The organism is Aquimarina longa SW024 (genome assembly GCF_001401755.1).
Classification (GTDB): domain Bacteria; phylum Bacteroidota; class Bacteroidia; order Flavobacteriales; family Flavobacteriaceae; genus Aquimarina; species Aquimarina longa.
Genome location: NZ_AVQK01000015.1, coordinates 173015 through 230685, shown reverse-complemented (window position 1 = coordinate 230685; position 57671 = coordinate 173015). Strand labels below are relative to the sequence as shown.

Annotated in this window: 48 protein-coding genes (2 of these 48 running past the window's edge); 21 read left to right on the top strand and 27 right to left on the bottom strand. The window is 32.0% G+C overall.

What is annotated here, in order from left to right; genetic code table 11:
- The 10 genes from N456_RS03585 to N456_RS24215 all read right to left on the bottom strand — a co-directional run.
- On the bottom strand, positions 1-722 hold the 5' portion of the coding sequence (locus N456_RS03585) for a hypothetical protein (RefSeq protein WP_148639170.1). The gene continues 166 nt to the left of window position 1, outside the view; the window shows 722 of its 888 coding nt (coding positions 1-722); it begins with the start codon at positions 720-722; its stop codon lies beyond the left edge, outside the window.
- Between the two features lie 22 nt (positions 723-744).
- Positions 745-2004: a hypothetical protein gene (locus tag N456_RS03580; RefSeq protein WP_062053969.1), complete on the bottom strand. Its 1260-nt coding sequence runs from the start codon at positions 2002-2004 to the stop codon at positions 745-747.
- A gap of 67 nt (positions 2005-2071) precedes the next feature.
- Positions 2072-2428, bottom strand: a complete 357-nt coding sequence (locus tag N456_RS03575; RefSeq protein WP_148639169.1) for a DUF6804 family protein — start codon at positions 2426-2428, stop codon at positions 2072-2074.
- Positions 2429-2457: 29 nt separating this feature from the next.
- A complete protein-coding gene (locus N456_RS03570; protein ID WP_062053965.1) occupies positions 2458-3225 on the bottom strand; it encodes a toll/interleukin-1 receptor domain-containing protein in 768 nt (255 codons plus the stop codon).
- A 5-nt stretch (positions 3226-3230) separates the two neighbouring features.
- Entirely contained in the window at positions 3231-3590 is a 360-nt protein-coding gene (locus N456_RS03565) for a hypothetical protein (protein ID WP_148639168.1), read from the bottom strand.
- A gap of 56 nt (positions 3591-3646) precedes the next feature.
- Positions 3647-4603, bottom strand: a complete 957-nt coding sequence (locus N456_RS03560) for a caspase family protein (RefSeq protein ID WP_062053961.1) — start codon at positions 4601-4603, stop codon at positions 3647-3649.
- A gap of 30 nt (positions 4604-4633) precedes the next feature.
- A complete protein-coding gene (locus tag N456_RS03555) occupies positions 4634-5437 on the bottom strand; it encodes a hypothetical protein (RefSeq protein WP_062053959.1) in 804 nt (267 codons plus the stop codon).
- Between the two features lie 239 nt (positions 5438-5676).
- Entirely contained in the window at positions 5677-6327 is a 651-nt protein-coding gene (locus N456_RS03550; RefSeq protein ID WP_062053957.1) for a response regulator transcription factor, read from the bottom strand.
- Entirely contained in the window at positions 6324-8447 is a 2124-nt protein-coding gene (locus N456_RS03545) for an ATP-binding protein (protein ID WP_062053955.1), read from the bottom strand. Before N456_RS03545 ends, N456_RS03550 begins: the two co-directional genes overlap by 4 nt.
- 93 nt (positions 8448-8540) lie before the next feature.
- Positions 8541-8696, bottom strand: coding sequence for a hypothetical protein (locus N456_RS24215; RefSeq protein WP_158447815.1), 156 nt, complete (start codon positions 8694-8696; stop codon positions 8541-8543).
- 645 nt (positions 8697-9341) lie between these two features.
- Between N456_RS24215 and N456_RS03540 the strand changes: the two genes are divergently transcribed.
- Entirely contained in the window at positions 9342-10247 is a 906-nt protein-coding gene (locus N456_RS03540) for a DUF302 domain-containing protein (RefSeq protein ID WP_240315470.1), read from the top strand.
- Positions 10248-10391: 144 nt separating this feature from the next.
- Here N456_RS03540 and N456_RS03535 read toward each other — a convergent pair whose 3' ends face one another.
- Positions 10392-11264, bottom strand: a complete 873-nt coding sequence (locus tag N456_RS03535) for a LuxR family transcriptional regulator (RefSeq protein ID WP_062053951.1) — start codon at positions 11262-11264, stop codon at positions 10392-10394.
- Between the two features lie 64 nt (positions 11265-11328).
- The gene (locus tag N456_RS03530; RefSeq protein WP_062053949.1) at positions 11329-12993 is read right to left on the bottom strand and encodes an AAA family ATPase; all 1665 of its coding nucleotides are present in this window, start codon (positions 12991-12993) and stop codon (positions 11329-11331) included.
- A gap of 266 nt (positions 12994-13259) precedes the next feature.
- Here N456_RS03530 and N456_RS03525 point away from each other — a divergent pair, with 266 nt between their 5' ends.
- The 3 genes from N456_RS03525 (at position 13260) to N456_RS03515 (ending at position 15787) form a co-directional block, all read left to right on the top strand.
- The gene (locus N456_RS03525) at positions 13260-13829 is read left to right on the top strand and encodes a GNAT family N-acetyltransferase (protein ID WP_062053946.1); all 570 of its coding nucleotides are present in this window, start codon (positions 13260-13262) and stop codon (positions 13827-13829) included.
- A 231-nt stretch (positions 13830-14060) separates the two neighbouring features.
- Entirely contained in the window at positions 14061-14675 is a 615-nt protein-coding gene (locus N456_RS03520) for a fused DSP-PTPase phosphatase/NAD kinase-like protein (protein WP_062053944.1), read from the top strand.
- 41 nt (positions 14676-14716) lie between these two features.
- Positions 14717-15787, top strand: a complete 1071-nt coding sequence (locus N456_RS03515; protein WP_062053941.1) for an NAD-dependent epimerase/dehydratase family protein — start codon at positions 14717-14719, stop codon at positions 15785-15787.
- A 64-nt stretch (positions 15788-15851) separates the two neighbouring features.
- Here the strand turns inward: N456_RS03515 and N456_RS03510 are convergent, their stop codons facing one another.
- Positions 15852-17531 carry an ArnT family glycosyltransferase gene (locus tag N456_RS03510; RefSeq protein ID WP_062053939.1) on the bottom strand — a complete coding sequence of 560 codons (1680 nt, stop codon included), beginning with the start codon at positions 17529-17531 and terminating at the stop codon, positions 15852-15854.
- Between the two features lie 173 nt (positions 17532-17704).
- Between N456_RS03510 and N456_RS03505 the strand changes: the two genes are divergently transcribed.
- Entirely contained in the window at positions 17705-18670 is a 966-nt protein-coding gene (locus N456_RS03505; RefSeq protein WP_338021344.1) for a glycosyltransferase family 2 protein, read from the top strand.
- Positions 18630-19532 carry a lysylphosphatidylglycerol synthase transmembrane domain-containing protein gene (locus tag N456_RS03500; RefSeq protein ID WP_062053936.1) on the top strand — a complete coding sequence of 301 codons (903 nt, stop codon included), beginning with the start codon at positions 18630-18632 and terminating at the stop codon, positions 19530-19532. The genes N456_RS03505 and N456_RS03500 overlap by 41 nt, the downstream gene beginning before the upstream one ends.
- A gap of 223 nt (positions 19533-19755) precedes the next feature.
- Here N456_RS03500 and N456_RS03495 read toward each other — a convergent pair whose 3' ends face one another.
- The 6 genes from N456_RS03495 to N456_RS03470 all read right to left on the bottom strand — a co-directional run bounded on the left by N456_RS03495 (position 19756) and on the right by N456_RS03470 (position 29525).
- Entirely contained in the window at positions 19756-20034 is a 279-nt protein-coding gene (locus N456_RS03495; RefSeq protein ID WP_062053935.1) for a F0F1 ATP synthase subunit delta/epsilon, read from the bottom strand.
- A gap of 84 nt (positions 20035-20118) precedes the next feature.
- Entirely contained in the window at positions 20119-21627 is a 1509-nt protein-coding gene (atpD, locus tag N456_RS03490) for a F0F1 ATP synthase subunit beta (protein WP_062053933.1), read from the bottom strand.
- 351 nt (positions 21628-21978) lie between these two features.
- The gene (locus N456_RS03485) at positions 21979-24744 is read right to left on the bottom strand and encodes a TonB-dependent receptor (protein WP_062053931.1); all 2766 of its coding nucleotides are present in this window, start codon (positions 24742-24744) and stop codon (positions 21979-21981) included.
- Between the two features lie 269 nt (positions 24745-25013).
- On the bottom strand, positions 25014-26861 hold the full coding sequence (gene glmS, locus N456_RS03480) for a glutamine--fructose-6-phosphate transaminase (isomerizing) (protein WP_062053929.1): 1848 nt from the start codon (positions 26859-26861) through the stop codon (positions 25014-25016).
- A 34-nt stretch (positions 26862-26895) separates the two neighbouring features.
- A complete protein-coding gene (locus N456_RS03475) occupies positions 26896-28602 on the bottom strand; it encodes a BamH family beta-barrel-assembly machinery protein (RefSeq protein WP_062053927.1) in 1707 nt (568 codons plus the stop codon).
- A 113-nt stretch (positions 28603-28715) separates the two neighbouring features.
- Entirely contained in the window at positions 28716-29525 is an 810-nt protein-coding gene (locus N456_RS03470) for a glycogen/starch synthase (RefSeq protein ID WP_062053925.1), read from the bottom strand.
- Between the two features lie 113 nt (positions 29526-29638).
- Between N456_RS03470 and panC the strand changes: the two genes are divergently transcribed.
- The 5 genes from panC to radA all read left to right on the top strand — a co-directional run bounded on the left by panC (position 29639) and on the right by radA (position 34493).
- Entirely contained in the window at positions 29639-30487 is an 849-nt protein-coding gene (gene panC, locus N456_RS03465; RefSeq protein WP_062054032.1) for a pantoate--beta-alanine ligase, read from the top strand.
- Positions 30488-30506: 19 nt separating this feature from the next.
- Positions 30507-30857, top strand: coding sequence for an aspartate 1-decarboxylase (panD, locus tag N456_RS03460; RefSeq protein ID WP_062053923.1), 351 nt, complete (start codon positions 30507-30509; stop codon positions 30855-30857).
- Positions 30858-30860: 3 nt separating this feature from the next.
- A complete protein-coding gene (locus N456_RS03455; protein ID WP_062053921.1) occupies positions 30861-31826 on the top strand; it encodes a lysylphosphatidylglycerol synthase transmembrane domain-containing protein in 966 nt (321 codons plus the stop codon).
- 47 nt (positions 31827-31873) lie between these two features.
- A complete protein-coding gene (locus tag N456_RS03450; protein WP_062053919.1) occupies positions 31874-33019 on the top strand; it encodes an alpha/beta hydrolase in 1146 nt (381 codons plus the stop codon).
- A 103-nt stretch (positions 33020-33122) separates the two neighbouring features.
- Positions 33123-34493 (top strand): DNA repair protein RadA, encoded by a 1371-nt coding sequence (radA, locus tag N456_RS03445; protein WP_062053917.1) that lies wholly within the window; start codon positions 33123-33125, stop codon positions 34491-34493.
- Here the strand turns inward: radA and N456_RS03440 are convergent, their stop codons facing one another.
- The 3 genes from N456_RS03440 to N456_RS03430 all read right to left on the bottom strand — a co-directional run bounded on the left by N456_RS03440 (position 34494) and on the right by N456_RS03430 (position 37612).
- Entirely contained in the window at positions 34494-35525 is a 1032-nt protein-coding gene (locus tag N456_RS03440) for an aldo/keto reductase (protein WP_062054030.1), read from the bottom strand.
- A 522-nt stretch (positions 35526-36047) separates the two neighbouring features.
- A complete protein-coding gene (locus N456_RS03435) occupies positions 36048-36692 on the bottom strand; it encodes a hypothetical protein (protein ID WP_062053915.1) in 645 nt (214 codons plus the stop codon).
- A gap of 623 nt (positions 36693-37315) precedes the next feature.
- Positions 37316-37612 carry a hypothetical protein gene (locus N456_RS03430; RefSeq protein ID WP_062053913.1) on the bottom strand — a complete coding sequence of 99 codons (297 nt, stop codon included), beginning with the start codon at positions 37610-37612 and terminating at the stop codon, positions 37316-37318.
- Positions 37613-38091: 479 nt separating this feature from the next.
- Here N456_RS03430 and N456_RS03425 point away from each other — a divergent pair, with 479 nt between their 5' ends.
- Positions 38092-38502 carry a hypothetical protein gene (locus tag N456_RS03425; protein WP_062053911.1) on the top strand — a complete coding sequence of 137 codons (411 nt, stop codon included), beginning with the start codon at positions 38092-38094 and terminating at the stop codon, positions 38500-38502.
- Between the two features lie 86 nt (positions 38503-38588).
- On the opposite strand, the gene N456_RS03420 is transcribed toward N456_RS03425, so the two are convergent.
- From N456_RS03420 to N456_RS03405, 4 genes are all read right to left on the bottom strand, one after another.
- Entirely contained in the window at positions 38589-39551 is a 963-nt protein-coding gene (locus N456_RS03420) for an OmpA/MotB family protein (protein WP_062053910.1), read from the bottom strand.
- A 133-nt stretch (positions 39552-39684) separates the two neighbouring features.
- A complete protein-coding gene (locus N456_RS03415; protein WP_062053908.1) occupies positions 39685-40449 on the bottom strand; it encodes an exodeoxyribonuclease III in 765 nt (254 codons plus the stop codon).
- A gap of 153 nt (positions 40450-40602) precedes the next feature.
- The gene (locus tag N456_RS03410; protein ID WP_062053906.1) at positions 40603-42138 is read right to left on the bottom strand and encodes a glycine--tRNA ligase; all 1536 of its coding nucleotides are present in this window, start codon (positions 42136-42138) and stop codon (positions 40603-40605) included.
- A gap of 140 nt (positions 42139-42278) precedes the next feature.
- Positions 42279-43160 carry a hypothetical protein gene (locus N456_RS03405; protein ID WP_062053904.1) on the bottom strand — a complete coding sequence of 294 codons (882 nt, stop codon included), beginning with the start codon at positions 43158-43160 and terminating at the stop codon, positions 42279-42281.
- A gap of 74 nt (positions 43161-43234) precedes the next feature.
- On the opposite strand from N456_RS03405, the gene N456_RS03400 reads away from it, so the two are divergent.
- On the top strand, positions 43235-43915 hold the full coding sequence (locus tag N456_RS03400) for a ComF family protein (RefSeq protein WP_062054028.1): 681 nt from the start codon (positions 43235-43237) through the stop codon (positions 43913-43915).
- A 93-nt stretch (positions 43916-44008) separates the two neighbouring features.
- Positions 44009-45625 carry an Ig-like domain-containing domain gene (locus N456_RS03395; RefSeq protein ID WP_082422413.1) on the top strand — a complete coding sequence of 539 codons (1617 nt, stop codon included), beginning with the start codon at positions 44009-44011 and terminating at the stop codon, positions 45623-45625.
- On the opposite strand, the gene N456_RS03390 is transcribed toward N456_RS03395, so the two are convergent.
- On the bottom strand, positions 45614-46399 hold the full coding sequence (locus tag N456_RS03390; protein ID WP_062053902.1) for a nitrilase family protein: 786 nt from the start codon (positions 46397-46399) through the stop codon (positions 45614-45616). The two genes, N456_RS03395 and N456_RS03390, sit on opposite strands and share 12 nt — an antisense overlap.
- A 1931-nt stretch (positions 46400-48330) precedes the next feature.
- Between N456_RS03390 and ileS the strand changes: the two genes are divergently transcribed.
- The 7 genes from ileS to N456_RS03350 form a co-directional block, all read left to right on the top strand.
- On the top strand, positions 48331-51735 hold the full coding sequence (gene ileS / locus N456_RS03380; RefSeq protein ID WP_062053897.1) for an isoleucine--tRNA ligase: 3405 nt from the start codon (positions 48331-48333) through the stop codon (positions 51733-51735).
- A gap of 4 nt (positions 51736-51739) precedes the next feature.
- Entirely contained in the window at positions 51740-52123 is a 384-nt protein-coding gene (locus N456_RS03375) for a TraR/DksA family transcriptional regulator (protein ID WP_062053895.1), read from the top strand.
- Positions 52124-52612: 489 nt separating this feature from the next.
- Positions 52613-53389 carry an FG-GAP repeat domain-containing protein gene (locus N456_RS03370; protein WP_082422412.1) on the top strand — a complete coding sequence of 259 codons (777 nt, stop codon included), beginning with the start codon at positions 52613-52615 and terminating at the stop codon, positions 53387-53389.
- Positions 53390-53660: 271 nt separating this feature from the next.
- Positions 53661-54821 (top strand): aminotransferase class I/II-fold pyridoxal phosphate-dependent enzyme, encoded by a 1161-nt coding sequence (locus N456_RS03365; protein WP_062053891.1) that lies wholly within the window; start codon positions 53661-53663, stop codon positions 54819-54821.
- A gap of 11 nt (positions 54822-54832) precedes the next feature.
- Positions 54833-55477: a dethiobiotin synthase gene (bioD, locus tag N456_RS03360; protein WP_062053889.1), complete on the top strand. Its 645-nt coding sequence runs from the start codon at positions 54833-54835 to the stop codon at positions 55475-55477.
- Entirely contained in the window at positions 55474-56781 is a 1308-nt protein-coding gene (gene bioA, locus N456_RS03355; protein WP_062053887.1) for an adenosylmethionine--8-amino-7-oxononanoate transaminase, read from the top strand. The genes bioD and bioA overlap by 4 nt, the downstream gene beginning before the upstream one ends.
- A gap of 535 nt (positions 56782-57316) precedes the next feature.
- Positions 57317-57671, top strand: the 5' end (the start) of a protein-coding gene (locus tag N456_RS03350; RefSeq protein WP_062053885.1) for a hypothetical protein. It continues 1028 nt past the right edge of the window; the window shows 355 of its 1383 coding nt (coding positions 1-355); its start codon is at positions 57317-57319; the stop codon falls past the right edge of the window.

The window sequence follows — 57671 nt, the reverse complement described above, 5'->3', positions numbered from 1 at the left end:
AAAACAAGAATCTCCAGATCTTTTAATTCTCCTTCTTCCCAAAGGATCCCCATATTATTTTTATCAATTATAGTTTTCCAATCTTGTCTATTTAGTGTGGTGCTGTTTAATAATTTTTGATTAATCCTTGTTGTTCTTTTTCCTTTTTTGAGAATGTTTCCTTGGTGATATAGGTATCCATCAGTAAGAATGATTAAAATATTTCTATGCCCTTCTTCTATGCAATAATCCGTTACATTATCCTTAAAAAAACGCCAGATATCAGCTCCATTTTTAGTGTCAGGACTCTCTTTTGCCCATTCATATAATTGTGGAATGAATTCTTTATACTTTTTTTTAATAGATGTCATTGTTTCTTTTGTAGAGTTTTTAGTAATATCAAATTTTAACTCAGCTACAACATCATCTGTCTTATCTGGATGCGGATCGGGTTCAAAAAAAACTTGTAAATGCTCTTCTAATAAAATGCTCTTTTTGTTCATCACATGGTTTTTAAAAATTTCAGCAATGTTTACTACATGCTTTAAGTCATTTTCCTTTTGATTGGAATATCCTATCCTATCTGATAGATCTAATAGTATACTTATATTAAGGCTATCTAGCGTTTTTTTTATTGTTCTGGATTCAGTCTTAACTTTAGATATTGATTTATGGGTGATCTCTTCTTTTCTACAGCTATACAGCAAGCATAGTATCGTTAATACACTGATTATATATTTCATTACTTTATTAGTTTTAGTTTAATTATATTGTTTTGGTAAACACTTTATTCTGATAATCATCGGCAACTAGGTCTAACTCTTGTATATGAGACTCATAGATAGCTTCGCACTCTTGGAGCAATGTTATTTTTTCTTGCTGCCCTATAGGTAGTTCTGCTGCAATATATTTTTGCCATCCTTTTAAATATTCTATCGCGAATACTTTATAGTTTTGAATTGGTAGAATAAATCCTTCGATAATACATTCTAATTCTTTGGCTCTAACTTTAAATACTCCGATCTCATTTTCATTATCTTCTACTGTGTCTTTGATTTTAAAAAATAGTTTTCTTTTCTGATTTATTTTTTCTTTGAGATTCTTTTTCAGAGACTCTTTAACATTTCTCTTGTCATTTTCTATCATTACCATGTCAAATACTAATCCCCATATAAAATACGATACAAATCCTGCAAAAATGATCAGCCAAAAAGTAGGGCTATCTAGTGCCATTGTAATGGTAAAATCAGGGGATTCTGATGTTTTATTAAAATTATATTCTTTTTGATCAATCAGATATGCGAGGATTACATCAAAAGATAGTGTTATGACGAGTAGTGCGCATACTTTTATATAGCTACTTAGCTTCTTTTGACTCCAAAACATATGAATCAAGTACCCTAGAGAGAAGAATACAAAGGGGATCAAAAACACAAAACCTGCTTCCATCCACCCTGCTTCAAGTGCTCTTTCAAGAGCTTTAGGTTCGAAAATGGTATGAAAAAGACTGATCTTAGGGTCAAAAACTTTAAAAAATGCAGAGTAAGCAGTAGAGATATAAAATATGAGTATATAAATACTTAATGGAATTAGAAACCCCAATCCTATCCATAATTTGATATTGGATTTTGGTTTTACTTCTTCTAAAGTTTCTGGGCTACTTTTGATTTTTAGTATTTCTTGGTTTAGATTATTTACTTCTTCTTGTACCTCATCTAATTTCTTTTCTGATCTTTTAATTTCTTCTTCTTTATTAGATAGTTTTACGGTTAGACCTTCTAATTCGGTTATGTAGGGTTGTTTTAATTCTTGTTGCTCGACATCATCTTTTTTTATTTTAGTAAAGAATTGTTCGTATAGTGTTTCTAAAGAAGATTTTAGGTTAGGCGTTCTACCGCCGCAAGCTTTTGAATCTTCATAAGCTATTGTTGTCTGATTTATAGTATCTATTGATGGTATTGCTATTCCGTTTTTTGTTTCTGTTGTTTCTTCTTTCTTTTTGGTGAATTGTTCTAATAGTGCCATGTGTATGTATTTTTTATGAGGTATTATAATTTTTGATCAAAACTGATATGTTGATTTAGTGTATTATCTAATAGATTTTATCTCTATCATATTGGCGGATCGTTTGTTTGTTTTGTGTCACCTTTTTTTCTTTTGACTTGTAGGGATAAAAATCAATAAGAAATAATACTGCTACGAGTAGGTCTACCCATATCCATTTCATTTTTTGATATAGATATATGGGAAAAAATGGATTGAATAGTATCCCTATTATCACAAAAACTGCGATCCACAGGTATTCTTTTGTAGTACTACTTTTTATTATTACCAGAGTTGCTCCCAATGTGACTACTATTCTAAGAAATGTATAATAGGGTATCGGAAGGTAAAAAATGGCAATAACTAATAAGCAGGCGCATAGCAGTGAACTATATTTGCTAATCATATCTTTTTGGTTTTAAAGGTTGTATTGTTTTATGATAGGGTTTGTTTTATCTCATTATCTATTACTTTTAGCGATCTTTCTATCTGTTGATACCATCGTACACCAGAGATACCTTTTTGTATATTAAATTCTTTTTCCATTCGTTCTTTTAATAGAAGGAGTTGTGTTCTATTATTTATATACATCCCTTGTGCTGCGGGAAAAACACCTTTTACATCTTCTGCTGTAAAAGGAGGGATGTATAGTGGTATCTGATCTTGTGCTAGTATCCATACTGCGCCCATCTCACAGAGACCTATTTTACTTTCAAAAAAATTATGAGATAACATAAACAATACTAATACGTCTCCTTGTAACTCTTTTTTTAAAGCTTCCAGATAGTTTGTTCCTAATGGATTTCCGTATCCTTCATAAGAGCTACAAAAAATCCTGTCACTTTCTACACCTATTGTCCCTAGCACATTAATGATCTCTTGTACATAAGTCATATCTTTTTTAGAATGGCTTATAAATATCTTTTTTGGCTTGGTAGATTTATGAGAAGCTGGTTCTGGATTTGCGCCAGAAGCAGTGAGTACCACTGTTGGTCTTATATTTTCCTGATTTTGTATATTCTTTAAAATATGTGCCTCTTGCTCAAATAGTATTTTGGTTATATGTTGCCGTTTTATATCTGTTCCCTTCGGAACATTCACGTTATATTGATTCATTTTTTTGAGAATATCTTGTGGCTCATACTTGGCAAATAGGTATAATGAGATTTCTTGAGCGATGCTCTTTTTTTCTATAACATTCATGTGTTCTATAAATAATAGGTTTTTAGTTTATTTTTTAATGATGGTGGTATGCTATAATTTTCTATTAAACAGAGTACTTTTAATACACTACTTAATTTTTGTTTTGTGATATCTTTTTCAATTTTGGATTTATAATATTCAATGATGATCCATTCGGAGAGTATGAAGGAGAGTATACCTATAATAAGCAATACTCGTATTCCTGCCTCCATATGAATACTAAACCCTATTTTTTTTAGCGTATGTGTAATTGCCGCTACTCCTGTAAATCCGCTATTTTCTTTTAGGATCATATATACTAGTTGCGGAACGCCTACTGCTATAATAAAACTGATCCATTTATAGGTGTAGAATATATTTCTCATTTATATACATTTTGATAGTTAGATAGGGTTATTGATTTCTAGTATCTCATAGTTTCTCACAATTGTTTTTTGTTGACCAGATCCCAATAAAATTTACCTAACGTAGTGAGTTCACATGCTTTACTATCCTTAGCAGCATTATACATAAATGAGGTTCCTACGGGTAGTAAAAGTCCATTGGTCTGAAACATTCGTAAGTGTACCATAATCTCTTCAAACACTTCATTTCTGGGTTCTATACTAGCTTCATAAAGAGGGCTTAGTTGAAGTTGTTGTTCTCTTTCTTCAAAGTAAACGGGTAGTTTTCTAAGAATTTCTAAAGGAATTTTTGGGGAACAATTCCTTAATGGAATCATTTTGGAAGTATGTGTTTTAAAAACAGGTCGCTGCTCCCAGGAGTTTAATAATTGGTCTGCAAAGTAATAGACTCCTGCTACCGTAATATTTCCTAAAATATCAGAAGCCCCTCCACTCATTGCTTCGTAAATAATCGAAGTAAATAACCCAGATCCGTTTCGCTCTACTGCAAATTGTGTATCTCTACTGGCGGTAAGTACAGAAACTCCTTCTCGTAATATTGCTTTTCTGTTGCCAAATTCTTTTGCGTTTCCCAAGTTACCACTATAACAAGCATCTAAAATTATGATGGCTTCTTTTACTTTGGAAGCATTAGCCATTACAATAATTTCTTCTAAAGAGACTCCTTCATTATATTTTTGAGCATCTTGAGTCACTAAATAACTCCCAACATCAGTACTTGCTCCATGACCCGAGAAATAAAATACTGCGATTTCTGCTTCTTGGTTAAATAAATTATGAATATGCTTTTTTAACTTAGAAACTGTTATTGGATATTTAGAATCTTCTGTACTTGTTAATGGTTTACAATCAAAATTTGGTGAACCATCTTCATTGGTAGCTAATACTCTATGTATTTTCTCTGCATCTTTGATACATCCTTTTAATGGTGCTTTTTCGTAATGATTAATGCCTACGATTAATGCTCTTTTCATGGGTATGATTTTTTGGTTTATGTCTATGTATTATATTATGTTTTCTACTAATTCTGAGACTGAAACGGGCTGTAACCTTATGATATCTGTATCTAACGATTTAGATGTAAAGGAGGAGTTTTTGGTTTCGGTTGCGAACGTTTCTTTTTCAAATTTCATTAGATCCATAAAGACGGTTACCTCATCAGACCAATCTTTTATTAGCATATCGCCTGTCTGTTTTTTGATATGAATTTTGGCATCTGTTTTTACTTTCATTATACTACTAGATTGCAATCCTTGTACATCTCCTCCTAGGGTGAGTTCTGATGAACTACTATTAGATTGTATAATCAGTGCTTTTTTAGCAATAGTTACAGAAGTGACTAAGTAGGTATCCTCCCACACCATTTTTTTACCTTTGGTGTTTATTTCATTTTCTAAAGCCATAATATCATCTAGCGATGTTTTAAAACAATGAAGCGCAAAAAAACAAATAGCTCCTTCTGCTGATAATTTGATGCGTAATTCTCCATTGGCTTTGGGTAATGTATCATTCCCTAAATCGGCATCAACCCTTACTCCAAACTGAAGGTCAACGGCTTGTTTACTTGTAAATCGATAGCTATCTGGAGTTTTTGATTGTTGTACTTTAACTTCGCTGATTCCTAAGTTTTTTAGGCTAGTAATTTTCTGAAAACTTCCTAAAGGCGCTGTTTTTTTTAAGAACCCTTTTTTTCCGTAAGGAAACGTTAGAATGTCTCCTACTTCTATTTCTTCTCCTGGTAGGTAGACTGCTATCTTTCCTAGCTCGCGAGCTACCTCTTTAGAATACTGTATTTGTAAACTTTTCATTATAAGTATATTAGTTATTTATACTTACAAAATTGAGGTTATAATACTTGCTGTAAAACCGTAGTACTGTGGAAATTTTATCCTCAGAATTGGGGATATTTATAAATTTTGATAGGTGAGTAGAACTCAATGTTCTCTACATCTCGTAATCTTATGATTCAGATATTAATAGAGATGAAAAAACACTCGATTCTATAAAGAATGGAGTGTTTACTTCTATTTGGAGTAATTTTTGGATCCTAGATATACTTATTTTCGATTGCAAATTTGATCAATCCTTTAGAAGAATTTTGTACCTGTGTTTTTTCTATAAGATTGCGTCTATGTGTTTCTACAGTACTAGAGGCTATACAAAGTTGATCTGCAATCTGAGGAGTCGTTTTTCCGTCTGCAATTAGCTTTAACACCTCTGTTTCTCGTTTGGTCAGTGGTATTTCATTTTTATCCTTGTCCTTTTTTCTTCGTACTCCAGAGCGTAATGCTTTGTTTGCTTCTTTTCCAAAATAGTCTTCTCCATTGGTTAATGCTTGTAGTGCAGCTTCTAATTCTTCGGCTCCTCTGTTTTTTAGAATGTAGCCATCTGCATCTATTTCTATAGCTTGTTGTACAAATTCTGGAGTATCATACATGGTTAGTATTAATACTTTGGTGTCTGTATATTTTTCTTTGATTATTTTGGTTACTTCTATACCTCCCATAATTGGCATTTCAATATCCAGAATAATAACATCTACTGTTTTTTTATCTAATATTTCTAAGGCTTCTTTTCCATGAAGTGCTTCTCCTACAATATGGATGTGATTACTGCCTTTTAGTAAAGAACGAATTCCGTCTATAACGATTTGATGATCGTCTACGATAAGAACATTTATATTTTTAGAAAGTGTCATATTGTATGTTTTTGTGGATCTATAGGGATATCGATAGTTACTGTAGTGCCGTTTCCTTTACCAGAATCAAATACTACCTCGCCTTGTAAATTTTCTACTCTGGATTGTATTCCTTTAATTCCCATACCCGAAAAGTTTTTTATCACATGGGTATTAAAACCGTCTCCATCATCAATTACCGTAATGTTGATCGTGGTTTCTTTTTTTAGTAATTGAATACTCACTTCTTTTGCATTAGCATGTTTCATAATATTGCTAATCAGTTCTTGAATGATCCTATAGATATTAATTTCCATTTCATTCGCTATGCGATCATCAAATCCGTAATCAACCAATTCTATTTCTAACTCACCTGTATTTTCTACATTCTGTTTTAGTTCATGTAATGCTGGGATCAGTCCGAATTTGGTTAATACTCCCGATACCATATTGTGCGATATTTCTCGAACCGCTACACAGGCTTCATCCAACAATTCGTTTGCTTTTTCGTACTGTGTTTTAGAATCTGCTTTCATTTTTTCTAAGTTCTCTTCTACAGATTTATAATGAATTTTTACTACCGATAGCATACTCCCTAATCTATCGTGCAGATCTTGGGCAATACGTTTTCGTTCTTTTTCTTGCCCATCAATCATAGCATGTATCGATTTTAACTCTTGGGTTTTCAGTAATTCTTCGATTTCTCCTTGTTTTATTTTTTCGTTTTGTACGGCTATTTCCTTTTCCTTTTTTTGCTTGTAGTATTTAAATAACATAAAAAATAATATGGATAATAAGATGCTACCTATAATCAATCCTATGAGCTGTGTTGTTTTTTGGTTGTTTTGCGCTTCTAATTTCTCTTTTTCTATCTTTAAAACTTTATTTTTGTTTTGTTCGTTGTTTCGTTGTTCATTCAATAATTTTATAGCTTCTTCATTTTCTCTAGCCTGAGCTTCTAGTTGATTTCTGATTACAATATGTTTTTCATTATACAAGTTGGCATTCTCATAATCTCCTAAAAGTTCGTATGCTTTTCCTATACTTGATAAAGCACCCAAAATCCGATATTCTTTTTTATATTTCTCAGCGAGTTTTAATCCTCGAAAATAGTAGTCTAGTGCCGTATTGTATTGTTCTTTTCTTTTATAAGTTTTTCCTATGTTAAGATACGTGTCTATTAATTGTAGTTTATTTTTATTTTTTGTTGCTATCGCTATACTTTTGTTGTAAAAATCTATAGCCTCATCCAACTTATTTTTCTTCTCTTTTATAGATCCTATATTGTTATAGATTACTTCTCTATTTTGATCATTCAATTTTTCCTTAATAGCTAAACTTTGATTAAAATAGAACAATGCGGAATCTAATTCTCCTATATAATTATATGACGTTCCCATATTTAATAGAATACTTGATAGGTGAATAGAATCTTGTAATTCTACAGCTAATTTTCGGCCTTTTTCTAGTTCTGTTAAGGCTCTTTGGTATTTTTTTAAATGATTATAAAACGCTCCTATATTTTTATATGATCTAATTGATCCTTTTTTATCTTGTATAGAATCTCTAAGGTCAATACTCTTATAATAATATTGTAATGCTTTTTTTGGCTCGTTTTTTTCTTTATATAAGAGTGCTATACTATTAAAGAGTAAAGCTACTTTTTTATAATTTTGCTGCTGTTGCCTAATAAATAGACTTTCTTTATAAAACTCTAATGCTTTATCATAATCCCTTATTTTTTTATAGAGTTTTCCTAATTGTGCTTTTGCTCTTGCTATCCCAGATAAATTACCCTCTTGTTCTTCTAATACTAGCGCATACATTAAATTAGTTTCTGCCTGTTCAATTTTTTTTGTATCTAAGTATATTGTTCCTAACCGTATATAACTGGTTGCTAACTCTAATGTAAAACCTAATGAATCGCTTATTTTTCTAGATCGCTGTGCATAATTGATCGCTAGCGAATCATTTTTATTAGTATACTCCCAGGATAGTTCATTGAAGGTTTTAGCAAGCTTAATTCCTTCTTGCTCTGATTGTAAAAGTATAAGACTGTCAATAGTTTTAGAATTCTGACTTTGCAGAGAAATACTGTAAGACACAATAACTAGCAATAAGAAATAGTTTATTTTTCTCATGTAGTAAATTATATTTATGTGGTTAATAAAGAAAGAGATAAAAGGCTCTCTATTCTGTTTTAAAGATATAGAAAGCCTCTTATATTTCATCTTCTATTTGAAGATATTTCCCCCAGGTTTATCATTTTCTTCATCTTCTTCATTAGAACTTATGGTCTCTCCATCAGGTTTTGGAATGTCTACATCTTTAGGGTCGATAAATAGTTTAGACTTTTCTGGTTGTACGTTAGTTGTTTTCTTGTTTTTCATGTTATTATAGTTTAAAATTATTTAACACTACAAATCTCTACTATATCAGAGTGCAGCACAATCGTCAGAAATATGTGTATTGTATCCTTAGTTCTGTGGATTTTTATTGAAAAGTGGGTGATAACTCAGAAAAATCTAGATTTTATAGAAAGTAATGATTCAAGATCTATTACCTCTTGTTTAATCCAAAAGACGTTCCGATGGGTCAAAAAGACGCTCCGTTTAACTCTAAGAGTGGGATTTTTAATAATGCCCCTTAAAAATTCAGCCTTTGAGGTTAAATTTTTAAGGTAAAGAGTTGAAATTTTAACCTCCTGTATTAAAAATTGAGAGGTACTCGTTAAACACTTCGTCAAAAAGACCCGTCATAGGGTCTCAGAGACCTATTGTAAGGTCTGGATGGTTAAAATTTGTATCGCAAAGGGTAAACGTTTAACCTAAAAAAGATACTATTAAGGTTGTTGAACATAAAATCAACAACCTCGGAGCGAGCTCACCTTTAGATTTGTTTTTATAATTAAATCTTAAAGGCATAACAGACGGCGTTAATCTTATCATAACGCAAAAATAAAAATCATCTTCTTGATGTTATACTGCAATACGTTTTTTTTAACCTTTACTCTTATAAACCCAAAAACTATGAAAATGTTTTCTAATATATTTATCTGCACTTTATTGCTTTTATCCTGTAAAAATGATGATGACACTACTAATCCAAATACAATAGATATCGTAGGAGTAACTTATAGTAAATCGACTAAAGATTTTAAAACTACTGATGCTACTATTGTAAATGCTTTAGAATTGGCTAGACCTGTGGGTATTGTTGCTCAAGTAAATCATAGCACTAATGCTGCCTCTATTGAGAAAAAATTGGACAGTACTAAGGTTATTTTTTTTGGAAACCCATCACTAGGAACACCTTTAATGCAAGCGAACCAATTAGTTGGATTAGATCTACCTCAAAAACTATTTATCTGGAAAGATCCTAAGAATACTGTTAGAGTCGGATTTAATAACACATCTTACCTCAAAGCCAGACATGGACTAAAAGATAGTAAAGCACTAAATACGATACATACTGCACTTACTAATTTTACAAATACTGTAGGTGATACTTCTTTTACATCTAATAATGCGGAATCTATTACTAAGGGAGAAGGTATTATTACCAAAACGAGCACCAAAAAATTTGAAGAGACTTATAATGCCTTATTAACCGCTATTAAAGGAAATGAAAATCTAAAACTTATTGCAGAACTAAATCATCAGGAAAATGCTGCATCTGTTAATATGCAATTAAATCCTACTCGGCTTATCATTTTTGGAAACCCTAACTTAGGAACTCCTTTAATGCAAAATGCACAAAATACAGGAATTGATCTACCTCAGAAATTTTTGGTTTGGGAGGATAATAATGGTAAAGTGATGGTATCATACAACGATCCGGTTTTTCTAAAAAGCCGTCATAAAATAACGAATAATGATAATATACTAACTACTATTGCAGGAGCATTAGATAAATTGTCTACTGTAGCAACAGGGTTATAATCGTTTTTTAACCTAGATTATGGAATAGAAAGTCTATTTCATAATCTAGGAAACGTTTATTCTTAGAAAGATAGTTATATAACATACCCTCTAAATAATACCTTTTTAATTTTTTATATCAGTATCTAGTATCTCAAACTGGTACTAATGCAGTAATAAATGAATTAGCTCGACCTTATTATTTACTTTCGCTTTTTTGTAAATATTGGTTATGTGCGTCTTTACTGTAGGCATAGATATAAATAATTGTTCTGCTATCTGATTATATGTGTTTCCTTTTACGATAAGATGTACAACCTCTAATTCTCTCTTGGTAAAAGAATAGTTTTTTAGATTTTGAGATTTGATTTCGTTTTTAGATTTAAATAGAGATAATCGATTAATATCGTCTTTTATTTTATAAACAAATAAGAATATAAAAAAAAGAGGTAGTGTAAACCCTACTCTAATATTTTCTGAATCTAACCTAAAAATTTTCTCAGGAAAAGAGTCTACAAATAGTGTAATGGGTAAAATAATCAAACAAACAACGGTTGTTATTCTTGCTACTTTTTCTCTATGCACTACCCTTGCAATTGGTTTTGTCTTTCTTATCAAAATCATAGAACACGCAACCGAAAGAAACAGGTAGATATAAACACTACTTTCTATTATAGCAGATAATTTAAAAAAATAGTCTGTTACTGTTAGTGCAATCATTAAAGCCGAGATGCCGATAAGTATTTTTTTTACTACTGGTTTTATTGATATTTGTCTATCAGGAAAAATGCTTAAAGGCGTAGCCAATCCTACAAATATCATAGAGATGAGTACTAAAACATGAGTTTTAGTAACAGGTTTATCTAATTGCCAAAAGTTTGCAATGGATATTGTGACCATCAATAGTAGTAATGAAATGGTAAAAAAAATAGTTTCGAGTGTTTCTATCTTTCGGGTATAGCATATTAATTCTAAGAATAAAGCGATGATACTTAAGGTATATGCTAATGCCAATAATATCACTTCTAACACTTCCATATTACTTTCTTATATATTCATATTGTTGTGTTTAAATTTTAGCTTATACTATAATCATTACGTATCAAAAATCAGAAATTGTGGTATACGTAAGTCGTAACTGTTGTGCCAATTGTTGCGCTTTACCTAGTCTTACAAAACCCTTTTCAGTATCTACAATTGTAGCTTTAGAGATTCTAGAGAGGTATTTCTTATAGGTTTCTACAGCATATTGAAATGGTTGTGCCGCTCCTGTATTAACTTTTCCATCTGTAAAAACGAATAATTGGATGGTTTGTATATGTACAGATCGTAACAATTCATATACTTTTAAGAAAGCTGCTCCTAGATTGGTTTTACCTCCTGTTTTTAATTGGTAATTTATATCAAAAATCTGCTGTACATTGGTCGTAAACTCCTGAATAACTTTTGCGGTGGTATCTTGTAAACCTACAATTGCATAGTGTACTTTTTGCATCGGATGTGAATCAATAGTTTTTTCTATAATCCCTTTGATATACCCCATTTGCTGATCTACCGCCATTGAGGCACTGGTATCTACCAGAAATATAATTCGTGCTACTGCTTTCTCTGTTATATGTTTATATATAGTTGTAAATCGACCTGTACTAAGGTAGTTTTTTACAGATTGTACTACAGAAACTTCTGATTGCTTCTGTACAGAGTGTGACACTTCTTGTAGTTTTTGTGAGGTCTCCAACCTAATTTCTTGTTTTTTGGTGGCTTGGGTTGCCGAAAATTTCAATCCTTGTTGTACGGCTTTTGGCAACTGAAATGAGGTAGTATTTTCTCTGTTTTGAGTAGTGGTTTCTTCCTTAGAATTTTGATGCTCCTGATCTGAAGACTCTTCTTTATTTTGATCAGATGGTGGTGTGTATTCTTTTGCTCGATGCTGTAATACAAATGGAGCAATGATAGCTACCATCTCTGTAGTTACTTCCTTCTGATTATGATATGCAGCATAAGCTCTTGCTGTTTTTAACAATAAAATATCTGCCCGCATTCCTTCTACCTGATTAGCAATAGTGAGTTCTGCACATTGCTGTTGTATAGCTTCAGAGATTTGTATGCTATTCAATCGTTCTTTGGCTAATAACACCTGAGCTTTGATACTTTCTTCTTCTTTTTCAAATTGTTTATAAAACGCAATAGGATCACTATCAAAACTAAGGCGCTGCATGGCTATTTTGGTACGTGTTTTTATTTCTTTTGGAGTGTGTATTGTAACACTTAGTCCAAATCGATCTAGTAGTTGTGGACGTAAAGCTCCTTCTTCGGGGTTCATCGTACCAACAAGACAAAAACGACTATCCATCCATTGAGAAATCCCTTCTCGCTCTAGATGATATCCTCCCATTGCAGAGGCATCTAACAATACATCCATCAGATAATCGTTAAGTAAATTTATCTCATCGATATACAAAAATCCTTGATGCGCCTGTGCCAATAGTCCTTTATCGACAATTGTAATTTTTTGGTTGATTAATGCCTCTAGATTGATACTCCCTAATACTCTATCCTCAGTAGCTCCAATAGGTAGATTTACAAACGGAAAATCTTCTCCCATCAATTGACTTAATCCACGTACCATAGTCGTCTTAGCTGTTCCTTTATCTCCTGTTGCCAACACTCCACCAATACTTGGATCTACTAGATTGAGGATTAAACATAATTTTAGATCTTCCTGATCTGGGATGGCAGTAAAGGGATAGATATATTTTGATTGCATCTGTATTGGTACGTTTTTGATCTTAACTGGGGTAAAAATACGGAATTATATAGGTTGTATTAAGATCGCTAGTGTCGAAATAGGACTTCTACTTATAAAATCAATAGCCTCATGGCAAGCCTCCTTTAGATTTGTATTATGAATATTATCTATACCTATTAAAAATTCATCTACAAAACTATTTATCAATAAACTACATTAGGAAAGCGTTAGCTTTTATTGTACTTTCAAAATTTCATCATTCTAATTACACTATATCGATTACAATGAAAAGTATTATATATACTAGAGCTTCTTTTTCTAAAGAATTACAGCAAATTCTAACACTGCAATACAATAACTTACCTGTTTCGATTTCTAAAACAGAAAAAGAAAGAGAAGGTTTTGTCTCAGTGCAACACGATCTTACTACTCTTACAAAAATGAATGATCAACAACCTCATATTATTGCCAAAGATGAAGACAATGTAATTGGGTATGCACTCTGCATGACACAAGAATTTAAAAATGAAATTGATATTTTAAAACCTATGTTTTTAAAAATTGATACACAATTAGAAACGAATGTTAGCTATGTAATCATGGGGCAAATATGTGTTGATAAAGCATATCGAAAACAAGGTGTTTTTAGAGGTTTATATTATAAAATGAGAATTGAATTACACGAAAAATATGATGTGCTTATCACCGAGGTGGCAGCAAATAATCTACGATCATTACAAGCACATCATGCTATAGGTTTTAAAACATGGATCACTTACGAGGTTAATAATATTAAATGGCATATTATTCGATGGGATTGGAATACAGTAAACAAACCTTCATATAAAGTATAATAACTAATCTCATTTTTTAAGTTTTAATTGTTGTCTCTACTTTCCCACCCCAATCAAGCAACTTAATTTCAGCGTTTTATCAATAAATCATTATCCCTATGTTATGAAAATCATGAATACTCATTCATAATATTTCGATATCATTATCTTATCATTAGGCTTTTTATAGCACCTCTTTTTAAGCTAAAAAAATGTATACATTCGAGAAATGACATTGCTAATACAGTACTTATGAAAACTACAAAGAGGTTTATTTTTTCTATTTTAGGAGTAGCTATTATTTTTACTTCTTTATATGTTTATCATGTTCATGTTGATTATCGATTTTCGGAAATAACAGAAAACAAAGTATATCGATCTGCTGCTATACCGCCAGAAAAAATTAGTAATTATATAGAGGAATATGGTATTAAAACCGTAATTGATCTTAGAATAGGAAATGTTAGTGACCCTTTAAATCCAAGCTTATCTTCGGATATAATGAAAGAAAAAAGAGCTGTTGAAAGCGTAAAAGGGGTAAAGCATATCAATATTCCTTCAGAACAAATACCTAGTGAAGAAAATCTAGAGCAATTCTTTAATGTATTAGATAAAGATATCTCCTATCCAATACTTATACATTGCCATCATGGAACTGGTAGAGCTGTTTTATATAGTGCTTTATACAGGGTTGAATATGAAAATTTTTCTAACGAAGAGGCTCGTTTAAAAACACGTATTCCTGTTTTTCTTAGTCCTTTTGATCATAATACTCCAAAAGGAGAGTGGTTAAAAAAATATGATTCCCAGAAAAATGATGAGTATGCCTCGTCCGCAACGGTAAAGAACCAAGAGATTAAGAAATAAGAAATGTCTAGTTTGGTTAGTTAATCATTAAACAAATATTTATGAAAGTTTTAGTAACAGGTGCTGCTGGATTTATCGGATTTCATACTATTAAAAAACTGTTACAATCAGGTCATAATGTATTGGGCTTTGATACTATTAATGAGTATTATAATACTTCATTAAAATATGATCGACTAAACGAAATAGGTATTGATCGTGATAAGATATTCGATAATGAATATACTGATTCTCATAAGTTTAAAGCATTTCGTTTTATCAAAATGGATTTATCACAGAAATCTGCTATTATGGATTTATTTCGTGATGAAAAATTTGATACTGTAATCCATTTAGCTGCCCAAGCGGGTGTACGCTATAGTATTGAGAATCCAGATGCGTATATAAAGAGTAATATTGATGGTTTTTTTAATATCCTAGAGGCATGCAGACATTATCCTGTAAAACATCTTACCTATGCTTCTAGTTCTTCTGTTTATGGTAATAACAAAACTGTTCCTTTTTCTGTAGATCATAATGTAGACAAGCCTATAAGCTTGTATGCTGCTACCAAAAAAAGTAACGAATTAATGGCACATACCTATAGCCATTTATATAAAATCCCAACTACAGGACTCCGCTTTTTTACCGTTTATGGTCCTTGGGGAAGACCAGATATGGCTCCATCGCTATTTACAAACGCTATCATTAACAATAGACCATTAAAAATATTTAATAATGGTGATATGGAAAGGGATTTTACATATATCGATGATATTGTTGATGGTATTATAAAAGTTAATGAAGCTCCCCCCATAATAGATCCAAAGAAGGCTCCGTATGCTTTACACAATATAGGTAATAGTACTCCTGTAAAATTAATGGATTTTATCAATTGTATAGAGAAACATGTTGGAGCTATTGCTAAAAAAACATTTCTTCCTATGCAGCCAGGAGATGTACAACAAACGTATGCAGATATCTCTAGTATTACTAATGCTGTTGGATATATTCCAAAAACAAATATAGAGACTGGTGTTAAGCACTTTGTAAACTGGTATATTTCTTATGAGCTTAAACAACAACAGACCTCTACTGGTATTATTAATACTTCTAAAAAAGCAATACTTTAGAGCATGTAATATCATTCTCCTATGCTTTCAATAGCTAATATCTATTAAGAAGTCGTCTATTGTCTTACTTAATTATTTTTAAAAGATAGGCTTTTTCTAAAGTATTGTCTCTTGTATTTGGATTAAGAAAAGATCCTTTTACTCTGGTAATTCGATAATGATTAATTTCATATTTTGTACTCCAAGATATAGTATGTTCTTTTAATTTTTCTAATTGATTATCGTATAAAAACAACCAATCCCCTGTTTTCATTGTTGTTGAAATGGTATTGATATCAACTATTGGAGTAATTCTATTGGTATAAAAATCTAACGACCAACTTGGTCTTCCATTAAGCATAAAAACACTATTTGGATTAATCTGCTCTGTTTTAATAATTTTAGCGGCATTATTTCCTGCTTGATATAATAGTAGTTTTGGATAAAACTGGGTATTTAAACAAAAATTAATTAGAACCATAAAGTAGACAGAGATTATCACCAGTTTCCGATATGGATTCATCGTTTTTGTTATAACATAACATAATCCCGTAATTAATAATAGGTAACATAAAATGATAATTACGTTTGGCATTGTAAAAGCCCAAAATATTAAAAATAAAATGGCAATGCTTCCCAATGTTAGAATAACATATTGTATCCTAAGTATATTTTTTGCAATACGCTCTCTATTCGTCTGAAATAATCTAGTAATATACCCCGCAACTAATACAGATCCTACTGGTAGTAAACTATTCAAATAATGTGGTAGCTTAAATTTTGAAAAGCTAATCACAATCATCACGATAAGAACTCCTATTGAAGTCAAAATTTCGAAATTATCTTGATATCTAAACTTGGTTGTAAATACCGTTCTTAACCTTGTAAATAAAGCGATATAAAATAATAATGACCAAGGTAAAAATGCCCATAATAACGTATGAAAGAAAAAGAAGTAATCCGGACTGGTATGTTCGAATCCTGACCCTGTTAGCCTATTAAAACTCTGATCCCAAAGTATAAAACGTATTCCTGATACATTAGATGCTCCATTAACATACTTCTCTGGATGAAGATCAAACTGTATATAATATGCATATAGTACTGGTGTTATTGCTACTATAAAAGTTAAAATCCCTATCCCTACTTTCCAAGACCATAATACTTTCCATTTTTGGTTATACGCGATATAACTTAATACACATACTCCAGAAATAAAAACCCCTAATTGCCCCTTGGTAGAAAACGCAATAGCTACTCCTATAGCTCCTAAAATAATATGTTGTACACTACGATGATTTATATACGCTACCAATTGCCAAATTCCAAAAATAGTTGCTCCTGTAAGTACTGCATCAGTCCGAACATCGTGATTAGATAGAAAAATTGCTTGACTAGATAGGAACACTAATGATGCTATATGTGATGCTTTATCTCCATAAAATTCTTTTGCTAACCGATTACAGGAATATGCTCCTAAAAGCGTAAACAAAAGTGCAGGGATTCGATATGACCATTGCGAAATCCCAAACATCTTAAATGACAAAGCTGCCAGCCAAAAATGCATATGAGGTTTATCTAAATAATCATGACCCGCTTTATAAATATTCAGAAAATCATTTTCTAGATACATCCGCATCGCCATAGTTGCATGCTGAGCAGAATCATTTTCCATTAATGGAATCCAGAGTCCAGAGAGATAAACTACTAACAACAAAGCGTATAATAAAATAGAATCTCTTTTTAAAAGAAGTATATTACTCATATAATATCAATCCAAATTGGCGCAAAAGTAACCTAAGAATAGTTTGTAAAACACTACTAAACTACCACTTAACAATTTTATAACTCTAGAGATATTTGTTATCAATTTAGTATTAATTACTAAATACTGAATTGACACTTTAACGCTAATTTAGCGAATTAAATATGTCTGATATGTGTCTTTTATCACTTGTAATCCCTGTATATAATGAAGAAGGAAATACTGACCTACTGACTACAGCCATAGAAAAAGGGCTACAAGGTTATCAATATGAAATTATATATGTCGATGATTTTTCTACGGATAAGACAAGACAAGAGATTAAAGCATTAGAAAACCCTAATGTAGTTCTTATAGAGCTTAAAAGAAATTATGGGCAAAGCTCTGCCTTAGCTGCGGGGATAGAATATGCAAAAGGAGACTACATCATCACTATGGATGGGGATATGCAAAATGATCCCTCTGATATCCCAAAAATGTTAGAAATCGCAGTTAATGAAGATTGGGATCTAGTTACAGGGATTCGACAAAAAAGAAAAGATAATTTTATCAGAACATTACCTTCTAAAATAGCTAATTATATTATCCGAAAAGCAACCAAATTACATATTACAGATGCAGGATGTGCATTAAAAGTGATGACTGCCGAAACAGCAAAAGCAGTGCCTCTGTATGGGGAGTTACATCGATTTATAGCATTAAATGCTCATATAGATGGTGCTCGTATTACAGAAATCCCTGTACAACATCATGCAAGAAAGTTTGGTGTTTCTAAATATGGCTTAGGAAGAACATTTAAAGTAATGAATGATTTATTACTTATCCTTTTTCAGCGTAAATACTTACAGAAACCCTTATATCTATTTGGCAATATAGGAATGCTGTTTTTTGGAACAGGAGTCATCATCAATTTATACTTAATAACCATAAAACTAATGGGTAATGATATTGGAACAAGACCATTATTATTACTAGGTATTTTATTAATCTTAGTTGGAATTCAATTTTTTACCATAGGTATTGTCGCAGATTTATTAATGAGAACGTATTATGAATCTCAAAACAAAGCACCATATAACATAAGAAAAATTACCACTTTTGAAAAAAACGAAAAAGAACCTATTCTCCACGTTTCTTAAAATCGGAGTAACACTACTCTTACTTTATGCCATCTTTACAAAAATTCCATTTGATGAAGTATGGGAAATACTAAAAAAGTCTAATGGTATATTTCTCGGTATTTCATTACTTTTTTTTGTTTTATCACAATGGATATCTGCAAAAAGACTACTCCTACTATTTAAATCAGTAAACTTTTCGTTATCTGACAATAGTAACTATATCCTGTATCTTATCGGGATGTTTTATAATTTTTTTATCCCTGGTGGAATTGGTGGAGATACCTACAAAGTATATATCTTACATAAAAGATTCGATTGGTCTGTTAAAAAATTATCCGCAGCAGTTCTACTCGATCGATTTATAGGATTAACAGCTATAGGGATATTATTAACCAGTCTTATTGTTTTTATCCCTTTTATTATAGAGGAAAATCTAGTTTGGGTCGCACCTTTTATTCTTATAGCAGGTGTTTTGTCATCATATTATTTTACAAAAAGGATATTTCTATCTTTTTTAAAAGCCTACTGGAAATCATTATTCTTATCTATGCTAGTCCAAGTATTACAATGTCTTTCTATCGTTTTTATACTAAAAAGTATGGCTACTACAGAAGTTAACCAATACATCCCTTATGTAGTTGTATTTTTAATCTCTTCTGTTTTATCTGTTTTTTCATTTTCTGGTATAGGAATACGAGAAATGATTTTTTATCAAGCAGCTACACTATTTGTATTTCATAGCACTACAGCAGTCACTGTAGGACTTCTATTTTCTATACTAACTGCTTTTGTGTCTCTATCCGGAATTATCTTTCATTTTAGAAAACCAGAATTCACTCTTAAAGAAGTTTCTTCTATAACTACTCAAAATAACACATAGTATAATCTAGAACGAAATCGAAAGATCTTTCGATCTCTTTGAATGATCAGGTTTTTGTTAAGAAATAGTATATATTCTCAATACATTTTACCTATTTAAATCGTTATTTAATCAATAATCTCAAAAGCATTAAATTCTTTATAAAGGAGTAAAAACAAAAATCCCTGTTAATGAATGTATTAACAGGGATAAGATGATGTTATCATATATTTTTTAGACTGTCTTAATCTGCTAGAATAATGATCTTATTATCTTTCATTTCTACAGTTCCTGAAACAATAGAAAGTACTGTTGCACCATTTTCACCTTTAGTAAATTTATTGGCAACTTCTTCTTCTAGATTCATATCACCATATATTTTTATACTTCCATTTACTAATAAAGAAAGAATCGGTGCGTGATTGTCTAACATCTGGAACTCACCGTTTTCTCCTGGTACTGCAACTGAAGTTACTTGACCACTAAATAAAACAGCTTCTGGAGTTACTATTTCTAAATACATATTTTATAGTTGTTTGTCATTCGTTGTTTGTTGATGGTTATTAAAACATTTTACAACTCCATCAACTGCCAACAATTAACCAAATTATGCTTCTGCAAGCATTTTCTCACCAGCTTCGATAGCTTCTTCTATGGTACCTTTAAGGTTAAACGCTGCTTCTGGTAGATGATCTAGTTCTCCATCCATAATCATTGTAAATGCCTTTATAGTATCTTTAATATCTACTAAACATCCTGGTATCCCTGTAAATTGTTCTGCTACATGGAATGGCTGAGATAAGAAACGTTGTACACGACGAGCACGTCCTACCGCTAATTTATCTTCTTCTGATAATTCCTCCATACCAAGGATAGCAATAATATCTTGTAATTCTTTATATCGCTGTAATAACTCTTTTACTCGCTGTGCACAGTTATAATGCTCATCTCCTAAAATATCTGCAGTAAGGATTCTAGAGGTAGAGTCTAATGGATCTACCGCTGGATAAATACCTAACTCTGCAATTTTACGAGATAATACTGTTGTTGCATCTAAGTGAGCAAAAGTTGTTGCTGGTGCAGGATCGGTAAGGTCATCCGCAGGTACATAAACTGCCTGTACTGATGTAATAGATCCTTTCTTAGTAGAAGTAATACGTTCTTGCATTACCCCCATCTCTGTTGCTAATGTAGGTTGATATCCTACTGCTGATGGCATACGCCCTAGAAGTGCTGACACCTCAGAACCTGCCTGTGTAAAACGGAAGATGTTATCTACAAAGAAAAGTACATCTTTTCCTTGCCCGTCTCCAGCTCCATCACGGAAATATTCTGCTATAGTAAGACCAGAAAGCGCTACACGTGCACGTGCTCCTGGTGGCTCATTCATTTGTCCAAATACAAAAGTAGCTTTTGAATCTTTCATCACTTCTTTATCTACTTTAGAAAGATCCCATCCTCCTTCTTCCATAGAATGCATAAAATCATCTCCGTATTTGATAATTCCTGATTCTAACATCTCACGAAGAAGGTCATTTCCTTCGCGTGTTCTTTCTCCTACTCCTGCAAATACAGAAAGACCTCCATGCCCTTTTGCAATATTGTTAATCAACTCCTGAATTAATACTGTTTTACCTACTCCGGCACCTCCAAATAATCCAATCTTACCTCCTTTTGCATAAGGCTCAATAAGGTCAATTACTTTAATTCCTGTAAATAAAACTTCTGTAGAAGTAGATAAATCTTCGAATTTAGGTGCTTGACGGTGAATTGCAAGACCATCCTTTCCTGCTTTTGGAAGATCTCCTAAACCATCTATTGCATCTCCAATCACATTAAATAGACGTCCGTATACATCACCACCTATAGGCATTTGGATAGGAGCCCCAGTTGCAACAACTTCAACTCCTCTGCTTAGTCCATCACTGGAGTCCATCGCAATAGTACGTACAGTATCTTCACCAATGTGAGACTGAACCTCTAACACTAGCTTACTACCGTCTATTTTGTTAATTTCTAACGAATCATAAATTTTTGGTAATTCAGAACCAGCTGCGAATTCTACATCGATAACTGGACCTACAATTTGAGATACTTTACCCGTAATCTTAGACATTATATAACTATTTAATGTTTAGTGTTTAACTATATTAAAAAAAGAAGTACTCAATTGTACTGAATACTAGCTTTTTTCAGGGTGCAAATATAATCTTTTAAAATTAAAAAAATAACTGATTTCGTTTTGTTTTTTTGAAGCTGTCTTCATCCTATTTTTCAAATCTTAATAACATCCTTTTTTTAAGAGGTTTTTCATAAGTTTAAAATCTACTCGAACTATTTTTAAAACAAGATGTTTCTTATTTTTTTATATAAAAATTACAGTACTTCATCATATGTTTTACAAATTAGATCCTTATTTTAAATTTGATTCAAAATAATTCGAAGTATCCAAAAACAACTTGTTCTTTTATAAATTATTTATTGATATCCCTATGTAATACTGAGAACCGATATGCCCTGTTCCAAATGCTGAGAAGTATTCTTTTCCCGCAATATTGGTTGCCCCTACTTTAAGAATAGCCTTTAATTTTGGAACTTTATAACTTATCTGTGCATCAATTACAGAGAAAGATGGTATATCTCCATCTGCAAAAGATTGTTCCCAAAAATAACTATCACTCCATCTATAACTAGTATTAAACCCGAAATTTTTAAACAAACTTGTGTGACCAAAAGTAGCTTTAACTTTATGTTTAGGAGTATTAAAATTAGTTCTAAAATCAGGATCTTTACTTTTATCAAAATCTTGTTCTGTATAAGTGTAGTTCACCCCTACATCAAAGTTTCCTAGGATTTTAGTAGTAACTCCTATAATCGCTCCAAAAGATTTTATAGCTACATCTGAGTTTGTGTATGCCTGATATACTTTAAAATCATCATTTTTTAATGCTAAAAGAGATAACGTTCCATCTCCTACTTTACCATATAACGGTACTATTACATTTTCTGAAGATATAAAATCTTTATACTGGTTATAATATCCACTTAAGTCAATAGTAATTTTCTTTACTTTACCACGGTATCCTACTTCGAAGGCTGTTATCTTTTCGGACTTCACTAGTTGTACATTAGAGGCTTCTGGATTTCCTTTTTCCACAGAGTTTACAGAAAATGAATTTTCATAGGCTACTCTACCAATGACAGTAACTCTATCAGAGCCTACAATTGCCTCTCCTGCTCCACTCAGGTCATCAAATACTCTTACATCTCTATCTAAATTATCTTTAGCAGATCCTACCAATATTGCTCGACCTACATCTAATCCAATGTACAAGTCCTGAGTTGTAGGGTTTCTAAAACCCGTTTGTACAGAAGCTCGGATATTATGATTTCTTTCTTCTCCTAATGTATATCCTATCGATAGTCTAGGAGATAAGTTTCCTTTAAATAATTCTGATTTATCATATCGAATTGATGCAGTGACTTTTGCTCTTTCATCAGCAAATTTTTTCTGAATCTGTGTATACGCACCATATTCTGAATATTTAATAGGACCGTCAAAATCTGTAAAAATCGTACCTGATGAGTTTAATTTGTATTCCCTAAAAGATCCTCCTACTTGTATATCTGCAAAATCATTGGTTATATGACTGAAATTATAATTGACATCAATATGTTTTAACTGAGTAGCATCCTGAAATTTTGATCCTTGGGATAAGTCAGAATCATTTATGACTTCATTAAAGGTTTTTTTAAATTCTGGAGTTCCTGGCAATAATCGCCCTGTATCAGCTATTTTCCTCGCTGCAATATGAGCTGTTTCTGGTGCTGTTCCTGCTAAAGAGGCTTGAACAAATGCAGCTGCATATTGACCAAACCAAGTCTCATTATCTTTCCATTTTTTATTAATATTTATTCCTGCAAATCTTACATCATAAGAATCCCCTGCATTTTCATCGGTAAGGTATCCTCTAACAAAAAAATTATTATTCTTAAATTCTAATTTATGCTGTTGCATAAAAAAATCACGAAGCGCATATCGGTTTGCTCCTTGATAAATTGTAGTTCCTTTACCTACCTTTACATTATAAATAATTTCAAAATCATTAGCAAAAGGTCTATAATGCATTGCTCCATCAAACTTTACACTTTCAGCTTTATACTCATTTAAATCCCTCTCATCATACCCTGTTCTACTAACACTCTGATTAGGCAATAAATTTTCGGCTCCTGCAGGCAAGATTCCTTTACTTACGAGTGCTTCTCCTACTCCTCTTATATTTGTACTCACTTCATCTCCATATACATTAAGTCCATCATAATTAGGGTCTGATCTGTCTGTATTAGGATTTAAAACATTAACCGTATTGACAGCATACCAATCTGTTCCTCGTAAATAAGAGAAATTAACTTTTGCTGCAAATTTATCAGAAAACTTATGGGCAACTCTAGCTCCATAATCATAGAATTCATTATCTCCTGCTGCTTCTTGTGATGTAATACCGCCTTTAAAATAAGCACTAACACCCTCATAATCAAATGGATTTTTACTAGTCATAAATAGAATTCCATTAAAGGCATTTGCCCCATATAAAGCAGAAGAAGCTCCTGGTAATAGCTCTACACTATTTACATCCAATTCTGTCATTCCTAATAGATTCCCTAATACAAAATTAAGAGCAGGGGATGCATTATCCATTCCATCCACTAATTGTACAAAACGATTATTAGCAAATGTTGCAAATCCTCTGGTATTAATTGATTTAAATGTAAGACTATTAGCATTAATATCAACTCCTTTAAGATTTTCTAGTCCGTCATAAAAATCTACAGAAGACGTGTTTTTAATTTCTTTAATCCCAAAACGTTCTACACTTACTGGTGATTCGAATATGCGTTCTGGTGTTCTAGAAGCTGAAATAACAACTTCATCTAATTCTGTTCCTGTTTCTAATACAATAACTATATCTTCCGTTTGTGCGGATATATCTACTGTAGAGGATTTAAACCCTACAGAACTTACTGTTATAATAAAAGGAGGTGATTCATTAATAGTTAAAGAAAAAAGCCCATCAAAATCGCTCACGGTACCTAAAGAAGAATTTTTTAGTGTAATATTAGCGCCTAAAACGGGTTGCCCTCTATCATCTGTAACCTTTCCTTTGACTGTTGTTTGTGAAATAACAATACTACTTACCATCATCAGTAATAGTACTAATGTAACTTTTTTCATGCCCCTAGGTTTTAAATAATTATATAACAATATACGTTTTAAATGTTTTTTATATAAAAAAACGTTAAAACTTTGTGTTTTTTTTTATAAAAAACACTGTTAACATATTAATCGTTTATCTACATGGATAGTATCAATCGCATCTATGATTATTCCTAACTTATAAGGCTACTAAAAATTAATCTGAAGGGTTTAAATTAAAAACGCCTGTTTTGAAAATTTCAAAACAGGCGTTATATCTTTTTGCAAATAAGTTAATCTCTAAAAAATTATTCTACCGTTACTGACTTTGCTAAGTTTCTTGGTTGATCTACATTTTTATCAAGCATTACTGCTATATGATACGATAGTAATTGTAATGGTATTGTTGTAAGAAGCGGTGTTAAAAATTCTTCTGTTTCAGGAACTTCTATTACGTGATCTGCAAGGTTTTTTACGGTTTCGTCTCCCTCTGTAACAATCGCTATAATCTTTCCTTTTCTGGATTTAATCTCCTGAATATTACTTACCACTTTATCATAATGTCCTTTTTTGGTTGCTATTACAATAACAGGCATTTGCTCGTCAATTAATGCTATAGGACCATGCTTCATTTCTGCTGCTGGATATCCTTCTGCATGTATGTATGATATTTCTTTTAGCTTTAATGCACCTTCTAATGCTACAGGAAAATTAAATCCTCTACCTAAATACAGGCAATTTTTTGCATCTTTATATGTTTCTGCAATAAACTTAATATGATCATTAGATTCTAATGCTAATTTTACTTTTTCTGGAATTCTTTCTAATTCTTGTAAATAATAATGAAAATCACTGTTAGAGATTGTTCCTTTTCGTTCTGCTAGCTTTAATGCAATTAAAGATAATACCGTAATCTGAGTAGTAAATGCTTTTGTAGAAGCAACTCCAATCTCTGGACCAGCATGGGTATAAGCACCTGCATGTGTTTCTCTAGATATTGAAGATCCTACGACATTACAAACCCCAAAAACAAAAGCTCCGTTTTCTTTAGCTAATTTAATTGCTGCCATTGTATCAGCTGTTTCTCCACTTTGAGATATAGCAATCACAACATCATCTTGATGAATTACAGGGTTTCGATACCTAAATTCTGATGCATATTCGACCTCAACTGGTATACGAACTAATTCTTCAAAAATGTATTCTGCAACTAGACCTGCATGCCATGAAGTACCACAAGCGATGATAATAATTCGCTTAGCATTTAATAGCTTAGCAAGATTGTCATCAATCCCTGCCATTTTTATAATCCCTTCTGCAACACGCATTCTACCTCTATAGGTATCACTAATTGCATTAGGTTGTTCGTATATTTCTTTAAGCATAAAATGGTCATAGCCTCCCTTTTCTATTTGCTCTAAGTTAATTTGCAACTCTTGCAAATAAGGCTCTACATCACTATCATCTTTAATCTTTCTTACTTTAACTCCTCTACTTCTTCGCACAATAGCCATTTCACCATCTTCAAGGTAAATCGCATTATTTGTATATTCTATAAAAGGAGAGGCATCAGAAGCTATAAAAAATTCGTCTTCACCCACACCAATAGCCAATGGACTACCTAATCTTGCTACGACAATCTCATCTGGCTTCTCTTTATCAAAAACAGCTATCGCATAAGCTCCTATAGTCTGATTTAAAGCTATCTGAACAGCTTTACCTAATTTTACATCTTCTTTAGTCTTTACATCCTCTATCAGATTTACTAATACCTCCGTGTCAGTCTCTGAAGTAAATGTATATCCTCTATTTGATAATTCCTTACGAAGAGATTCATAATTCTCTATAATACCATTATGTATGATTACCAGATTGCCTGAGTTAGAATAGTGCGGATGAGAATTTACATTATTCGGCACACCATGTGTAGCCCATCTAGTATGTCCAATCCCTATAGTACCTTTTGTAGAAATTTCTTTTTCTAATCGTTTCTCTAAATCTGCAACTTTACCTTTTGTTTTTGATAATTTAATATCATCCCCATCATAGAGCGCAATTCCTGCAGAATCATAACCTCTATACTCTAATCTTTTTAACCCTTTTAAAACAATTGGATAGGCATCTCTATGCCCAATGTACCCTACAATTCCACACATGATTTAAATTTTTTAAAATGTTATTATTGTTATGTTAGTTTGTTTTTGATGCTGTATAAAAAATATCTAGTTTTAAACGTTTTGCTTCAGGAACAGCTTTATTTCCATATAGAATTGTTCCTTCATGTGATACTATTGATGAGGTAGGGATAGTCTCATTTTTAGTGTTAGGGGTATCTACTTTTGTAGTTGTTATTGTATTTACGTTTTGAGAAACTGAGACTCCCAATTTAACGTTATCTATTTTACTATTTAAAATATTTATAATATGTTGTGTTAATCTTATTTTATAAAACTCTCCACTTTTATCAGTTCCACGGCTAATTCTACCTAAATGATTAACAATAGAATTTAGAGGTTTGCTTGCGTCATTAATATCTGAAAAATAGTCTGACACCGGTGCTCCTGTCTCTAAATTGAAAACAAAAATTCTTTCTGGCTCTACATCACCACCTGATGTAAGACCGCCTTCACCTTGGTTAATATAAAACTTAATACTAGCATCATTAACTAGCCAATCGCGACTTTTTAAAAAGTCTAGTTCTGTTTTATCCTTATCTGTAGGAGTTGTTGGTGTATCTATAAAGATTGGTTGTTTATTTTCATCAAGTACAAAATCTCCATTTTCATCAACTTGTACATATCTACTAAATAAATCAAGTACTGCATAAGAACCATCTCCTCCTTTTAAATACAAGTTATCCTCTCCGTTTACAACATCTTGATTCTCTACAAAAGCTGATTTAAAATCAGTTTCTATACCACCTATAATGTTATTAGAAAACCCTAAAGAAAACTCACCTTGCTTACGAGTAGTAACACTATTCGTTGTAGAATCAAAACTATAATAAAGGGTGATATTAGCTCCTCTGGTATTAACATATACTAAATTACCAGAGTTTACAGGTTCTGCCTTAATATAAATACCCCTAAAATAATTCCTGAAATTATTTGCATTACTTAACTCTGAACTACCTTGCTTATCTAAAAACAATGTTTTAAATAGTGCTTTAACATCATCTGAAAAAGTAACTCTCATTCTAGGACTTTGTCTTTCTCTAGTTGTTGTTGTAGTTCCATTAGTAGTAGTTGTTTTTTCTATAACAATTTCTTTATTTGAAGGAGTGAAAGCATCTGTTGTATACAAAGGAGTTTTTCCATTTACAACCTTAGTTTCAAAACCTTTTACATCATCAGAATAATACAACTGTCTTTCATTAGACTCTGGGCTAAAGTCTCTTAAAAAATAATCAGATTTATACACTGATAATTTAAATGGTTGATTTCCATAAACAGAATCTAACCGATATAGTGTTCTTGTCTCTGTAACTCCTTCACTAATGGTCACAGGTTCTGTGCTTGTGACAGTACTAAAATAAGGTAAACTAAGAACGACACTATCTAATACAGCATTGGTTCCAAAATTTGGATTAAACTTTGTGGGCTGGACTTGTGATAAAATACTATAAACAGATTGCCCATATGTAGGATCATCATATACTCCTAACAAATTAGCATGATAACTGGTTTGAGTACCTTTTACTTCACGAATTAAGCTATTTGTATTTGCTCTTTTAATTTTTTTACTATAGGCTATAGGCACTGCTGAATATTGGTTATCTTCAAAATTAACACCACCTATAACTTCATTTCCAACAGAATTAAAATCATTATCACAAGACAAAAATGTAATAAAAACTACTATGCTTGTTATCTTAATTAAAATATTCTTCAATCTCATCTATTTATTTTCATTACTTTTTTATCTCCCCAGACAAAACCCACATACTACCTATTTTAATTTACATTAAAATAGTTTGTCATTCTAATTTCATAAACATTTTGTGGTATTATTTACACCAATACTTCTGTTTGATAAAACGACTCATAAGCATCTGCAAATTCATCTGGTCTTTTATATTCTAAAACTGGTTGGTCTATCTTTTTTAAGTGTTCTACAAGTTCTACCGGAATTTCTTCAGACCCCACAATAACAGCATCAGAATTATCTACGGCTACTTTCATAAGGTTACTATACGTAGGGTTTGCTAAATCACTTATTTTTTCTTCTTCTATACCATCAAACTTCACTTTTTCCATCATATTCTTATCTAGTATTCCTTCATAACCACTATCATATACAGAGGTTACAATTTTACTATGACCAAAAAGCGGTTCATTAGCATAATAATGTTTTAAATATAATGGTAATAGAGATGCTAACCACCCATGTACATGAATTACATCTGGAGACCAGTTTAGTTTCTTAACAGTCTCAATAACTCCTTTGGCAAAAAATATTGCTCGCTCATCATTATCAGGGAATAATTTTCCTTCCTCATCTGTTAATGTTGCTTTTCTCTTAAAATAATCCTCATTATCAATAAAATATACTTGCATCCTTTCTTTTGGGATAGAAGCTACTTTTATTATAAGAGGCATATCTAAATCATTAATTACTAAATTCATTCCTGAAAGTCGTATCACCTCGTGTAGCTGATGTCTCCTCTCATTGATATTACCATATCTAGGCATGAATATTCTGATTTGCCCTCCTTTACTATTAACCATTCTTGGCGCTTCAAAAGACATTGATGAAATTTCAGTCTCTGGCAGGTAAGGTATTACTTCTGATGATACATACAATATCCTCTTATCTTTCATATAATCGATAGTTTTATCGTCCTCCTTTTGGAATTAATTTTGCAAAATTACGAAAATTTATGCAGTCTGCTAGTAATATCTTATTTTTGCATGCCTTATTAAGTTATATACCAATGCGGGTACACGAAAAAAGACTAGACATATTAGCAGATGTTGCAATTTTAAAAAAGCAACATAAAACTATTGGTTTTGTTCCTACAATGGGAGCTTTACACAAAGGGCATCTTGCCCTTATAGAAAGAGCTATCAAAGAAAATGAAGTCGTTATAGTGAGTATTTTTGTAAATCCTACACAGTTCAATACTTCAGAGGATTTGATAAATTATCCGCGCACTTTAGACTCTGACGTTAAACTTTTGTTAAGCTTATCCGAAGACATTATTTTATTTGCTCCTAGTCCAAAAGAAATCTATCGAGAGCAGATCACATCTAACTCTTATGATTTTAAAGGGTTAGAAAATGAAATGGAAGGTAAATTCAGACCTGGCCATTTTGATGGAGTAGGAACAGTTTTAAAACATTTTTTTAACATTCTAAATCCTGATAAAGCATATTTTGGTGAAAAAGATTTTCAGCAACTTCAAGTTGTTAAAAAATTAGTTGAAATTGAAAAAATAACTACCCAAATTATTGGCTGTCCTATATATAGAGAACAAAATGGTTTAGCATTAAGTTCTCGAAACAAAAGACTAAATCAAAATCAACTTGCTGTAGCTCCTCTGATCTATTCAGTTCTAAAACAAGTGAAAAAAGATTTTGGCACAAAAAGTGTTACTACTTTAAACAATTGGGTATCAAAACAATTTAAAAATCATGATGAGTTAAAATTAGAATATTTTGAAATTGCCAAGGTATCAAATCTAAAACCTATTAAACGAAAACAAAAAAACACTAAATACAGAGCTTTTATAGCTGTGTTTGCAGGAGAAATAAGACTTATTGATAACATTGCCCTAAACTAAAAATAACTAACTTTGTAACATGTTTGTACACGTAGTAAAATCAAAAATTCATCGCGTTAAAGTAACCGGTGCTGACTTAAACTATATCGGTAGTATCACTATTGATCAGGATTTAATGGATGCTTCCAATATTATCGAAGGTGAAAAGGTTCAAATTGTAAATAATAATAATGGAGAGCGTTTAGAAACATACGCTATCCCAGGACCTAGAAACAGTGGCGAAATTACACTAAATGGCGCTGCCGCAAGAAAAGTAGCAAAAGGAGATGTGCTTATACTCATCACCTATGCTATGATGGACATTGAAGATGCTAAAAACTTCAAACCAAAACTTCTTTTTCCTAATGAAGAAAATAATTTACTAAAATAATTAATGAAGCCTAAACTTATAAAGCTTCTTAAAATTATACTCCCATTAGCACTGGGAGTTTTTTTAATTTGGTATTCTATTGCTTCTGCTACCCCAGAAGAAAGACAAAAAACACTTCAATATATTACTCAAGCAAACCCTAAATGGATCATCGTATCTTTATTTATGGGAATTATTTCTCACCTCTCTAGAGCATATCGATGGAAATTTTTATTAGAACCTTTAGGGCACTCTATAAAAATCTCTACTAGTTTTATGGCTATTATGGTAGGATATCTTGCTAATTTGGGAATTCCTAGATCAGGAGAGATTCTTCGTGGAGGCACTATATCAACCTACGAAAGGGTTCCTTTTAAAAAAGCTTTTGGAACCATTATTTCCGAAAGAGTGATTGATTTACTCATGCTTTTATTAGTTATAGGTATTACTCTCCTTTTTCAATCAGAATCGTTATTATCATATTTAGAAGAAAAAATTGCAAGCCCTTTTATCTATCTTGCTATTTTAATAGGTTTGTTGATTGCTGGAATTATATTTCTTCGGATTATAAAAACCTCAAAAAACCCTATACTTGTTAAACTCCGGAGTTTTGGTGATGGTATTTTAGAAGGAGTAAAAACTATTTCTAAAATAAAGCAAAAAGGTGCATTTGTGTTTCACACCTTCCTTATTTGGACACTCTACATCGCCATGTTTTACGTTATCAAATTTGCAGTCCCAGAAACTGCTTCTTTATCTATAGGTCCAATATTAGCTACATTTGTTGCAGGTTCATTTGCGATGACCTTTACTAATGGAGGAATTGGCGCATTTCCTATTGCAATAGCTGCAATTTTAATACTTTTTGATGTCGAAAAATCCGCAGGAGAGGCTTTTGGGTGGATCCTATGGAGTTCTCAAACTGCAATAAATATAATCATAGGAGCGTTATCGTTTTTATTTCTACCTATTTTAAACAGGCAGAAATAACGAAATAATTTATATATTGTCCCTCACTTAACTTAATCACAGTACTTATGAAAAAAAGTATAATTCTTATTATAGCATGTCTTTTTGCCGTTTCGAGCTATAGTCAAGTAATTTATGAGTCTTTTAGATCTATTAAGTTAGATCAAAGTAGAGAATTAAAAATCCAACTCCCACGTAATTATAAGAAAAATGTAGACAAAATATATCCTTTGATCATTGTATTGGATGGTGATTATTTATTTGAACCTGTCGCCGGAAATGTAGATTACTTCTCTTATTGGGAAGATATGCCCGAATCAATTGTAGTTGGAGTAAATCAGAGAAAAACTAGGGTTGATGATTGTAGATATGATGTTGCTGAGTTTTTACCTACACTTAAGGGTGCAGAGTTTTTTGAATTTATAGGTCAAGAACTTGTTCCACATCTTAATAAAACCTACCGTACTGCACAACTAAAAATTATTGTTGGTCATGACTATACGGCTAATTTTATAAATTATTTTTTGTTTAAAGACAATCCTATTTTTCAGGGATATATATGTATTAGTCCAGAATTAGGAGAACCTATGGGAGAACGAATTAACTCAAAACTAACTACTTCTGCTGATATATGGTATTATCTAGCTACTGCAACTAATGACGCCGATAACATCAAAAAGAGTGTCATTGCATTAGATGAAAAACTAGCTGCAATAGAAAACTCTGAGATGAGTTATTTATTTGATAATTTTGAAGAGTCATCACACTATACTTTAGTAGGAAAAGCAATTCCTAAAGCTCTTGAAGGAATTTTTGAGATGTATCGTCCTATAAGCAAAAAAACATACAAAGAGGTACTTCTACCCATGGAAACTTCTCCTTATGACTATTTAGTAGATATTTACAAAACTACAGAGCAATTATATGGTATAAAACGCCAAATAAGAATCAATGATTTTATTGCCGTATCTACAGCCATAGAAAAGAATCAAAATTGGTCAGAGTTAGAACCTTTAGGCAAGTTAGCTATAAAAGAACATCCAGAATTAATGCTAGGACATTATTATCTAGGAATGCATTACGAGCAAATAGGAGAGCCAAAAAAAGCAATGAGAGCCTACGAAAGTGGTTTTCAGCTTTCTGAAGTTGCCTTCTTAACTAAAGATTATATGTTGGATAAAGTAAATAAAATCAAAGAAGATTTTGGTTGGTAATCTCCAATTATATTACACAAAAAAAGGTCCTATTATTCAGGATCTTTTTTGTTTCTACAGGTTATTAAAATAATAGTATTTTTACAATTTCATAGATTTTTTTATGGCTAAAACTAAAACTGTTTTTTTCTGTCAGAATTGTGGAGCGCAATATACCAAATGGCAAGGACAATGTACATCATGCAAAGAATGGAATACGATTGCCGAAGAAATTGTTCAAAAAGTAGTAGCAAACGACTGGAAAAGTACTTCCTCTAGCTCTTCCAAAGCAACTAAAGTTGCTAAACCGTTACGGATTTCTGAAATTAACACTAGTCAAGAGGCTCGTTATAATACTGATGATGCAGAACTAAATCGTGTACTTGGAGGAGGCTTAGTCCCTGGATCCTTAACATTATTAGGAGGCGAGCCAGGGATAGGAAAAAGCACATTACTACTACAAATTAGCCTTAAATTACCATATAAAACATTATATGTTTCTGGAGAAGAAAGTCAACAACAGATCAAAATGCGTGCAGAACGTATACGCTCTAAAACTGATAATTGCTTAATCCTTACTGAAACAAAGACTCAAAATATTTTTAGACGAATAGAGGAAATACAACCAGATATTGTTATTATCGATTCTATCCAAACTCTACATAGTGACTATATAGAAAGTAGCGCTGGAAGTATTTCGCAGATTAGAGAATGTACTACCGAACTCATCAAATTTGCCAAAGAAACTGCTACTCCTGTTCTATTGATCGGCCACATTACCAAAGATGGAACTATTGCTGGACCTAAAATTCTAGAACATATGGTCGATACTGTACTGCAATTTGAAGGAGATCGTAATCATGTCTATAGAATCCTACGAGCTTTAAAAAATCGTTTTGGATCTACTTCTGAGTTAGGAATATATGAAATGCAAGGGAGTGGTCTCCGAGAAGTAACCAATCCTAGTGAAATACTGATTTCTAAAAAAGAAGAAGAATTAAGTGGTACTGCGATAGCATCTACAGTAGAAGGCATGCGCCCTTTAATGATAGAAATACAAGCTTTGGTCAGTACAGCAGTATATGGCACACCACAACGTAGTGCTACTGGATATAATCTAAAACGCCTTAATATGATATTGGCTGTTTTAGAAAAACGAGCTGGTTTTAGATTAGGAGCAAAAGACGTATTTCTTAATATTACAGGAGGAATATCTGTAGATGACCCTGCTATTGATCTAGCGGTAGTTGTCGCAATATTATCCTCTAGCGAGGATATTTCTGTCTCCAAAGAATATTGTTTTGCAGCAGAAGTTGGTCTAGCAGGAGAAATACGACCCGTAAACAAAGTAGAACAGCGAATACAAGAAGCAGAGAAACTAGGTTTCTCTACTATCTTTGTCTCTAAATACAATAAAATATCTTTACAAAATACTCAAATCCAAATTCTAATGGTTGCCAAAATTGAAGATGTAGTTGAATATTTATTCGGATGACTAAGGTGCTGGATTAGGAATATTTTCATGCACAGCTTCAATCTCTTTTAAAATTGTATTCGAAAGTGTGATATTAATACTATCAATATTTTCTTTCAATTGATCCATAGCTGTAGCTCCAATAATAGTACTGGTTACAAAAGAACGGTCATTTATGAATGCTAATGCCATTTGAGTTAAACTAATACCATATTTTTTCGCTATTTCATTATACGCTCTAGTTGCTGCAAAAGAATTTTCATTATGATATCTCGAAAATTGTGGAAACAAGGTTACTCTAGCATTTTTGGGTATTTCCTCAAGATACTTTCCTGTTAATTGCCCAAAACCAAGAGGAGAATATGGCAAATAACCTATGTTCTCGCGATGTAATACCTCTGTAAGACCAACCTCATCTTTTCGATTCAACAAGTTATATGGGTTCTGAATAGTACTCATTTTTGCCCCTCCTTTTCGAGATTCTTCAATATAACGCATTACTCCATATGGTGACTCATTAGAAAGACCTATTTGCCTTATCTTCCCTTCTTTAATAAATCCTTGAAGGTAATTTAATACCTCCGCAAAATTATCACTCCATCGTTCTGCCTCATCATGTATATACCCTCTTACACCAAAAAAATTAGTGTTCCGCTCTGGCCAATGCAACTGATATAAATCAATATAATCTGTTTGCAAACGCTGTAAACTTTTATCAATAGCATCAGAAAACTCTTCTTTTGTATACCCTCCAGTACGAATATGTTTTACAAAATCTCTCGGTCCTACAATTTTTGTAGCAATCACAACCTTATCTCGTTTTCTTGTTTTTTTTAGCCATGTACCAATAATTTTTTCTGTACTTCCTTGGGTTTCCTTTTTTGAAGGTACTGCATATAACTCTGCTGTATCAATAAAATTAACCCCATTGCCAATAGCATAATTCAATTGTTCATGCCCTTCTGTCTCAGTATTTTGTTCTCCCCAAGTCATTGTTCCCAAACATATTTTACTTACCTGTATATCAGTATTAGGTAGTGTAGTATACTTCATTATTTTGATTATATTTTTAATGTTGATGATCTTAAATACTCTTGTATAATTTAAATATGATACCATTTTTAACTAATAATGGTAAACATATTCAAAGGTAGAAACTCTTCTTATAAGCTACTACAAAAATTTATCACGATAAATTTAATTAAAATACAAGCTATCACTTCATTTATATTTTAAAAGTGTGGAAAATATCTACAGTAAAGATCATATAGTCAACAACTTTATGATAAGTCAACAAAACTGCTAAAACAATTAAACCACTGAAAAACAATACATTGAACATGTATTGTTTAGTTTTTAAATTTATGGAACAGTTTTTTCTTATAGTATTATAAACCAACCATACATATACCCTAAATTAAGAATTGCTATTATACACAAAACTCATATTTATAACATAGTTAAAACTATAGTAGCCAACTTATATTTTTGTAACCACCAAAGAGAGTATTAGAGAATTCTAATACTCTTTTCTTTTTTGTAGTATTTTTCTAAATTTATTTTAAAAAGAAGTGCCTATTTCCTGATATATACCTGTAGATCTTCACTTTTATTCATTGCATATGATAATGACTTATCATGAAATGATTTTTCTGGTTTATAATTAACCAGAGACAATACTTTAGGTAGTTTTAAACCCCAAGAATTTGATTTTTTAGCCTCTCCAGAAAGTAGCATTACTACATGACCATAAGTTGTTGAAGTATCTATTACTAAGGACAATCCTCCTTTATTAGTATGTTCCAAAGCATGATCTAACACATCTTGATCGATAGCAGTACCGATACTTTTCCAATCATTTGATCTTTCTATGATAGGTCGTATACTATCATAAATAACATATCCTAATTTAGCATCTTTAAACTCTGATAAATTATGTTTCTCACTAATAACCTTAGAGATACGGCTTCTGCAATCATTACGACCCACAGCCTGAGCTTTACAACTCATAAAATCCTTAACAATATATTCTAGTGCTACTAAAGTAAAATTTGTTGTTGAAGTAGAATTTGATGTTGAAGGTTTTTTATCATCAAATTGGTTCTTTACTTCTTCTATAATTTCATCTTGTTTATTTCCTTCTTTTTTTTCTGAATCTCCTTTACAAGAAACTCCTATAATTGTAGACAAACTTGCAAATAATATATAAAATCTATACATCTTTTTTAATTTAATTTCTCATTAAGAGGGTAACTTTCCGAGATTTATTTCGGAAATTATTAATTATTTTATCCAAATATATAAACCTATCATGAAAAACTGATATATAATTTACCTAAAAAAACTCTGCTTGCTTTTTGAATGCTTTTAAAATCAAAATTGCATAAAACAAAAAACGGACACAACCCCCTATTGCCGCATCCGTTTTAATTAACCTAAAAATAATTTTTATCGTGCGTAATCAATTATAAAATAATCAAAAGTCCACACGCCTATACACCTTAAAACCAAGAGTCTACTTAAACAAAAATTAATTATGATTTTCAAGATTTTAAAAAAAAGAGAATTAAAACTATGGCGATTGTTATAAAACCCTTTATTCTTAAGTCAAATTCAAAGACTCTAACATTTTCTTAAATAAAAAAATATAGTTTTTTATTATATAAGGTATATACCTGTTTACTCAAAGATATAGTATAATATCATTTTATAACACTCATAATGTATAAACGGTTGTTTTGAGTTAGTGAAAGACCTATTTTTAAGTTTTATCCGTCTTTTTAACAAAAAATGAGAGCGGTTTTTATTCAGATAAAACAAAAAAAGCGCTCTTAGCGCTATTATTATGGCTTTGATAATATCTCAATCACTTTGCCATATACATTTTTAGGCGACCCATTTAGGCGACCTCGGTTATTACCGATCAACAATCCTCGTTTACTATTTTTAGCTTTAACCAAATGTGTAAAACAGTTTCCTTTTACTTTACAAAAAACAATATCTCCAACTTCACAGCTTTCCCAGATTACTGGTTCAAGAAGTATCGGTTGTTTTGATCTTAAGATAGGTAACATAGAATTACCTGATTCTTTGGAGACAATTGTCTCACCATTCAATAGTTTTTGAATTTTCCAATTCATTATTTATAGTTTTAAAAATTAAGTATTAATTCAAAAACTATGGAGTACAGATTTTACAAAGAACATACAATATTGTATGGTACAAAATTAAATATTTAGTTTGGTTTATATAGGATCTTATTCATTATCATCTTTTGACTTCCTAATTTTAAAGCTTTAATACCACCTATATCCAAATGTTACATATAATTCAAAAAAAATAAATCAAACTAAAAACTCATTATCAAGTATTTGTATAGAAAAGTTTCATCTATAATCGTATTCAACAGAATTCTTTTCTTATTCGTTTGTCAAAACTCTATCATACCTCTAAATTTTATATATAAATTCGTGGCATGCTTTTTGGTTTTTATCAAATAAATTGCCTATTTTGAGTCGATTTTTAAGGTTATTTTAACAATAAAATAATTTTTATTACGTTCTGATAACCAATATAATTAACCTATAAAATTTTTAATATATTATTTAACCCAAACATTATGAAAAAATTATTTCTACTTCTATTCGTGCTAGGCGCAGGATTAACCGCTCAAGCTCAACCCTCAGATAATTCTGGTCAGGATTGGGCAGAAAGTAATGCACAATTTACAGATTTATATAGTTTAGCAACAGAAATAAGTAAAAAAACAGATAAAGTAATTGCTAATGGTAATGTTATCTCAATTGTAAAAGAAAATGGTACTACTTCTTTCCAGAGAAAACGAGATACTTCTGTTCCTGTAGAATTTTATGATTTTATTTTACTGACTTCTACAGGTAGACGTATTCCATTGAATAAAGGACAAACTGAAAAAGTTATTGAGAAATTTCAAAATGTATTGAATAAAGTAAAAGAAAGCCTTGATAAAGATAATACAAAAGCTATTGACGATATTTTAAATACCTTATAAGAATAAAAAAGCTTTATAGTTTATAAATAAAAATAGCGGCTTCTGAATCTAGGAGCCGCTATTTTGCTTTCCAATAACTTATGAAGTTACATATCATCATTCAATAGCTTCGTAATTTCATCCAATTTTGGAGTTAAAATTACTTCAATACGTCTATTTTTACTTTTTCCTTCATTAGTATCATTAGACGCTACAGGTGCAAACTCTCCTCTCCCTGCTGCGGTAAGGTTTTGCGGATCGATCTCCTTATTTTGTAGCAAAATAGTTACAATTGCAGTAGCTCTTTTGGTAGATAAATCCCAATTACCTGCAAGTTGTGTCGTACCGATATACGGATCATTATCAGTATGTCCTTCTATTAAAACGACTATATCCTTATTATCTGCAAGTACACGACCCAATTGTTTGACCGCTTTTTGTCCTTGTACTCCTACAGCCCAACTCCCTGACTGAAATAATAATTTATTCTCCATAGAGATATATACTTTACCATTACGTTCTTCTACCGTAAGTCCTTTACCTTCAAAATTACGTAGTGCTTTGGATATGGCTGTCTTTAAAGCTTGCATTTTAGCATCTTTCGCAGCTATTAATCCTTCTAATTCATCTACCCGTTTAGAACGTAAGGCTAAATCTCTTTTTAGGGCATCCAAACGATTACGTTCTGCAATCAAATCACGTTCCTTACTTTCTAACTGTGCTAATAATTCTCTGTTTTTCTTACTATTGGCAGCAATAGCCGCAGAGCTATTTTTTTCTAATGCATCGTATGAGTCTTTTAAGTTCTCATAATTCGCTAGAGTAGCGTTATAATGCCCTTGTAGGTCATCCTTCTCTGCTTTGAGTTTTTGATATGCTGCCTCTAATTCTTCTAACGTTTTTTTATCAGTAGTACTTACCGTTGTTAATGTAGATAGTTCATCTTCCATTTTACGGTGATCCCGCTTAAGACGTGCATATTTATTTTCTAATTCTTTATATACTTTTGTAGTTACACAAGAGGTCATAAAGGTACCGATAGCTATAATCAATACAATTTTTTTTATCATTTTATAATATTTATGGGGTTATTCTATTTATAAAAAATCAATACCATAGAAGCAAACCTAAGAGATATACTTACTGAAAAAATAGTTTGATTTTGAGCACAAAACTTGAAGAACTTAACTTCTCAAAGAAAAATTAAATCCCCAGTTCGACAACAATAGGACAGTGATCACTATGTTTAGCTTCTGATAAAATAACGGCTCTTTTTAGTTTATCTTGTAAGGGTTTAGATACCATCCCATAATCTAATCGCCATCCTTTATTATTTGCTCTAGCATTTGCTCTATAGCTCCACCAAGAATATTGATGTGGTTCTGTATTAAAATACCTAAATGAATCAATAAAACCGCTATCCATAAAATCTCCTATCCATTCTCGCTCTACTGGTAAAAATCCCGATACCTTTTTATTACGTACTGGATCATGAATATCTATTGCTTGATGACAGATATTGTAATCTCCTAGTATGACAAGATTGGGATATTCTTTCTTCAAGTCATTTATATAGGTCTGAAAATCTGCCATATATTTCAGCTTATGTTCTAATCGTTCTATATTAGTACCACTAGGCAAATAAAGGCTCATTACTGATACTCCATTAAAATCTGCTCTTAGGTTACGACCTTCAAAATCCATATAATCTATTCCTGTACCATATTCTATATGATCTGGCTTTATTTTTGACAAAATCGCTACACCACTATATCCTTTTTTCTGAGCGCTATACCAATAATTATAAGGATATCCTGCTTCTGCGAATATATCTAGGTCTAATTGTTCTTTAGTTGCTTTTATCTCCTGAAGACAGATTACATCAGGGTTAGCTTGTTGTAACCATTCTATAAAACCTTTTTTTAATGCAGCTCTGATTCCATTTACATTGTAAGAAGCAATTTTCATTGAATATTAGATTTAAATTTTTAGTAAAAATATAACTTATAGAAAGAAATTAGGATGAATCACAGGCATTCTTTTATTGCATCAAAACTTATTGAAAACCAAAAAGCTGTCTTATTACAGACAGCTTTTATAAAAAAATTGCTGTTTTCTATATTATTTCAACCAATATTCAGCGTCTGTTTTTTCTGAGATAATTGCTTTTAATTCTACAATAGGAACTCGCTTCTGCTCCATCGTATCACGATCTCGTATGGTAACGGTTTGATCATTTATTGTATCATGATCTACGGTTATACAAAACGGTGTTCCGTTAGCATCTTGCCTTCTATAACGACGTCCTATAGCATCTTTTTCATCATAGATAACATTAAATTTCCATTTTAGATCATCTACGATCTGCTGTGCTATCTCTGGTAAACCATCTTTTTTCACCAAAGGAAGTATGGCTGCTTTTATCGGTGCTACAACTGCAGGAAGTTTTAATACTACTCTACTGGTACCATCTTCTAATTCTTCATCCTGCAATGCTGTAGAGAATACTGCTAGAAACATTCTATCTAATCCTACTGAGGTTTCTACCACATAAGGCACATAGCTTTCTTTTAATTCGGGATCAAAAAACTGTAATTTTTTTCCAGAATACTCCTCGTGTGCTTTAAGATCAAAATCAGTTCTGGAATGAATCCCTTCTAATTCTTTAAATCCAAATGGAAAATCAAATTCTATATCAGCTGCAGCATTCGCATAATGCGCTAATTTATCATGATCATGAAAACGGTAATTTTCTTTCCCCAGCCCTAATGATAAGTGCCAATTCAATCGAGTTTCTTTCCAATACTCATACCATTTCATTTCTTCCCCAGGGCGAACAAAAAACTGCATTTCCATTTGTTCGAATTCTCGCATTCTAAAAATAAATTGACGTGCTACAATTTCATTCCTAAACGCTTTTCCGGTTTGGGCAATTCCGAATGGTATTTTCATTCGTCCAGATTTCTGAACGTTCAAAAAGTTTACAAAAATCCCCTGAGCTGTTTCTGGTCTTAAGAATAAATCGGTTGCTGAGTCTGCAGATGCTCCTAATTTGGTTCCAAACATAAGATTAAACTGTCGTACTTCTGTCCAGTTTTTAGAACCTGTATCTGGGTCTGCAATACCTAATTCTTCTATTAATGCTTTTACATCAGCAAGATCTTCATTTTCTAAAGATTTTGCCATACGTTTTACAACCTCTTCTTTTTGAGAAAGATATTTTACAACTCTTGGATTCGTAGCTACAAATTGTGCTTCATCAAAAGCATCTCCAAAACGTTTTTTGGCTTTAGTAATCTCTTTTTGTGCTTTTTGGTATAGCTTTTCTGCATAGTCTTCTATAAGTACATCCGCTCTATATCTTTTTTTAGAATCTTTATTATCAATCAGCGGGTCACTAAAAGCATCCACATGTCCTGAAGCTTTCCAAGTTGTGGGGTGCATAAATATTGCTGAATCAAGGCCTACAATATTCTGGTGCATATGTACCATACTTTTCCACCAGTATTCTCTAATATTTTTTTTAAGTTCTACACCATTCTGACCATAATCATATACTGCGCTTAACCCATCATAGATCTCACTAGAACCAAAAATATACCCATACTCTTTTGCATGAGCTATAACCTTTTTAAATTTATCTTCTTGCTTTGCCATTGCACAAAAATAATCGAATTTAAATGAATTGAAAATGAATTTACCTAATTAATAACTAGAGAATGCGATTTCTAGAAAAAGCATAAAAAAACCGCCATATTGTTAAAAATATGGCGGTTTTCTAGTTTTATATTAAAAAATTATCTTAACTCAAACTGAGTATTAGAAATCATTTTTGGTCCAGAGAATAGGTTTACTACGTAATTTCCTTTAACTAGTTCTCCTTTTACTGCATCAACCAGTACACAAACATCTAAAGCTTCATTTTCATAGAACACCTTATTACGACCACTATACGTAAGTACAGCATCATTAAAGTTTACTGATACTTTATCTCCTATTAAATTGTTTTCGGGGTTAATCACCTGTACAAAAAGATCTTTATCCCCTTTCTTTGTCAACTTATTTGGCGAAAGTGTAAAACAAACTCTTATTTTTTCTGCTCTACTAGCTTTAGTAGCTCCTGTGATTTTACCACTATTACGTACACGTACTCCTTCTGCTTTTATATTTGCTGCAGTAAGAGCAGAACCTCTTTCTACAATTTCTGCTAGTTTACTATTCTGTGTCTGTAATGAATCTGAGAAAACAATTCTTTGATTAAGTGCTGTAGCTGTACTATCAAGATCTGTAGTCAACTGAGTATTTGCTACTGTTAGACTATCTGCTAACTTAAATAATCTTTCACGTTCTTTTTTAAGTTTCCCGACTTCTCTTCTGTAACGAGAAATCAAAGCTAAATTAGCATCGTTATCTTTAACACTATCTAATAAAACTACAATACGCTCTTTAGCTTTAAGTAAGTGATCATCCATTACTTCATTAAGAGCAATAGCATTGTCATATTTTGTAATCAATTCTCCTAATTCACTCTCAATAAGATCTTTTTCTTGTTGCAGAATTGCTTTATTTTGCTTCTCTTCGTTATAAAATTTATACGTAAAGATACCCAGAATAAGTAATAATGCTCCTAGAACACCTATAAGAATTTTAAGGGTCAAATTATTGTTTTGAGTTGTCATAATTAAAATTTAAAATTTTGATGGTTATTTTAATCGCTAAAATATAATAATTAATGTTAATCTCCATTAGTAAAATGCTAAGAGACTTAGCATATCTATTCTATCCAATACATTGCGCTGCATGCAATAATCCTCTGCATAAAAATGAAAGAATACTTTGCACTTATTGCAGACACGAACTCCCTCTTGGCAATTTTCATAACGTAAACGCAAAAAAAATTGAAAAAGTATTTTATGGTCGTATCAAAATAGAAAACGCTACTTCTCTATTTATATTTCATAAAGACAGCCTTGTTCAAAATTTAATTCATAATCTAAAGTATAGAGGGCAAGAAGAAATAGGAGAAGAACTCGGAAAATGGTTAGGTCGAGAACTATCCCAAATACGTGATTATAAATCTATTGATTTTATAGTACCAGTACCACTACATAAAAAAAGATTGCAAGAAAGAGGATATAATCAGGTAGAAAAATTCGGAATTGAAATTGCGAAAAAACTCAATGCAGAATACATCAATTCTGTATTGAAAAAAAAATCTTATACAAAAAAACAATCCAAACGTGGGAGATTTAATAGATGGACAAATACCGTTGAAACATTTGATACTCAAAATGAGTCTTTACTTATAAACAAACATATTTTGTTAGTCGATGATATTGTGACTACAGGAGCTACTATTGAATCGTGTGTAAATGCTCTAAAACCTATATCTGGTATTAAAATAAGTATTGCTACAATGGCAATAACCGTATGATTTTTTGAATGCGTACTTATAAATAGAGTTTCATTATGTTTTCTGTATTTTAAATATAATTGTTTCTTTGTGTTTTAAAACTATTGTGGAGATATGAGTAAAAAAATAAATATGGCATTGCTTACTTTGATTTTGCTAATCATGGTAACTAATTGTGCCAAAAAAGGTTCGATAACTGGTGGATCTAAAGATGAGACTCCTCCTGTTTTCACAAAAGCTTTCCCTCCTAATTTTTCTACAAATTTTGATGCAAACGAGATCCGAATATATTTTGATGAATATATAAAATTGAAAGACCCACAAAAACAAATAATTGTATCCCCTCCTATGGATCCTAAACCAACTATTACACCTCTGGGAGGAGCAAGTAAATACATCAAAATCAAATTTTTAGATACATTATTAGAAAATACAACCTATAGCATTAACTTTGGAGAAAGTGTAGTAGATAATAATGAAGGAAACCCAAATCCTTTTTTTACATATGTTTTTTCTACAGGAAATTCTCTTGATTCTTTAAGTATAAAAGGCTCTATTAGTGATGCTGTTCAAAAAAATCCCAATACATACATCACCGTAGCATTATATGAGGTTAATGACGATTATACCGATTCATTAGTATATAAAACCGTTCCTAGATATATTACCAATACATTAGACAGTACCGCTTTTAGTCTACATAATCTTAAAGAAGGAAAATTTAAACTTATTGCTTTAGAAGATGCTTCTAACAACTACACGTACGAACCTAGATTAGATAAGATAGGGTTTTATGAAGAGATCGTTACACTTCCTGAAGATACTGCTAAGGTTTTCAATCTAAATATTTTTAAAGAAGTACTTGATTTTAAAGCACTCAGACCAAAACAAGTTTCAAAAAACAAATTTATCTTTCCCTATGAAGGAATCAGAGATAGTATGAGAATTAAATTGCTTAGTGAAACACCTGATACATTCGAATCTCGAATATTTCCGGATAAAGAAACAGATACATTACATTATTGGTTCAGACCATTTTTTGAAGCCGATTCACTACTGTTTGAAGTGACTAACACTAAAAAGTATCGAGATACATTAATCACTAGGTTTAAAGATCAATATAAGGATTCTCTTGTGATGTCATCAGATATTGGATCAAGCCTTGCTCTTAATAAGGATTTTATTTTTTCTGCAAATACCGCTTTAGACAGCATTAATGAACAACTGGTTTCTTTAACTGATAAAGATACCTTAGAAGTTCCCTTTTCGATAGCATTAGATAAAACTACAAATAAAGCAACGCTTAATTTTGAAAAATCAGAAAGCAATACTTATAGTTTACAATTTCTACCAGAAGCGATAAAAGATTTTATTGGCAATACTAATGATACCATAACCATCAATTTTGGAACTAAAAAACTAACCGATTATGGGACTATTTTCTTAACTCTCGAAAACGTAAAAACATATCCTGTTTTGGTACAGGTTACAGATGAGAAAGAAAAGGTAATCTCAGAAAAAACAGTAAACAGCCAGAAAACTTTAGTTTTTGACCATCTTGATCCAAACAAATATTATATTAGGGTAGTTTTCGATCATAACAACAATAATAAATGGGATACCGGTAATTTCTTAAAAGGGATACAACCGGAAGAGATTCGTTATTTTTCTGAACCTATTGATGTAAGAGCCAATTGGGAAATAAAACAAACTTTTATACTAAAAGAGTAATTGAAAGTCATCTCTATCTTTTAAAAAAGAAAATTTCTCTCTCATTTTTTTGATATGAGATCTCTCTAATGTTGTATATAAAATCAGTTCTTTTTCAATAGGAATTTCCCCTAATACTGAATTTCCAAGAACATCATACACATCAGAATGACCATTATATTCAAAACCTTTACCATCCAAACCGATGCGATTTACCCCTATACAGTAACACATATTTTCGATTGCTCTGGCTTTAAGTAATGTATCCCAAGCACTTATTCTAACTTTTGGCCAACTAGCTACATATAGTAATACATCATAATCCGCAGTATTTCTTGCCCAAACAGGAAACCTCAGGTCATAACAGATTAAAGGTTTTATTTTCCATCCTTTATAGTCAACAATCAACTCTTTTTGTCCTGCCGAATATACCTCTTCTTCCTTTGCTAATGTAAATAATTGATGCTTATCATACATCTCATAAGAGCCATTGGGAAACATAAATATCAAGCGATTATAATAGTTCTCCTCTTCTTTAATAATCAGACTTCCTGTAATCGCACAATCTACTTTTTTAGCCATTTTTGTTAACCATTGCAATGTATTTCCTTCCATCGTTTCGGCTACCTCAACAGCATTCATAGTAAATCCTGTAGTAAACATTTCTGGCAATATAATTAAATCTACTTTTGATGATATCGAATTAATTTTTTGAGTAAAATTTGCTCGATTATGCACTGGATTTTCCCATGCTAGATGAGATTGGATTAGCGCAACAACTAAGGTTTCTTTCATTTATAAAGCTTTTTATGTTAATCCACATTGTGGGGTTTAATTCTCCGAGGCTCGCCTAGAAATCCCAAAATTGGGTTTCCGCTGGATGGCTCGTGGGCTTGCCCTAAGGTAGTCAACTTCCCCATCTAGGGTATAATTTCCCCGAAGGTTGTCTAGAAATCATCTTTTTCAGAATCATACCTCATGATCTTTCTTCATTATTGATTCTCTCTGAGTAAAGATAATAACTTCAGGACCAAATTCAGCAGTTCTAACTTGTTTAGCGTTTTATTTTTCCATATTCAAAAGAAAGTTTACATTTTCCTAATTTGTATCCTTATTAATCTCATAACCAAAACCTCTGCTACTATTGGGATGATCTGTTTTGAGTCTGTAAGTATTTATACACTCCCTTAGGCTTATCAATATACATGTACACATCAAAAAAATTATCGTGGAAATAATGCGCTACATAATGAACAGTGGCCCGTTTTTCAATTTCTGAAATAAGATTATCTTTAAGTTGATAGCAGGATTGCGTAGTAATTAAATTATTTACCATCCCTTTTCGTTAGTTTCCTCTGGTTACAAAGGTATTGCAATATGCAGACACCACGAATATTTTATGGTATTACTAAAACGATTGTAAGAAAAATTTATGTGCCCCATCAATGGTTTTTCATTCATCATCCCATCGATAACAGTAAAATCCCACCCTTCCTTTATAGTAATATATTCACTCTTCTTTAAAATCCTTTGATCTATTCTGTTAGTAAATCATATCGTTTTGCTATCTCAATTGCCTTATTATTGAATTTCGTTATTACCTCTGGAGTTTATAAGCTTTAAATCTACCACCAACGGGATTAACTTTATTTAGAAGTTTTTTAAATATACTTTTCTCTTTTATAACACCTCCATATTTCTCTAAGAATAAACTGCTCATAAATTTCACGCTCTAATTTCGTAGAACCTGCCATTTTATGGATCACCCCCCTATTACTTCCTCTGTTTTTTGTCCTAAGTTTATCACTTTTACCAAAATATCTCTTGAATCTTTTAAAGATATTCTCTTACTGCCCTATATACATCTGTTCTAGATCACTAGCATTTTTAATAATAAGGTCATAAATTCCTTTATCATCAACTGCTTTTTTTAGTTTTTTGACTGCTTTGTAATGGTAGCAACAACTCCAAATCCTGTTACCATTGCCGCAAAACTAAGTGCTGCATCGCCATAGTTTCCTCTTGCTAATGATATACCATTTGCTAAATCAACAATCTCACCCAGACTAGGAACAAGCCCCGCAATATCTAATTCTGTTTGTAAACTATCTGCCCAATCATCCCATGTTGTGGGTCGTCCGCCATTTTCCTCTGCATCATATGTGCTAATTTCTTGCCAAGATGCAGTTTGATCTGATAAAACAACTGGGGGATTTATAAATTCTGGATTACTATGATCTACACTATCGGGTACTTATAAGCCCGAAAAATAACACTAGGGAATAAACATTATGCATTAGCTAAAGCCCCCTTAAATGTACCTAGTGAGTTATCATAGAAAAACAAAACTCTTAAAAAAGGCTATCGGTGAACGTATCAGGGAATTAAGGGTAAAGGCAGACTATACAAGCTATGAAACATTTGCTATTGACAATGACCTTCCTCGAAAAAATTATTGCGTTTAGAAAAAGGATATAATTTTACAATTGACACCTTACTAAAAATCGCAGATATTCATAACATCACCCTCGAAGAGTTTTTTAAAGGAATAAAATAAGAATTGGCACTAATTCTGGATACTCTTATGTTCCAAAATCGATAAAAAATCAAAACCTTTATTAAAATTTTATAATTCTATAACAATTATTTGATATCACACGCCAAATTCACACTGCTTTTTTGTAGAAAATTCTTATTTTCGCTCACTTAATAGAAAGAACGATCAAATGAGCACGAAGTTTCCTGAATATAAAGGACTTGACTTACCTAAATTAGCTGACGAAATACTAGATTTCTGGCAACAGAACGCCATCTTTGAAAAAAGTATTAGTGAACGTGATGGAGCAGAACCGTTTATCTTTTTTGAAGGACCTCCTTCTGCAAATGGATTACCAGGAATTCATCATGTAATGGCTCGTGCTATCAAAGATATTTTTTGTCGCTATAAAACTCAAAAAGGATATCAAGTACAGCGTAAAGCTGGGTGGGATACTCATGGACTTCCTGTAGAGCTTGGTGTCGAAAAAGAATTAGGAATCACCAAAGAAGATATTGGTAAAAAGATTACTGTAGAGGAGTATAACGAAGCGTGCAAAAAAGCCGTAATGCGCTATACCGATATCTGGAATGATCTTACTCAAAAAATAGGATATTGGGTAGATATGGAAGATCCATATATTACCTATAAGTCTAAATATATGGAGAGTGTATGGTGGTTACTTGCACAAATCTATAAAAAAGGACTATTATACAAAGGATATACGATACAACCGTATTCTCCTAAAGCAGGTACAGGATTAAGTTCGCATGAGCTAAATCAACCTGGAACATATCAAGATGTAACAGACACCACTGTTGTAGCGCAGTTTAAAATAATAGAAGACACATTACCAGCATTCTTACAAGATATAGAAGAGATAATGTATTTTTTAGCATGGACAACAACACCATGGACACTCCCCTCTAATACCGCACTAACAGTAGGGCCAAAAATTGATTATGTAGTTGTAAAAACATTTAATCAGTATACTTTTGAACCTACTAATGTTATCCTTGCTAAAAATTTGGTAGGAAAACAGTTTGCAGGAAAATTTGTTGCTGTAGAAACCGAAGAAGAAGTTGATCGTTTTAAAGAAGGGGATAAGAAAATTCCTTATTTTATACTAAAAGAATGTAAAGGAACTGATCTGGTAAATATTCGATATGAGCAATTAATAGACTATGTTCAACCCTACGAAAATCCAGAAAATGCATTTAGGGTAATCACCGGAGATTTTGTAACTACCGAAGATGGTACCGGGATTGTACATACTGCACCAACATTTGGTGCTGATGATGCAATGGTAGCCAAACAAGCTACTCCAGAGGTTCCTCCTATGCTAGTTAAAGATGAAGATGATAATTTGATTCCTCTTGTTAATTTACAAGGTAAGTTCACAAAACATGTAGGTGAATTTGCAGGAAAATATGTTAAGAATGAGTACTATAGTGATGGAGAAGCTCCTGATAGATCTGTAGATGTAGAAATCGCTATTAAATTAAAAACAGAAAACAAAGCTTTTAAGGTAGAGAAGTATGTCCATAGTTATCCTAATTGCTGGCGTACTGATAAGCCTATTTTATATTACCCACTAGACTCTTGGTTCATTAAGGTTACTGATTTTAAAGATCGTATGCACGAACTTAATCTAGGTATTAACTGGAAACCTAAAGCTACTGGAGAAGGGCGTTTTGGTAATTGGTTGGCAAATGCTAACGACTGGAATTTATCTCGATCTCGATTCTGGGGTATTCCGTTACCTATTTGGAGAACCGAAGACGGTAAAGAAGAACTTATCATTGGTTCTGTTGAAGAATTAAAAACAGAAATGGCTAAGGCTATTAAAGCTGGAATACTAGAGGAAGATATCTATGCAGATTTTGTTATCGGTGATATGAGTGATGATAACTATGATAAAATTGACCTTCATAAAAATGTAGTCGATAAAATCACTTTAGTTTCTTCTTCAGGAAAACCGATGAAACGTGAGAGTGATCTAATTGATGTATGGTTTGATTCAGGATCTATGCCATACGCACAATGGCACTACCCTTTTGAAAATAAAGAAAAAGTAGAATCTGGTGATAAAAAAGCAGATTTTATAGCCGAGGGAGTAGATCAAACTCGTGGATGGTTCTATACCCTACATGCTATCGGAACCATGATTTTTGATGATGTTGCCTATAAAAATGTAGTCTCTAATGGACTAGTACTCGACAAAAATGGACAGAAAATGTCGAAACGACTAGGTAATGCCGCTGATCCATTTGAAACACTAAAAACTTTTGGTCCTGATGCTACACGATGGTATATGATTAGTAATGCTAATCCATGGGATAACCTAAAGTTTGATCTAGAAGGTATCGCAGAAGTGAGACGTAAGTTTTTTGGAACACTATACAATACCTATTCTTTCTTTACGCTATATGCTAATATCGATAACTTCTCTTATACAGAAGCTGACATTCCTATAGTAGAACGACCTGAAATTGATCGTTGGATACTAAGTGAACTACATACCTTAATCAAAAACGTAGACTCCTATTATGATAATTATGAGCCTACAAAAGCTGCTAGAGCAATTTCTGATTTTGTACAAGAAAATTTAAGTAATTGGTTTGTACGCCTCAGCAGAAGAAGGTATTGGAAAGGGGATTACCAACAAGATAAAATCTCTGCCTACCAAACATTATATACCTGTATGCTTACGGTTACCAAGCTTGGAGCACCTATAGCGCCATTTTTTATGGATAGGTTATATAAAGACTTAAGTAATGGAACACAAAAAGAAAGTTTTGAAAGTGTACATTTAGCACATTTTCCTAAATACAATGAGAACTTTGTAGATAGCGCTTTAGAGCATAAAATGCAAAAAGCACAAACAATAACCTCTTTAGTTCTTTCACTTCGTCAAAAAGAAAAAATCAAGGTGCGCCAACCATTACAGCGTATCATGATTCCTGTATTAAATGAAGCCGAAAAAAATGAGATTAACGACATTGCTGATCTTATAAAAAATGAAGTAAATGTTAAGGAAATAGAACTTATCGATGATGCTTCAGGAATATTAGTAAAGCAAATCAAGCCTAATTTTAAAACATTAGGCCCTCGTTTTGGAAAAGACATGAAGCTGATTTCCAATAAAATACAATCTTTTGATCAAGAAAATATCAAAATCATAGAACAAACAGGGCATATTGATGTAGAAATTAACGATAAAATTATTACATTAGATACCGATGATGTAGAAATAAGCTCTCAGGATATAGAGGGTTGGTTGGTAGCAAATTCAGGCGCTTTAACTGTAGCATTAGATGTTTTGATAAGTCCTGAGCTTAAAAAAGAAGGGATTGCCAGAGAACTTGTAAATCGTATTCAAAATATCCGTAAAGATAGTGGTCTGGAAGTAACTGATAAAATAGAAATTGTTTTTCAAAAGAACGAAACTATTCAAGAAGCTATCGCCACTAATGAAAATTATATTAAAAATGAAACCTTAACCGAGACAATTGAATTTGCAACAAATGTAATAAATGGTACAGAAATTGCGTTTGACGACATTGCAACCCAATTGGTAATAAAAAAACATTAAGAATATGGCAGAAGATGTAAAAGTAAGGTATAGCGATGCTGATTTAGCAATGTTCAAGGAAATTATCCTTGATAAAGTAGAAAAAGCTCAAAAAGATTTGGAGCTTCTTAGAAGTGCTTATAAAAATGATGGTAATAATGGTACTGATGATACCTCTCCAACCTTTAAAGCATTCGAAGAAGGAAGTGAAACAATGTCTAAAGAAGCAAATACGCAACTCGCTATTCGACAAGAGAAATTTGTACGTGACTTAAAGAATGCATTACTTCGTATTGAAAATAAAACCTATGGAGTTTGCCGTGTAACTGGAAAATTAATTAATCCTGATCGATTAAAACTAGTGCCACATGCTACATTAAGTATCGAAGCAAAAAATATGCAAAGCTAATACTACGTTAAGTATTAAAAAATACAATTTAAAGTTAGACCTTTTAAGTTTTTGAAAAACTCAAAAGGTTTTTTTTATCACTACTAGCCTGAGTTCGACATGATGTGATTTTCTTATATCAAATTTAGGTACTAATAATTTGGTTTAAGTCACCGTTAAGTTAAAAAAATATTCAGTAGAATTTCATCATACAAAAATTGCTCTATTGTTTTAATTATAGAGTTCTTATCATCTATACCATATCTAAATAGGTATAATAGCTATTTCCTAGCCAAACATAACCATCTCTAAATAAGTTGTTTAAATGCATTTAATAACTATTCAGACGCATTAAAACTGAAGTTTTAAAAAAACATTACCTTTTTGTAAAATAGGATTATAAAATCTACAATAATATATATATTTATTATAATTAAGGGAAAATATAGAATACGCATAATTGTAATGGGGCAAGCATAATAATTAGCAAACAACTTAATAACAATACTCATGAAAAACCAATTCTCATTTATTTCTTTATGTATCATTTTTGTTTTGTTTTATTCTTGTACAAATGATATTGATCAATTAAAACCAACAACAAACGAAAAATCATCTCAAAATCTTTATACTTCTAACACAACTATTGAATTTGATATATGGAAAGACAATTATGTTGTAAATACAGGATGGAACGTTGATAAACATGTTCGAAAAGTTGCCGATGTAAATGGAGATGGCATGGCTGATATTATAGGCTTTCATCAAAACCATGTATATGTATCCCTTTCTACTGGCACTGGTTTTGGCACTATACAAATATGGAAAGATAATTATGTTGTAAACACAGGATGGAACGTTGATAAGCATGTTAGAGAAGTTGCCGATGTAAATGGAGATGGTATGGCTGATATTATAGGTTTTCATCAAAACCATGTATATGTATCTCTTTCTACTGGTACTGATTTTGACACCATACAAATATGGAAAGATAATTATGTTGTAAATACAGGATGGAATGTTGATAAACACGTTCGAAAAGTTGCTGATGTAAATGGAGACGGTATGGCTGATATTATAGGTTTTCATCAAAATCATGTATACATATCTCCTTCTACTGGTACTAGTTTTGATCCTACAACAGCATGGAAAGGAGGTTTTGTTTTTAATACAGGATGGAGCGTCGATAAACATGTTAGACAAGTTGCTGATGTGGATGGAAATGGGAAAGCTAATATCATAGGCTTTCATCAAAATCATGTATATGTAACAAAATCTGATTTTTAAGTTTTAAAAAAGTAAACAACCTTAGGGTAAGCCTCTGGCGATTAAACCTTCTATAAGGGATTAAAGATTAGTATCTAAAAACACCATATTTAGTAAACTAGTTTACTAAATATGGTGTTTTTAGATTTTTGAAGAAAAAATAACAGCTTGTGCTCACACTTGTTCAGAGAATAAACATAGTACCACTTCTCAAATGAAAATAGTTATCATAGTTCATTTTTATCCTGAAGTATAGGCAGAAAATAGGATTTGTTTTATTTTTGACATTATTATGCGATTACCAAAAAATCTTCAGAAGAAACTTAATGATAGAAAAGAGAATAATGCATTTCGGAAACTCTATGAGCCAAAGAATAGTACTGATTTTTCATCTAATGACTATCTAGGTTTCGCCTCTTCAAAAAAAATATTTAATCAAGTACATCAATTTTTAGAAGCAAAAAAAATCTATCAAAACGGAGCAACAGGCTCTCGATTATTGACAGGGAATCATGAGTTATACACTAATACTGAAACCCTATTAGCTAAATTCCATAATACAGAAGCAGCACTATTATTTAATTCTGGATATGATGCCAATGTCGGACTCTTATCATCTGTACCACAGCGAGGAGATATTATTTTTTATGATGAGTTAATTCATGCTTCTATTAGAGATGGGATGCAAATGAGTACAGCCAGATCTTATAAATTTAAACATAATGATTTAGACGATTTGCAAAAAAGAGTTGTACAAATACAGTCTAATCATAACATATACAATGATCAAACAGAAGTATATATCATTACTGAATCTGTTTTTTCTATGGATGGAGACACTCCGGATCTAAATGGTTTTGTATCGCTCTGTAAGGATTATAATTGTCATCTTATTGTTGATGAAGCCCATGCAGTTGGAGTATTTGGAACTCATGGAGAAGGTATACTACAGCAATTAGGCATCGAGAATCAGGTTTTTGCTCGAATCAATACATTTGGCAAAGCCATGGGATGTCATGGAGCAGTAATTCTTGGGTCTATAGCATTAAAAAATTACCTTATTAACTTTGCACGAAGTTTTATATATACCACAGGGTTGCCTCCACATTCATTAGCGACTATACAAAAAATGTATCAAGAACTTCAAAATACTATAGCAATCAAAAAGCTTAGAGAGAATATTGCTTTTTTTAATCAACAACTTGCAATAACACATCTAAAGCCTCATTTTATCAAAAGCAATTCTGCTATACATTGCTGTATTATTCCGGAGAATGAAACTATCAAAAAAATAGCTACCGAAATACAAAAAAATGGTTTTGAGGTAAAACCAATTTTATCACCAACAGTTCCCCAAGGCAAAGAACGATTACGCTTATGTTTGCATTCGTATAATTCTAAAGAAGAAATAGGTAAAGTTTTAGAGTTGTTAGCTACCTTTGTTTTATCATAAAGAAAATCATCATGTCGAATACTATTAATGAGGCTTCTAAAAAAATATTTGTTACTGGCATAAGTACTGAAGTAGGTAAAACTATAGCTTCGGCAATTATTGTAGAAGCATTACAAGCCGACTATTTTAAACCCATACAAGCAGGAGATTTAGCCTATTCCGACACCCATAAGGTAAAAGAACTGGTCTCTAACTCAAAAACTAAATTTCATAACAATAGCTATGCCCTAAAAACACCCATGAGCCCACATGCAGCCGCTGCAATTGATCATATCACTATTGATATTGATAAGATAATCACTCCTCAGACCGATAATCACTTGGTTATTGAAGGTGCAGGAGGATTATTAGTCCCCCTTAATGACGAGGATACCATACTAGATATTATCGATTCTGATTGCCATATTATTGTAGTGTCTAAGCATTATCTAGGAAGTATTAACCATACCTTAATGACGCTATGGATATTACAAGAACAAGGATATAATGTATCTGTTATTTTTAGTGGAGACGAACACAAAACTACAGAGGATATAATTAAAGGAATGACAGGTGTTAATATCATAGGTAGAATTGAAGAAGAACCTTATTTTGATACGGCAGTAATTAAAGAATATGCAGAACAATTCAGAGAACATCTAGAAAACATATCATGATCAATTCTACTAAAAAAATCTCTTCTACCATCAAAGCAGAAACACTTAAACAAAGAGATAAAAAGCATCTATGGCATCCACTTACACAACATAAAATCCATCCAGAAGCATTACCTATTGTAAAAGCAAAAGGGGCACTACTCTACGATGAGAATGGGGCTACGTATATCGATGGTATTGCATCATGGTACACTGCTATGTATGGGCATTGCAATCCATATATCTTAGAAAAAGTACAAGAACAGATGCAACAATTAGATCAGATTGTATTTGCTGGATTTACACATGAACCTGCAATTAGATTATCTGAGCAACTCATTAGAATATTACCTGATAATCAAGAAAAAATATTTTTTTCTGATAACGGATCTACAGCAAACGAAGTAGGAATTAAAATGGCACTGCAATACCATTTTAACAAAGGAGAAAAAAGAAATACTATTATTGCTTTTGAAGATGGTTTTCATGGAGATACTTTTGGCGCAATGTCAGCCTCGGGATTATCAGTCTACAATGGTCCTTTTGAAGATTTTTTTATCGATGTACAACGGATTCCTACTCCTAATTCTGAGAATATTGACGCTGTCATAAAACAATTACAAGAATATAATAAAACTCATAAAATTGCTGCTTTTATTTATGAACCTTTAGTACAGGGAGCCAATGCCATGCATATGTATGAGAGTAAATATTTAGATCAAATTCTCTCTATATGTAAAGAGCATCATATCATTACTATCGCTGATGAAGTAATGACAGGATTTGGAAAAACAGGAAAAACCTTTGCCTCTGATTATATAGAGACAAAACCAGATATTATATCATTATCTAAAGCACTAACCGCAGGTTTTGTACCTATGGCAGTAACAAGCTGTACACAAGAAATCTACGATGCTTTTTTGGATGATTCTATTGGTAAAGCATTTTTTCACGCACATACCTATTCTGCTAATCCTATTGCTTGCTCAGTAGCCTCTGCAGCTATAGAGCTTTTAGAAACTGAAGAATTTCAAAATAATATCGGTAGAATAATACACGCTCATAAGCGTTTTGATACAACGATAAAAAATCATCCAAAAATTAAAAGCACAAGACAGCAAGGTGTTATTTATGCAATAGATTTAGATATCGATATGAATCGTTATGGCAAAAAACGATATGAGATTTTTGATCACTTTATGAACAATGGTATTGCTTTAAGGCCATTAGGTAGTACCATATATATTCTTCCTCCATATGTAATTACAGAAGAGCAACTACAAAAAATATATAAAACTATTATCGATGTATTAGATATCGTATAGGAATAATACACTAAAATACAACCAATCGGAACTTCCCGATTCACAGAACTGGGTGAAAGCAGCTCATTGGAACTTCCCGATTCACAGAACTGGGTGAAAACAGCTCATCGGAACTTCCCGATTCGCAGAACTGAGTGAAAACAACCAATCGGAACTTCCCGATTCGCAGAACTGAGTGAAAACAGCTCATCGGAACTTCCCGATTCGCAGAACTGGGTGAAAACAGCTCATCGGAACTTCCCGATTCGCAGAACTGAGTGAAAACAGCTCATCGGAACTTCCCGATTCACAGAACTGAGTAAAAGCAGCTCATCGGAACTTCCTGATTCGCAGAACTGGTTCGAAATCAAATACTTATACCTTCACTTAATAACATTGAACACACGCCTTAGAGCGATTAAATAATCATATATAAGGTTGGAAATAAAAAAAGAAAGGCATAATGAAACATTTAGTACTAGTCAAACTTCAGAATCTAACCTATATATAAGTTTTTTCATACTTTTGCTCGCTCAATCAAAGTCAAAAATAAATCATGAAAAAAATATTCCTTTTAGCTATACTTATTATTACTATCAGTTGTTCGAAAGATGACGACCCTATAAATAAACCCAATACAAATAACGAGACTACTCCTGTTAATGATAGTATCACTTACTTTACCTTAAAAGTTAATGATTTTTATATTGGTAAAACAGTGAACTCAGGGTATCTTATTATTAATGATAATGAGGGGAATATTTTGGCTCATACCCAAATAGAGAATAGCAAAGAATATGCTTTTAAAGCAAAAAAAGGAGAAGAAAAAGAATCCTTTACCGTTTCTAGATTTATATACAGTGATCAAGAAGTTTTTCAATATAATTTTTTGGACTCCTTTTTTAATATTA

What these genes read in the sequence shown, in the direction of transcription:
- N456_RS03580 (WP_062053969.1), bottom strand. Translation starts at nt 2,004, where the DNA reads ATGGCACTATTAGAACAATTCACCAAAAAGAAAGAAGAAACAACAGAA.
- N456_RS03575 (WP_148639169.1), bottom strand. Translation starts at nt 2,428, where the DNA reads ATGATTAGCAAATATAGTTCACTGCTATGCGCCTGCTTATTAGTTATT.
- N456_RS03570 (WP_062053965.1), bottom strand. Translation starts at nt 3,225, where the DNA reads ATGAATGTTATAGAAAAAAAGAGCATCGCTCAAGAAATCTCATTATAC.
- N456_RS03565 (WP_148639168.1), bottom strand. Translation starts at nt 3,590, where the DNA reads ATGAGAAATATATTCTACACCTATAAATGGATCAGTTTTATTATAGCA.
- N456_RS03560 (WP_062053961.1), bottom strand. Translation starts at nt 4,603, where the DNA reads ATGAAAAGAGCATTAATCGTAGGCATTAATCATTACGAAAAAGCACCA.
- N456_RS03555 (WP_062053959.1), bottom strand. Translation starts at nt 5,437, where the DNA reads ATGAAAAGTTTACAAATACAGTATTCTAAAGAGGTAGCTCGCGAGCTA.
- N456_RS03550 (WP_062053957.1), bottom strand. Translation starts at nt 6,327, where the DNA reads ATGACACTTTCTAAAAATATAAATGTTCTTATCGTAGACGATCATCAA.
- N456_RS03545 (WP_062053955.1), bottom strand. Translation starts at nt 8,447, where the DNA reads ATGAGAAAAATAAACTATTTCTTATTGCTAGTTATTGTGTCTTACAGT.
- N456_RS24215 (WP_158447815.1), bottom strand. Translation starts at nt 8,696, where the DNA reads ATGAAAAACAAGAAAACAACTAACGTACAACCAGAAAAGTCTAAACTA.
- N456_RS03540 (WP_240315470.1), top strand. Translation starts at nt 9,342, where the DNA reads ATGTTTTCTAATATATTTATCTGCACTTTATTGCTTTTATCCTGTAAA.
- N456_RS03535 (WP_062053951.1), bottom strand. Translation starts at nt 11,264, where the DNA reads ATGGAAGTGTTAGAAGTGATATTATTGGCATTAGCATATACCTTAAGT.
- N456_RS03530 (WP_062053949.1), bottom strand. Translation starts at nt 12,993, where the DNA reads ATGCAATCAAAATATATCTATCCCTTTACTGCCATCCCAGATCAGGAA.
- N456_RS03525 (WP_062053946.1), top strand. Translation starts at nt 13,260, where the DNA reads ATGAAAAGTATTATATATACTAGAGCTTCTTTTTCTAAAGAATTACAG.
- N456_RS03520 (WP_062053944.1), top strand. Translation starts at nt 14,061, where the DNA reads ATGAAAACTACAAAGAGGTTTATTTTTTCTATTTTAGGAGTAGCTATT.
- N456_RS03515 (WP_062053941.1), top strand. Translation starts at nt 14,717, where the DNA reads ATGAAAGTTTTAGTAACAGGTGCTGCTGGATTTATCGGATTTCATACT.
- N456_RS03510 (WP_062053939.1), bottom strand. Translation starts at nt 17,531, where the DNA reads ATGAGTAATATACTTCTTTTAAAAAGAGATTCTATTTTATTATACGCT.
- N456_RS03505 (WP_338021344.1), top strand. Translation starts at nt 17,705, where the DNA reads ATGTGTCTTTTATCACTTGTAATCCCTGTATATAATGAAGAAGGAAAT.
- N456_RS03495 (WP_062053935.1), bottom strand. Translation starts at nt 20,034, where the DNA reads ATGTATTTAGAAATAGTAACTCCAGAAGCTGTTTTATTTAGTGGTCAA.
- atpD (WP_062053933.1), bottom strand. Translation starts at nt 21,627, where the DNA reads ATGTCTAAGATTACGGGTAAAGTATCTCAAATTGTAGGTCCAGTTATC.
- N456_RS03485 (WP_062053931.1), bottom strand. Translation starts at nt 24,744, where the DNA reads ATGAAAAAAGTTACATTAGTACTATTACTGATGATGGTAAGTAGTATT.
- glmS (WP_062053929.1), bottom strand. Translation starts at nt 26,861, where the DNA reads ATGTGTGGAATTGTAGGGTACATTGGGCATAGAGATGCCTATCCAATT.
- N456_RS03475 (WP_062053927.1), bottom strand. Translation starts at nt 28,602, where the DNA reads ATGAGATTGAAGAATATTTTAATTAAGATAACAAGCATAGTAGTTTTT.
- N456_RS03470 (WP_062053925.1), bottom strand. Translation starts at nt 29,525, where the DNA reads ATGAAAGATAAGAGGATATTGTATGTATCATCAGAAGTAATACCTTAC.
- panC (WP_062054032.1), top strand. Translation starts at nt 29,639, where the DNA reads ATGCGGGTACACGAAAAAAGACTAGACATATTAGCAGATGTTGCAATT.
- panD (WP_062053923.1), top strand. Translation starts at nt 30,507, where the DNA reads ATGTTTGTACACGTAGTAAAATCAAAAATTCATCGCGTTAAAGTAACC.
- N456_RS03455 (WP_062053921.1), top strand. Translation starts at nt 30,861, where the DNA reads ATGAAGCCTAAACTTATAAAGCTTCTTAAAATTATACTCCCATTAGCA.
- N456_RS03450 (WP_062053919.1), top strand. Translation starts at nt 31,874, where the DNA reads ATGAAAAAAAGTATAATTCTTATTATAGCATGTCTTTTTGCCGTTTCG.
- radA (WP_062053917.1), top strand. Translation starts at nt 33,123, where the DNA reads ATGGCTAAAACTAAAACTGTTTTTTTCTGTCAGAATTGTGGAGCGCAA.
- N456_RS03440 (WP_062054030.1), bottom strand. Translation starts at nt 35,525, where the DNA reads ATGAAGTATACTACACTACCTAATACTGATATACAGGTAAGTAAAATA.
- N456_RS03435 (WP_062053915.1), bottom strand. Translation starts at nt 36,692, where the DNA reads ATGTATAGATTTTATATATTATTTGCAAGTTTGTCTACAATTATAGGA.
- N456_RS03430 (WP_062053913.1), bottom strand. Translation starts at nt 37,612, where the DNA reads ATGAATTGGAAAATTCAAAAACTATTGAATGGTGAGACAATTGTCTCC.
- N456_RS03425 (WP_062053911.1), top strand. Translation starts at nt 38,092, where the DNA reads ATGAAAAAATTATTTCTACTTCTATTCGTGCTAGGCGCAGGATTAACC.
- N456_RS03420 (WP_062053910.1), bottom strand. Translation starts at nt 39,551, where the DNA reads ATGATAAAAAAAATTGTATTGATTATAGCTATCGGTACCTTTATGACC.
- N456_RS03415 (WP_062053908.1), bottom strand. Translation starts at nt 40,449, where the DNA reads ATGAAAATTGCTTCTTACAATGTAAATGGAATCAGAGCTGCATTAAAA.
- N456_RS03410 (WP_062053906.1), bottom strand. Translation starts at nt 42,138, where the DNA reads ATGGCAAAGCAAGAAGATAAATTTAAAAAGGTTATAGCTCATGCAAAA.
- N456_RS03405 (WP_062053904.1), bottom strand. Translation starts at nt 43,160, where the DNA reads ATGACAACTCAAAACAATAATTTGACCCTTAAAATTCTTATAGGTGTT.
- N456_RS03400 (WP_062054028.1), top strand. Translation starts at nt 43,235, where the DNA reads ATGCTAAGAGACTTAGCATATCTATTCTATCCAATACATTGCGCTGCA.
- N456_RS03395 (WP_082422413.1), top strand. Translation starts at nt 44,009, where the DNA reads ATGAGTAAAAAAATAAATATGGCATTGCTTACTTTGATTTTGCTAATC.
- N456_RS03390 (WP_062053902.1), bottom strand. Translation starts at nt 46,399, where the DNA reads ATGAAAGAAACCTTAGTTGTTGCGCTAATCCAATCTCATCTAGCATGG.
- ileS (WP_062053897.1), top strand. Translation starts at nt 48,331, where the DNA reads ATGAGCACGAAGTTTCCTGAATATAAAGGACTTGACTTACCTAAATTA.
- N456_RS03375 (WP_062053895.1), top strand. Translation starts at nt 51,740, where the DNA reads ATGGCAGAAGATGTAAAAGTAAGGTATAGCGATGCTGATTTAGCAATG.
- N456_RS03370 (WP_082422412.1), top strand. Translation starts at nt 52,613, where the DNA reads ATGAAAAACCAATTCTCATTTATTTCTTTATGTATCATTTTTGTTTTG.
- N456_RS03365 (WP_062053891.1), top strand. Translation starts at nt 53,661, where the DNA reads ATGCGATTACCAAAAAATCTTCAGAAGAAACTTAATGATAGAAAAGAG.
- bioD (WP_062053889.1), top strand. Translation starts at nt 54,833, where the DNA reads ATGTCGAATACTATTAATGAGGCTTCTAAAAAAATATTTGTTACTGGC.
- bioA (WP_062053887.1), top strand. Translation starts at nt 55,474, where the DNA reads ATGATCAATTCTACTAAAAAAATCTCTTCTACCATCAAAGCAGAAACA.